Genomic DNA, 57,671 nt, shown 5'->3' with positions numbered 1-57,671 from the left:
GTTCCGTCACATAATATTTCGTGAATCGTGCCGCGGGCTCCGGCCGTCCTTACGTCGCCTGGCAGCGCGAAGAGTTCATGTTGTGTTTGCGGGTCGGATTTCAGGCAATCGTCCGATCCCCGCGAGATGTGGAGCGTACGCGGCGAGCCTGCGGGATACGAATTCAGTGAAGAGCCGCACGCGCTTCGTCTTGCGCGTCTCTCCGTGTGTGAGAAGCCAGAGCGTTCCGTACAGGTGCAGGTCGGTGCCCGGCACCCTCACCAGCAGGGGATCGGCATCGCCGACGAAGCACGGCAGTGTCGTGATCCCGAGCCCTTGCCGAACAGCAACGATCTGCGCCTCGCCATCCGTGATCCTGAATGGCCCCCCTGTCGTGCGAATCTCGCCCTCGCTGGCCCAATCGGGAATTCCATGAATGCTGATGACGATCCACCGGATGGGATCAGGCGCGCCCGCACGCCATGCGGCTAGTCGATCGCGGGACATGTAGACGCCGCCGAACAGCTGCGGTCCCTTCAGGCCGTGAAGGTTGAGCGGCAGGGTTTTGCGGTCGTAGACGACGCGGATCGCCACGTCGGCCTCTCGGTTGGTCAGATTCGCCAGCTCGCCGGACGACAAGATTTCCATCTCGATGTCCGGATGCAGACGCGCGAAATCGGCGAAGTCCGGCATGAGCAGATGTGTCGCGAGGGTCGGAGCCAACGTCACCCGCAGAAGCCCGCGCACGCTCTGGTCGCGCCCGAAGACGCGTGTTTCCAGCCGATGCGACGACGCTTCCATCTGATTCGCGAGCTCGAGAACCTCCTCGCCCGCAGCCGTCAGGCGGTAGCCCGAAGGCAACTTTTCGAACATCTGCGCCGCGAGGCGTTCCTCGAGCTGGGCGATGCGTCGCAGCACCGTGGAGTGGTTCACCCCGAGGCGCAGGGCTGCAGCCCGCACCGAGCCTTCGCGTGCGACGGCAAGAAAGTGGCGAATGTCATCCCAGTCGATCATGGTGCGATCCTGCACCGCGCGGTGCGCCCTTCAAAGCCCGTGTCTAACGCATCGTACAGCAGTGAGGGCGGTGGTCCCAGCTTATGTCGACGAGCGCGGCCGAATTCCGGACGGCGGACACCGATCGTCGCGGCTGGCATCCGTCATAAGCCGGATCGATTTTGCACCACCGATGTGCGCACTTGCGCACTCAATGCATGACTCCGGCGGACCTATCTTGAGGTCTCGGGACAGAGACGCTGTCCGACAAGACGAAGGAGACGTTATGGGAAAGCTCGAGGGCAAGGTTGCGGTCATCACGGGTGGCGCCACCGGCATCGGCCGCGCAGCGGCAAGGCGCTTCATCGAGGAAGGCGCTTTCGTCTTCATCTTCGGCCGTCGCCAGGACGCGCTCGACGCCGCCGTGGCCGACCTCGGCCCCAATGCGCACGCGGTGAAGGGTTCGGTTTCCGATGAGGCCGACCTCGATCGACTTTACGCAGCGGTAAGGGCCGAGCGCGGCACCCTCGACATCGTCTTCGCCAATGCCGGAGCGGGAAGCCCGCTTCCGCTCGGCCAGATCACCGCCGAGCACATCAACGAAACCTTCGACACCAATGTGAAGGGCACGATCTTCACGATCCAGAAGGCGCTGCCGCTAATGGGTCCGGGCGGGTCGATCATTCTCACCGGATCGAGCGCCGGCACCACGGGCGCGCCGGGATTTACCGCCTACAGCGCGAGCAAGGCGGCAGTGCGCAACCTCGCGCGGACCTGGGCGGAGGACCTGAAGGGCACCGGCATTCGCGTAAACGTGCTGTCGCCGGGGGCGACGGCGACCGAGCTCGCGAAGGAAGCGCTGGGCGAGGAAGGCCAGAAGGCCTACGGCGCGATGACTCCGCTCCAGCGCATGGCCGATCCGGCGGAAATCGGGGCGGTAGCCGCCTTTCTCGCGTCGCCTGACAGCAGCTTCATGACCGCCAGCGAGATCGCCGTCGATGGCGGCCTGGCGCAACTCTGACGCCGGCGCGGTCCCGCGTCTGGCACACAACGAAGGATAGAAGATCATGAAAAAGCTAAAAAATAAGGTCGCCGTCATCACCGGCGGAAGCAGCGGGATCGGGTTGGCGACAGCCAAGCGCTTTGTTGAAGAGGGTGCGCACGTCGTGATCACCGGGCGACGAGAGAAAGAGCTGAAGGAGGCCGCGGCCTTCATCGAGAGAAACGTTACGACGGTCGCAGGCGACGTGTCGCGCTTGGAGGATCTGGACCGGGTCTATGCCGTCGTGAACGAGAAACACGGGCGGATCGACATTCTCTTCGCGAACGCAGGCGCGGGGACAATCGCACCGCTCGCGGCAGCGACAGAGGCCCATTTTGACCAGACCTTCGATGTGAATGTGAAGGGGCTGTTTTTCACGGTACAGAAGGCGCTTCCTCTATTCAGTGACGGCGGTTCGATCATCCTGACCTCTTCGGTCTCCAATGTGTTGGGGCTGCCGGGGTTCAGCACCTACGCTGCGAGCAAGGCGGCGGTGCGAAACTTCGCGCGCGCTTGGACACTGGAGCTGAAAGATCGCAAAATTCGCGTGAATTCAATGAGTCCCGGACCAATCGAGACCCCGGCATTGGAGACAACGACGGGCCTTACACCCGAGCAAGCCGAGCAAGCGGCCGCTCAATTTGCTTCGCAGGTCCCGATGGGGCGCAGGGGCAAGCCAGAGGAAATTGCGGCTGCCGTCACGTTCCTTGCTTCTGACGAAAGCTCTTACATCACCGGCGTGGATTTTGCCGTCGATGGAGGCTTGGCCCAGGTCTGACCCGGCATCACACAAGATCGGAGAAACGTCATGAGCTACGCAATTATCGGCTTCGGCAAGATCGGCCACGCTCTGGCCAGGGCGTTTGCCCGCAACGGCATCGACGTGTCCGTTGCAACGACGCGCGACCCGGAAAGCCTTGCAGCCGATGCCGCCGCGATCGGACCAGCGATCACTCCCAAAACGTTGGCGGAAGCCGTCAAGGCGAACATCATCTTTCTGGCCGTCCGTTTCGAGTCGCATCCGGATGTCGCGAAGGCGCTGTCCACCTGGCAGGGGAAGACCATCGTCGATGTGACCAATGCATTTGGCGTGCCCCCTGAGCAACTGGGAGGACAGCCTTCCTCCAGGTTCATCGCGCAGGCTTTCCCTGGTGCAAGGCTGGTCAGGGGTTTCAACCATTTGATCGCTGCCACCCTTGACCAAGACCCGGCCGTGCATGGTGGCAGGAGAGTCGTGTTCCTGGCGAGCGACGATGACGCTGCCGCTGCGGAGATCGGTACGCTCGCGGAAAATCTCGGTTTCTCGCCGATCAACCTTGGCGGACTGTCGGAAGGCGGACTGCTTGTCCAGGCGCGCGGAAACAGCTGGGGTCGTCTGATCTTCAAGGACCTGGTCAAGTTCGACTGATGAACACGACGTGCCACCGCGAGGGCCACGATGCACGGATGGGATCGAGCGCGATCCGATCCGTGGGAAATGGAGAAATTCCCATGAGTGTTGAGAAGAACATTCAGATCGTGAAGGACTTCTTCGCCGCAATCGGCCGCGGCGACAGGGAGGCTCTGCTGGCGCTGGCCGCCGAAGACATCGAGTGGATCATTCCGGGCGAGGACTGGCCGCTGGCCGGAACGCGGCACGGACACTCGGGGCTGGCGGATTTGCTCGACACCGCATCCAGGTCGATAGAGACGTCCACGGAACCTCGGGAGTTCGTAGCGCAGGGAGACCGGGTCATCGTTGTCGGCTTCGCGACGGGAAGGATCATAGCCACGAACAAGACGTTCGAGGACGACTGGATCTTCGCCATAACGGTCACGGACGGCAGACTGACGAGCATCCGGGAGTACGTCGACACGCAGGCCCTGGCGCGGGCCGCGCGGATGGACGCTTCCGGGCCTGCGTGGCGTTGACCCTCTGCGGCGACCATGGGCTCGGGGTAGACGGTGGATCAGCCGTGGATTGCCCCCCTCGCACGCCCGCTCGTCGAATACCTAACCGTAACGGAGATTCCGATGTACGAACAATCCAAGCTTTCCGAATTGATCCGGTTCGCAGGCATCGATGCGGGCTCCGCCGTCATCGACGTTTACCCAGGCGACGGCGACTGGACCCGTCTCTTCTCGGACATCGTGGGACCCCAAGGACGGGTCTACAGCTTCGTGCCGGCCGAAGTCGCCCACTTCAAGACCGATCCGGTCGACCGCATGCGGACGCTCGCGAAGGAGCCAGGCCGAGAGAACGTCGAAGCCCTCTCGGCGGACCTCGTGGCGATGCCGGAGGCCACGCACCCAGCGGATGTCGTGTGGCTGCACCTGTTCTACCACGATCTCCACACAGCGCTGATCCAGGCCAAGGGCGCGACGGCGGCCGACTTCAATCGAGTTGTCCACGAGCGGCTGAAGCCCGGTGGCTCATACGTTATCGTAGACCACGCCGCCGCCGCCGGGACGGGCACGGGCGATACCCAGTCGCTGCATCGGATCGACCCTGCATTCGTCCGCGAGGAGGTGGAGGCGGCCGGCTTCGTACTGGAGGCGGAAAGCACCATGCTCGCGAACACGGACGATCCCCACTCGATCAAGGTGTTCGATCCCTCGATCAAGGGCGAGACCGATCGCTTCGCCTATCGGTTTAGGAAGCCCTGACAGCCGCCGCCGACGGTCGGAGAAGCATTAAGCGTCCTATTCCATGACATGCGGGGTGTGCCGCTTGTCCTCCGCGGGATCGACGTCAATGCGTGCCTTTTCCGGATCGAATGCGCCATGACGCGCGATGGGCAGCGCTGTGGTCTCCGGCGTCTCATACGCCCACATGACGTCGTCGGCTGAACCGCCGACCGCGTGAACGCGCCAATAGCTCGCGGTCCCCTTCGGCGGACATTCGCTGGTCGTGTTGGTCTTTTCGAAAAGGTCGAAATAGATGTCCTCGAAGGGGATGTAGAATACCGGCTCGTGGCCCTCCTCCCGAAGAACTTTTGCCCGGTCCGTGGCGGCGACGATCGCGTCGGAAAACCGGACCGTCACCGTGCCGACGAACGGCTCTATGGTTATTGCGCTGAAACGATGCGCTGGAGTTGCAGTTGAAGCTTGCATCTGAATTCTCCCTGGCTAGCGATTGGTTGGAATGGCAACCAGCCGTGCGTGAACACCAAAGGCGTGCCGTAAGTGATGGCAGGAGTCGCGGCAGCGCGTGTTGCAACGGCAAATCGTTCTCATTTGGTTGGTGCGGGGGCCGCCGGCTGGTCACCGCCGGTCGTCGACTTGGGTCTGGTATCCTGTTCTATCGGCGGGTTCTTGTTGATGGTGTCGGTATTGGCTTTCGTCGGTTCGGTGCTGTTGTCACAAGCGCCGAGCGCAAGACAGGCCGCCAAAAACAGAAACGGCAGGAACCTCTTCATCGCAACCTCCTCTGGTTGATATTCGACAAACGAGGCTCCGCGACTTTGGTTGCCTGGAATGCGAAGCAGCAGGCGACCGGTCGTGAATCCCGAAACGAGGCGGATAACCGCACATCGTCCAGTTCCACAGCGAGATCGACAAGCCTTCGAACATGTCGCGGGCTATCGCCCTATCACGGTCAGGCCGAACAGGATGGCCAGCCATAGGCCGGCTGCCGCGACTGCAAGTCTGGGCAGGATGCCCCCGCCCGCCAGATGCATGAACAACAGCGCGATCACGACCGCCTTGGCGGCGGCTATCGCGAGGTTGACCGAGGAATTGAAGCCGCCGAGATCGAGAAGCGACGAGCCGACGGTAAGCGCCAGCAAGATGAGCAGCGCAAAATAACCAAAAGTGAGTTTTCGCAACGCGTTCATCGTCGTCACGCCCGGTTGATCAGATAAAGAACCGGGAACAGGAATACCCAGACGATGTCGACGAAATGCCAGTAGAGTCCAACTGCCTGCACGCGATGGGTGCGCTTGGCCTCCGTGGTTCCTGGCCAGAGCAGCAGCATGCCGGCGATCACAACGATGCCACATATCAGATGCAGTGCATGCAGCGACGTCATGGCGAAATAGAACGCGAAGAAGAGTTCGGCATGGGTCGGGTCGGGGCCTGAAAATCTGAACGGCGCGCCGAGGACCGGCGCCAGGCCCTCCTTGAATTCACTCGCGTATTCCATAGCCTTGATGAATAGAAAAATAGTCCCGAGCAGGCCAGTACAGATCAAAGCCCAGACTGCCGGACGCCAACGGCGGCTGGCCGTGAACATGTGCGCAAGCGCTATTGCAAAGCTGCTGGTCAAAAGAACGGCCGTATTCAACGTTCCGAGTGGCAGCGATAGATGTTGTGACGCAGCGGCGAATGCTGGTCCGTAGCTCGATCGCGCGAAGAAAAACAACAGCAGGACCGCGCCGAACAGCATCGCCTCGGAACAGATGAACACCCACATACCGAATGTATCGGCCGCTTTCTCGCGGGCTCGCGTATCGAAGGCGACACTTTCGGTTGTCGTGCTCATCGGGCTTCGTCCTTGTGTGGGCTGAACGCCTCGTGCCGCAGCCCCTTCATTGCGTAGTCATAGGCCGGACGATCGACTTTCGGCATGGTTTCGAAATTGTGCGGGGGCGGCGGTGACGCGGTCTGCCATTCGAGCCCGGTCGCGCCCCACGGATTGGCGGGCGCCCGCGCCCCTCGAAACATCGACCAGCCGAGGTAAAGCAGCGGCATCAGGTAGCCGACTGCCAGCACGACCGCGCCGGCGGACGACAAGACGTGCCAGAATTGAAACTCGGGCGGATAGGTATGATAGCGTCTCGGCATGCCGAGAAACCCGAGCACGAATTGGGGAAAGAAGGTCAGGTTGAAGCCGAGAAACGTCACGGTGGCGGCTATGCGCCCCCAAGTTTCGGAATACATGCGGCCCGTCAGTTTCGGCCACCAGAAATGCAGTCCGGCCATATAGGCCGTCACCATTCCGCCGACCATGATGTAGTGAAAATGCGCCACGACGAAATAGGTGGCGTGGACGTGGACATCGATGGCGAGCGCTGCCAGGAACAGCCCGGCCAGCCCCCCAAAAGTGAACAGCGCAAGGAAGAACAGGGCATAGAGCATCGGCGTCTCGAAGGTGATCTCGCCCTTGCGCAGGGTCAGGCTCCAGTTGAACACTTTTATGGCCGACGGGATGGCGACACAGAACGAAAGGAACGAGAACAGCACGCCCGCATAGGCCGATTGGCCGGAGACGAACATGTGGTGGCCCCAGACGAGGAAGCCGAACACCGCGATCGCCATCGAGGACAGGGCAACGGCCTTGTAGCCGAACAGCGGCCGGCGGCTGAAGCAGGGCAGCACCTCCGAGACGACGCCCATGCCGGGCAGGATCATGATGTAGACGGCTGGGTGCGAGTAGAACCAGAACAGGTGCTGGAACAGCAGCGGGTCGCCGCCAAGCGCCGGATTGAAAATACCGATACCGAACACCCGCTCAAGCACGATCAGGATCAGCGAGGCCGCCAGAACAGGCGTTGCCAGCACCATGACGAGGGCGGTGGCGTACATCGTCCAGACGAAGATCGGCAGCCTGAACCAGGTCAGTCCCGGCGCGCGCAGCTTGTGGATGGTGACGATGAAATTGACGCCGGTCATGATCGTCGAAAAGCCGACGATGAAGACGCCAAGCGCGGCCATCGACACAAAGCCATTGGCATAGAGCGTCGAGAGCGGCGTGTAGAAGGTCCAGCCCGTGTCGACGCCGCCGGCGAGAACCGAGACCAGGGCAAAGGCGCTGCCGAGGATGAAGACATACCAGCTGGCGAGGTTGAGGCGCGGAAAGGCGAGATCGCGCGCGCCGATCATCAGCGGCAGCAGGAAATTGCCCAGTGTCGCCGGGATCGACGGAACCAGGAAGAACCACACCATGATGATGCCGTGCAGCGAAAACAATCGGTTGTAGGTGTCGTCGGAGACGAGATCGCCGGCGGGCGTGGCAAGCTCCACGCGCATCAGCACGGCGAATGCGCCACCCAGGAAGAAGAACGCCGTGAGCGACACCAGATAGAGCCAGGCGACGCGTTTGTGATCGGTGGTCAGCAGCCATGCGGCGGGACCGGCGCCCTCGCCCAGATAGCTTGTAGGCCTCAGCGCCTCGGTGCTCATTGAGTTGCCTCGCTTTTCGTTGTCGCCCGCGGTGAAAGCGATTTCAGGTAGGCCAGCAGCATCTGCATTTCACCCTCGTCGACGAGACCATCGAAGCTCGGCATCACCGGGTCGTAGCCGGCGGCGATTTCCTTCTTCGGGTTGAGGATGGAATCGCGCAGATAGCGGTCGTCGGCGATGACTGTCTGCTGATTGTCCAACGCCACCGGCCGTCCGAATATCCCCGCGAGATCCGGCGCCCTCACCTTGCTGGATTTTTCATGGCAGCCGGAACAGCCGAGCGCCCGAAACAGCTTTTCACCGTCCGCCGCAAGCGTGTCGCCCTTTCCCTGATTTTCCAGCCACGCCGCGTAATCCTCCGGCGGCATCGCCGTTACCCAGCCGCCCATTTCCGAATGCTGCGTGCCGCAATATTGCGCGCAGAACAGATGATACCGCCCCGGTTCGTCGGCTGTGAACCAGACATTGGTGGTGCGCCCCGGCACGGCGTCCTGCTTGACCCGGAAGGCCGGCACGAAGAACGAGTGGATGACATCCTGCGATGCCAGCGAAACGATCACCGTCTTTCCGACCGGCACATGCAGTTCGTTGATCTCGCGCTGGCCGCCGGGATGGCGGAACTCCCACATCCATTGCTTGCCCAGGCCGGCGATTTCAAGCGCGTCGGGGGGCGGATGTTCGCGACGCAGGAAAAGCACGGCGCCCCAACCGAAGATGACGAAGGCAATCAGCAGGCTCGCTACTGTCCACGTCACTTCCAGGGGCAGGCTGCGCGCGCGCTCGCCGGTTCGTTCTGCCTTGGAACCGGCGCGATATTTGATGGCGTAGAAGACGACGAGGACGGTCAGGAAGAGTCCCAAGGCCGCGGTGAATGCCAGCAAGGTGTAGAACAACGTGTCGACGCTGCCGGCGATCGACGAGGCCTCGGGGGGCGTGAAAGGAATGCCGAAACTCATACCCGCCTCCCCCTCGTCAGGATGAAGAGGCTTGCGCCCAGCACCAGCAGTGTTGCCATTCCCGCCGTCTTCACGAGTGCATGTATCGCCGAGGTGTACTGCCCCTTCGATGTGTCGAAGCCGGCGCAGAGCAGGAAGACGTGGTCGGCGATCGATCCCAGGCGCCCCACCGATGCCTCGACCAGAGCGAGCCTCAGATCACGCGGCTCGAAGCTCAGCGCCGGCAGCACCTGCGCGATCCGCCCTTGCGGCGTCAGCGCTATGATGGCGATCGGATGAACATATTGGGCGATGCGGTCACGCCGGTCGAAGGTGATGCCGGCCTCCGACGCAAGGTCGGCGCCCGCGCCATCGGCGCTGGTCAGGAAGTGCCAGGCCGAGAAGCCGGCCGGACTGGCGGACTGCGCGACCGCGCTTCGGGCTGATGCCGCGTCGCCGGCGGTTTCCGAAGGGTCTATCGAGACGAAAAGTGCATTGTAGGTTGAAGGATCAAGGCCGGTCTTGTTCAGATCCGAGGCCACCGCCTGCTGGGTCACGCCACAGAGGTTAGGGCATTTGTCGTAGCCGAAAATAAGCAGCGCCGGCCGTCCGTCAAGAATATCGGACAACGGCGCCTGCTTGCCGGAGCTGTCTTGAAAAACCCGGTCGAGGTCGAGCTGGGCACCGACTTTCGGGTTGAAGGATGGTCGCGCCGATGCGCTGGCAGCGGTTGGCAGAAGCAGCAAGAATACCAGCAGCAGCAGACGCGTCATGGGCTCGTCCCCGTGGCCGGTGCGGCTGGCTGAGCCTGGGGCGCCTTGTCGTTTGGCTGCGCGGCGGATGGTCCGGCGTGGCAATTGCCGCCCTGAGGTGCGCGTGGAACCTGGCCTTCGAGCAAGCCGCAATCCTGGGTCGCCGAAGCGGCCGCGTCTGCCCAGTCCGGCAGTCCCCGCGTGGCAACCAGTTTCATCGCGTCCTCGATTGGGATGCGCGCCATGCCGGCTCCGCGATCGACCCAGGCAAGCTTGCCGAGTTCCTCATCTTCCTGCTTGCGGAATGTCGCGAGGTCGGCTCCCGGCGAGCGCTGCAAGACGGGACTTGCTTTGCTGGCCGTCCCCTTATTCCCCAGCGGCCAGTATGGCGAGGTGTTGAAAACCAGCTTCAATGCTATCGCCGCCAGGGCCAGAAAGACCAGCAGGCCGAGGCCAAAGAGCAGCAGGGCTCTCGGCCACACATCACGCGTCTCCGGATGCAAGGCCTTAGCCACGGACCAGCCTCCTGCGCCACACGGCGATCCGATCCGGCCTCGCCCAGAGGTAGAGGAAACACGCACACCACACGGCGCCCGCTCCCGCGAACGCCGCCATATCCGGCCAGGACATCCGCGCGCCGGCCGCCGATAGCGACGGGCGAACGCGCCAGACGACGTCGAGGAAATGTCCGGCAAGAACCACCGCGCCGAGCCCCAGCAGGCCGCGATGGCTGCGTTTGACCGAGCGCATGAGGAAAGCGACGAAGGGCAAGACGAACTGCAGCGCGATGAGCAGCCAGAGCAGATATTGCCAGCCATCCTGGCCGCGAAGCACATACCAGTGGATTTCTTCCGGCAGGTCACCGGCCCAGACAACCAGCCACTGCATGAACGACAGGTACGTCCACATCAGCATGAAGCCGAACAGCATGTTGGCGACGTCTTCGCCGAGCGCAACGTCCTCCTCGCCACCGGGCTTCGTCTCGATCGCGCGGTTGGCTGCCAACGCCACCAGAGCCAATGCGCACGCGCCGACGACTTCGGCCGCGGCTTCGAGCATCGCGTAGATGGTCGACGTGAACTCCGGCTCGATCGAAAGCATCCAGTCGATCGCAAGCACCGTTACCGCGAGGCCATGGACGATGAGCCCGATCGCATAGCCGGTGGCGGTCCCGCGGCTGGATCCGTCGCTCTCAGGCGCTGTCCAGCCGACGACGAGCCAGCCGAGCACCAGCCATGCCAGTGCACACACCAGGAAGCGACCGACGAAGAACGGCACGTTGAGATAAGCGAGTTTTTGCCGCACCACTTCCGGCAGCGTCGCGGGATCCGCTCCCACCCAGGAAAAAACCAGATCGAGCCGGGGGAGGACGGGTAGAAACAACAATAGCGCTATGGGCAACGTCGCGACCATGGCGCGCAAGGTCGGACGAAGCGCGAAGCCCCAGCGACCGCCTGTCAGGCCATGAACCATCAGGATGGTCATCGCGCCAAGCGGCAGCCCGAGCAGGAACAGCGCTGCGGTCAGCCAGCCGGCAAGCGTTGCCCGCGGATTCAGGAAAAGCCCAGTGCTGCAAAGCAGGAGCCCCGCCGCGGCTACAGCAACCGTCGGAGCTGAAAGACCATCGGGCCACACAAGACGTCTCATCGCGCGGCCTCCGCATCGAGTTTCGCGCGAAGGTTAACCGGCAGCGCATCGCCAGGTGCATGGCGTGAATATTGCAAGGCCCTGATATAGGCGACGATCGCCCAGCGGTCGTTTGGGGGCACACGCGCGGCATAGGAATACATCGCGCCATAGCCATTGGTGATCACATCGTAGAAATGGCGATCGGGCGCCTTGCGCAACGCGTCCTGATGGTAACTCGGGGGTGCGGGGAAACCGCGCTGAACCACCATGCCGTGCCCATCGCCGGTGCGGCCATGGCAAGGCGAGCAGAAGATGTCGAAACGCTGCCGACCGCGCTGAAGCAGCGCCATGGTGACCGGATACGGAAATTTGTCCGGCGTTGCCGCGAGGCCGGCGTCGCGCGCCACGGTGCCGTCGACTGGGGTCCGGGCCGACATGCCGTCGGCGAACTGCTTGCTGGCCTCGAGCGGGTCGTAGCGCGGCTGGTCGGCCATGTCCTGTTTGCAGCCGGCCAGCAGCAGGAGGAATGGCAGAAGGAGCGTGCGCCGTCTCATGCCTCCACCTCCTCGACCGTCTCCGCGCCGAGCCGGGTCAGTTGTCCCTTGGTGAGGCCCTTGCGATATTTCGGATCGGCCGCTTCGATGAGCAGGTAGAACTTGCCGCCCCGCGCATACGTGAACGTTTTGGCATTGAAGACCGGATGGTGGTATCGCGGCAAACCGTTCGCCCAGAGCATGGCGACGAAGCCGGCAAGGGCGGCGCCCAGGATGGCCGCCTCAAAGGCGATCACCGTGAATGGCGGCCAGGAATGCAGCGGCCGGCCGCCGACATTGACGGGGTAGTCGATCTCGACCGAATAGAGGATCAGGGCATAGACCAGCAGGCCGCCGGCCATGCCACCCGCCAACACGGCCCACGGCATCCGCGTCCTTGGCATACCCAGAATCTGGGCGAGACCGCGCACCTCGAAGGGCGAGAACGCGTCCATGCGCCGGTAACCCTTGTCGCGCATCGCTCGCGCCGCTTGCGTCAGCGCCTCGGGATCGGCGAAAGCCGCGATGACGCCATGGAGGCTCATGCGCCGCCGCCCTTCTCTTCGACCAGTTCCTCGACCTCGAAGATGGTGATCGCCGGCAGGATGCGGATGAACAGGAAGACCAGCGCGAAGAAGGTGCCGAGCGAACCGAACAGGATGCCGTAGTCGAGCCAGGTCAGCGATTGCTCGCCCCAGGAAGACGGCAGATAGCCGCGGCTCGGGCCGGTTACCACGATGACGTAGCGCTCCAGCCACATGCCGATGTTGATGATCAGTGCGATCGAAAACAAAATCGGCATGTTGAGCCGAACGCGCCGCAGCCAAAGCAGCTGCAGCACGATGCAGTTGCAGAACAGCATGACCCAGAACAGCGGCGCATAGGGGCCGACAGCACGCTGGGCCATCATGGCGCGCTCGTAGGGCTGTCCGGAATACCAGGCGAAGAATGCCTCCGACGCGTAGCCATAAACAACGATCATGCCGGCCGCGATCATCAGCTTGGCGGCATTCTCCATGTGCCGCAGCGTGATCAGGTCTTCGACCGCGAAGGCCCAGCGCAACGGGATGGCGATGGTCAGCACCATGGCGAAGCCGGACAACAGCGCGCCGGCGACGAAATAAGGCGGGAAGATCGTCGAGTAATAGCCCGGTGCGATGGCAAAGGTGAAGTCGAGTGCAACGATCGAGTGCACCGATACAACGAGCGGAGTGGCAAGCGCCGCCATCAGGAAATAGACCGTCCTATAGCGCGCCCAGTGAAAGGCCGAGCCGCGCCAGCCGAGCGCCAGGATGCCGTAGAAGAGCTGTCCGGCGCGCGACATGGCGCGGTCGCGCAGCACGCCGAGATCCGGCAGCAGGCCCATGTACCAGAACAGCAGCGAGACGGTGGCGTAAGTGGCGATCGCGGAAAAATCCCATACCAGCGGGCTGCGCCATTGCGGCCAGTGCATGTGCGTGTTGGGCAGGGGCAGCAGCCAGTAGAAGAACCATGGCCGGCCGAGATGCAGGATCGGGTAGAGCCCGGCCATTGCCACGGCAAACAGCGTCATGGCCTCGGCGAAACGATTGATCGAGGCGCGCCAGGGCTGGCGCAGCAAAAGCAGCACCGCCGAGATCAGCGTGCCGGCATGGCCGATCCCGATCCACCAGACGAAGCTGGAAATCATTGTGCCCCAGGCAACGGGGATGTTGATGCCGTAAGCGCCGACGCCGACCGAAATCAGGTAAGTAATGGAATAGAGGAACAGCAGCACGAAGACGAAGCAGACGAAGAACGCCGCCCAGAAGAACCGCGGCAGCCTGCCTTGAAGGACGACCGCGCTGATGCGGCCGCTGATTTCGGGAAAGTCATGATGGCCACGCAGCACGGGCGCTCGCGGCACGGCATTTTCGGCTCTGGCGCCCAACGCTTCAGCCATTGCCGCCGGTCTCCGTGCCTGGCTTGCCGGCAATCCGGCTGTTCGGATTGGTGATCTTGCCGAGATACGTTGTGCGTGGCCGCGTGTTCAGCTCTTCGAGCAGGGCATAGTTGTGCGGCGCGGCTTTCTCGCGCGCGACACCAGAGCCTTTCCTGTTGAGGTCGCCGAAAGTGATGGCTTGTGTCGGGCATGCCTGCTGGCAAGCGGTGACGACTTCGCCGTCACCGATTTCACGGTTCTCGATTTGCGCGCGGATGCGTTTTTCGGCAATGCGCTGGACGCAGTAGGTGCATTTTTCCATGACACCGCGCGAGCGCACGGTGACATCGGGATTATGCGCGGCCTGCTGCGGCCCCGCACTGTCCTTGTCGAATTCCTGATATTCGAGGAAATTGAAGCGCCGCACCTTGTAGGGGCAGTTCTGCGAACAGTAGCGTGTGCCGATACAGCGGTTGTAGACCTGCGCGTTCAGCCCGTCATGGGTATGGACCGTCGCGTTGACCGGACAGACCACCTCGCACGGCGCCTTCTCGCAATGCATGCACGGCACGGGCTGGAAGAAGATGTCGGGATCGTCGACGGGGCCGGCATAGTAGCGGTCGATGCGCAGCCAATGCATTTCATGACCAAGTGCCGCCTCGTCGGGCCCGACGGTCGCGATGTTGTTCTCGGCCTGGCACGCCGACACGCACGCCATGCAGCCGATGCAGGCAGAAAGGTCGACCGACATGCCCCAGGCTTCCTGGTCATAGGCCCAGTCGGGGTACAGCGATTCCGTAGGAGGCGGCGGCACGCCGTCGCGCACGAAATGTGGGTTTTGCCTGAAGGCGTCGAGTGTCGCGTGCCGCACGATCGCCCTGCCCTCCATGGCCTGATGATGCTGGGTCGTCACCACCCGCGCCGAACTGTCGCGCGCGGTCAAGACGAGGCCATCGGCGAACCAGGGAGCGTCAGTGGTCCGCAAGGCAAAGGCGTCGTAGCCGCCACTCAGCGCAGCGACGGAACCGATCTTGCGCCCGAACCCGAACGACAGCGTCACCGTGTCCTCGGGCTGTCCGGGCATGATCCATACCGGCGCGTCGAGGTCCTTGCCGCCTCGCGCCAGATTGACCACCTGCCCGTTTTCGAGCTTCAGCCGCTGCGCTGTCGCCGGCGAGATCAGCGCCGCATTGCCCCAGATGAGCTTGCTCAGCGGCCGCGGCAGTTCCTGCAGCCACGAGGAATTGGCGTGACGGCCATCGCGCAGCCAGGGGTCGGCGACGAAGCGCAGTTCCAGCCGATCGGCAACGGCCGCGTGCCGCGTGGGACCGCCGATATCAGGCGGCATCGAGACGGCGACAGCAGTAGTGGCGCTGTCCGGCACGACGCCATCGCGCAGTGCTTTTTTCCAGGCCGGCTCGTCCACGGCCGCCCATGTCCGGCGCACCAGGGCCTGCATATCGGCATTGAACTCACCGCCAAGCGCCGCCAACAGTTGATGCATGCTCTTGCCGTCGAACAGAGGCTGGATCAGAGGCTGCACGATCGAAGCCGTGCCGTCGTACGCACGGATGTCGCTCCAACTTTCCAGTTCGTGCGCGGCGGGAACGTGCCATTGCGCCAGAAATGCGGTCTCGTCGCGGTAGAGCCCCGAATGGACGAGAAGTTTCAGCATTGAGAAGGCCTTGCGCACGTCGATGTCCGACGGCGCCGTGTGCAAGGGATTGCAGCCGAGCACGACAGCGCTGTCGATCGATCCTCTCGTGATGGCCTGGCAAAACGCGGGAAGATCGCCGTCGATCGGCATGGCGTCCGTCGGCTCGATGAAGTCCAACGTGTTGCCGACGGCTCCTAGCCTGGCATTCATCGCGAATGCCACGGCATGGACGAAGGGCGTCTGGTGCGCACCAGGCACCACCAGGGCATTGCGGCCGGCACTGTGGAGATCGTCGACAAGAGCGTGTTCCATGCCGAGCGACGGCAAGCTCGTCGCATCGTGCTCGCCTTCGAGAGCTGCCTTGATCGCCGCCGCGACGCCTTGCACCAGACCTGGTCCGACGGCATGGCGATGATCCGCCGCCGCGCCCGTGATTGTAGGCGTCGACTCGACGACGTAGAGACGGCTCATCGTGTCCGCCGACCGACGCACGCGCCGCCGTCGCGCGAAATCGCGGGCATAGGCCAGACGCCCCGGCCCTTCGCCCAGGAAATCGGCATCGAGGCCGACGATCACATCGGCGCGGTCGAAATGGTAGACCGGCGTCAGTGGCCTGCCGAACAGCCTGGTCGTTGCCTGCTCGTTCGCGCTGGACGCAAGCGGATCGTGCTTGAAGACGCGAAGTTTGGGATAGCGTTGCTTGAGCGACCCGATCTGCGCCTTGGTCGTCGGCGACGTCGTGGCCTCTATCAGCAGTGCCAAGCCTTGCCCGCCCGAAGCGGCCAATCCGCCGGCAAGCTCCGCCATGTCTTTCAGAAAGTCGCCGTAACTCGCAGGCTCGCCTTGCCTGAGCGGCGTGCGCGATCGTTCGGGATCAAACAGCGACAGCACCGCCGCCTGCATGATGGCGTCGGTAGCGCCGCGCGAGGCCGGATGATCGGGGTTGCCTTCGACCTTGGTGGGCCGGCCTTCGTGGCTCTCGACGACCGCGCCGATGCCGTAGCCGTCGCTGGAGAGGGCAGTCGCATAGTAGCGCGGCTTGCCGGGGATGAGGTTCTCCGGCTGGTGCACGTAGGGCACGATGCGCTCGGCCTCGCTGCAGGCGGTCAGACCGGCCAGCGAAAGCGATGCGCCCATCAGCTTCAACAAGCTGCGTCGATCAAGACTGAACGGCAGGCGTTCGGCGATCGCCGGGAATTCCGCCTCGACGAAGCGCCGGAACCCGGCCGTATCGGCGAGTTCATCCAGGCTGCGCCACGGCTCGCGTCCCACCGCCGCCAGCCGCAGTGCAGCAAGATCGGAGGCCGAGACCGGCTTTCTGTCAGCGGTGGCAGACATAGCAATCCGTCATCGTCTCGGGATGGATATCAAGGACGCTGATCAGCGAGCGCCTGATCTCGTCGATGTCTTGCGGCGGTTTCCAGTGCAGGAGGAAAACATCACGCGGCGGGCGAAGGTTGGGACCGGGATCGCGATGACAGCCCAGGCACCATTCCATGGACAGGGAATGCGCCCGCTGCATCAACGGCATGCCGTCGACATCGCCGTGGCAGGTCTCGCAGGCGACTCCCTTGGCGATATGGATGGAATGGTTGAAGTAGACGAAGTCAGGCACCGAATTGACGCGCTGCCATTGCAGCGGCTGCCCTGAAGCCAGGCTTGCACGCACCGGCGCCAGCATGTCGGCACCGGTGAAAAGTTGCGAATGGCAGGTCATGCACACCTCGGTCGCCGGCAATCCGGCGGAGGCCGACGTCTCGACGCCGTTGTGGCAATACCGACAGTCCAGCCCGATATCGCCGACATGGTGCTTGTGACTGAACGGGACTGCCTGTGCCACCGGCCGGCCAACACCGGTGATGAAACCGGAACGCAAAAGGGCCGTGCCGCCGATGGCCGCGAAAATCGCGAAGAAACAAAGCCCCCATAGTACAAAGCGGGCAATTCCATTGGCATTGCTGGAAAAGACCTGCGGCATCCCCTCGCCGATTTGCATATTTTTAGATCGAGCGGCTAACGGCGGCGACGTGCCAAAGGTTCCGCAGGCATGGAATGCTCACAAAATAGTGACGTTCGAGAAACTCCAAAAAACCGCCGGCAATCGCAACCAAGCGCAACAGCCTGCGTTCGGCATGATCACGATCGATGTCAAAAGGAAATATTGCCATGGCACCCGCCAGTCCGAACCGCGCCACCATCACCCGCTCAGGTCCCGCCTTCTGGTGGGCGATGTTCGTGGGCGTGTTACTGGCGATACTCGGCCTGTTGATCGGCGCGGGCGGCGCCTGGCTCATCACGCTGGGCGGATCCTGGTATTACCTGCCTGCAGGAGTGGCCCTTCTCGTCGCGGGCATCTTGCTTTTGAGCGGCAATGCCGCTGGAGTCTGGCTTTATGTCGTGACCTGGATCGCGACGCTGGCCTGGGCCTATTGGGAAGTGGGCATGGACGGTTGGGGCCTGATGCCGCGCGTGCTCGCTCCGACAATTATCCTGATCTTCGTTCTGCTGACCTTGCCGGCCTTCAGCGCCGACCGCGCCAAGCGCGTTCGCGATGCCGCGTACGCGGTAACATCCGCCGGCGTCGTCGTTGCCGGCTGCGTAGTCGGACTTCATCATTTCACGCTTGCGGCACAATCGCAGGAAGCGACCCCCTCTGCAACGCCGCCAGTTGAAGGCGCGGCGGGAACCACCCCACCGGCCCAGGCCGACACGACTATCCACCAGGCTGGATCGAATTGGCCTGTCTACGGGGGCTCGGAGTTGGCCACCCGCTATTCGCCTCTCAAACAGATAACCGCCGACAATGTCGCGAAGCTGACCAAGGTCTGGGATTTCCACACCGGCGATATGCCAAGCAAGGCGGCGGCCGGCAAATACTCTCCGGAAAACACCCCGCTCGAAGTCGACGGCCATCTCTTCGCCTGTTCGGCCAAAGGCATCGTCATCTCGGCCAATGCGGCGACCGGCAAGGAGGAGTGGCGTTATGATCCGAAAGTGTCCGATGACGCCATTCCATATGGCGCCACCTGCCGTGGTGTCGCCTATTACGCCACGCCCGGAGCAAATGCCGAGCAGCCATGCGCGACCCGCATTCTGTGGGGCACGCTCGATGCCAGGCTGATCGCCATCGATGCCAGGACCGGCAAGGCGTGCAGCGATTTCGGCCAGCAAGGCGTCGTCGACCTCACCCAGGGGCTCGGCAAGACGGTACCTGGCTGGTATTCGGTGACGGCGCCGCCGACCATCGTGCGCGGCATCGCCATTCTTGGCGCCCAGGTGCAGGATGGACAGGCCGAGGATGCGCCGTCGGGCGTGGTGCGCGGCTATGATGTAATATCGGGCAAACTCGTCTGGGCATGGGACATGGGTCATCCCGACCGCACCGGCGCGCCGCCCCAAGGCGACACCTATACGCGCGGCACACCCAATATGTGGACCGTCGCAGCCGCCGATCCGCAGCTCGGCTATGTCTATTTGCCGCTGGGCAACGCCTCGGTCGACTATTACGGCGTCGATCGCAAGGGCTTCGAAAATCAATATAACTCCTCGATCGTCGCCATCGATGTCACGACAGGCAAGCCGGTCTGGCATTTTCAAACCGTCCATCACGACCTTTGGGATTACGACCTCGGCTCGCAGCCGACGCTCGTCGACTTCCCGACAGCTGATGGAAAAGTCCCCGCAATCATCGTGCCAAGCAAGCAGGGCCAGATCTACGTACTCGACCGCAAGACCGGCAAGCCACTCTTCCCGGTCGAGGAGCGGCCGGTTCCGTCCGGTGGCGTCGAACCCGAGAAGCTGTCCAAGACGCAGCCCTACTCCGGCTATGCGCATCTCGATCAGCCGGTGCTGACCGAGAAGAACATGTGGGGCATGAGCCCGCTCGACCAGCTCTACTGCCGCATCCAGTTCCGGCAGGCCTTCTACCAGGGCGAATACACGCCGCCGACCGTGGAAAAGCCTTTCATCGAATATCCCGGCTACAATGGCGGCTCGGACTGGGGCAGCGTCGCCGTCGATACCGATAACGGCATCCTGATCGCCAACTACAACGACATGCCAAATTACAATCAGTTGCTGCCACGCAAGGAAGCCGACAAGATCGGTTTCAAGTCGATCGAGCAGGGCGGCGGTTCGCAGAAGGCCAAGGACATGGGCAGTCCGCAGATGGGATCGCCCTATGCCATCGCCGTCAATGCGGGTTGGCGCCTCTCCACGGGACTGCTCTGTTCCGAACCGCCCTATGGCCACATCCGTGCCATCGAGCTGAAAACCGGCAAGACACTGTGGGACGAGCCGCTCGGCGAGGCGGTCGAGAATGGCCCATGGGGCATCCCGTCGATGTTGCCGGTCGACATCGGCACCCCAAACAATGGCGGACCGCTGGTGACGGCTGGCGGGCTGATCTTCATTGCCGCGGCGACGGACGACAAGTTGCGCGCCATCGACATCAAGACCGGCAAGGTGGTTTGGCAAGTGGATCTGCCGGCCGGCGGCCAGGCCACGCCGATGACCTATGAAGTCAATGGCCGGCAGTATGTCGTTATTGCACCCGGCGGCCATCATTTCATGGAGACGAAGATCGGCGACGAGGTCATTGCCTACGCGTTGCCCGCAGGCTGAGCGGGCACCCTCACGGGAACTCCGCCATGCGGTGTTCGCATTGAGCGACGACAGCACAAGGGGGTGGGCATCTGCTCGAGGGCATCGTGCGGCCGACGCTCGAAGTGCCGGTGGCGGAAGCGAAAGGTCATAGGCGTCGCCGCAAACGGCCGGACAAGCGATGTCCTTGTCATCTTGCCGGCAGGTGTCGGGTTCCGTCGGCGGCCGGACGGACGCGACGCTGGGCGAACGGATGCCGGCTCGCCCCTGAGAGGAGGGAGCCCGCGCGATATCAGCGCGTGGCGGCCTTGATCTATCTCAAAGCGGGCCTCGGGGCATACGTGTCTACTTCCTTCATGCTGCATCAACCCTCACACACTTGGCTTAAGCTCGGGGCCTGCCGACCCACGATCCGGCGCATGGGCCGAAGATCGAGGTGAGGCCTGGAGCAGACATGCCAAATGTGGTCGCAGGAGCGGCCGGGCGGCTTTCCGAAATCCCGAAGTCCATCATTGGAGTTGAACATGGAGAAGACCGACGTCGTTGCCGCGCTTGGGCAGACCGAACTCCTGCGGCCTGCCTGGGTCAAGGCGGCATTGGCTGCCAACGATCGGCTGAAATTCTATCTGACGGCGCTGCAGGCAGCCCATGCCCATGCCGATCATCCCGGGACAGCGCAACTCGACCTGCATCGGGAATATGCCGCAGCGCATATCGATGCGCCTTGGATCATCGAACTTCCCAGCTCCGCCTACCTTGAAGGTTCGACACTGCATCTCGCAAAGCTGCCCGAGCTGGCGGCGAAACTGCGCGACGATCTGCGCACGATGGCAAGGCCGATCCAAGGCAGCGCCGAAGAAGCGCATCCCGCGCTTTGCGCGCGCGTCGACCAGTGGTGCGGATGGCTCGGCCAGGTCGGAGCGACGCTCGATACGGCGCAGTTGCAGGCCCTGACCAGCGGCAAACGCGGTGACGAAGACAGCTTCCACCTGCTGGTCATGGATTTGCACAAGGCGCTCAATCAGCTGGCGGCGCATCTCTCCGACGAGACGATCGATGGCGCCCATGTCTGGCAATTGTCCGAGCAGGACGGACCGCTTATTTCCGCTTTCATGCAGGGCCTCAACCGCACGCGAGCGCTGAAGCTCGACCATCCAGGCCTGGAAACAGCCGCGACACGCGACGGCGACCGCCTGCTCATTCAGAACGACATCGGCACGAACGACGCGCATGTGCTCGTCGCCCAGGTGGAAGGCCTGGTTCTGACGCTGACCTACTCGGACCTGCATCGACAGCGTTTCGGATTCTTCCAGGAGCTTCTTTCGCAGATCGGCGCGAAATGGTCGGCGGTCGGCTCACGGATGACCGAGGCCCTCAATTCAGGTGACGCGTACTACGTAGGCACCGCAGCGTTTGAATGCGCCGACGAGGCCGCCCTGCACAAGGCGCTGCAAGGGCTGGGGGCGCGGATCGTCTTTCTGATCGACTGGAATCGCGCCCGCAAACGCCTGCGCCAGATCGTCGGCAAAGCTGGTTCCATTGCCGTCCTGAATGAATGTGCGCGGCGAGAAATCGGTCATCGGGGCTGGCTGGAGGCGGGCGGCGAAACACTGATCTTCGCCGCCATGGAGGCGGTCGGCAGCGACTATTTTCGTATCGGTGACACGCTTGACGCGGTCATGGGAGCCGCCTCCGCTCGAGAGTTCCTGGTCGAGGCGCTGGCTGCATCGTCGCTGGCAATGCAGCAGCATCAGCCGGTCTCAAGGATCGCGGACTCGATCCGCCTGCTGCTCATTCGCCATATCAGGCGCCATCACGATGAGTTCGCGTTGCTGAGCGAGCACGCTTCGTTTTGCCATGCGCTGGCCGAAGGCATCCGCGATGCGATCGCCCATGGACATGAGCGTTCCACCAAGGACGCGGAAAAACTGGCCCGGCGGGCCAAGGCATGGGAGCGTCAGGCGGATCTGCTCGTCATGAGCTCACGCGAACGGGCCGAACGCAATCCGCGCTGGTTGCCGTTCACACGGCTGATCGAGCGTGCCGACGACATTGCCGATGCCATGGAAGAAGCGGCGTTCCTGTTCTCGCTGATCGCCGAGAACCACAACAAGGGCTGGCCCGGCGACGTGCGCGAAGGCATGCGGCAGCTTGCGGAAAAAACCCTCCAGGCCACGCAGGATCATGTCAAGCTGCTGGTGATCGCCAGCGGGCTTGGCGAAGGCAGTGACGCAAGCGACCATGAGGAATTCATTGCCGTCTCCTGGCGCGTGCTCAATGCCGAACAGCAATGCGACCAGTTGCTGCGCGACGTCCGGCGGCTTCTGGTGCGCAACATCGACGATGCCGCGACACTTGGCCTGGGCACCGATTTCGCCGCGGCGCTGGAGTCGGCCACCGATGCCCTGCTCGCGACCGCCTATGGGATACGCGATCTGGCGTTCAGCCGCCTGGGGGCCGGGACATGAAAGCGTCCGCCAGGCCGACCGAGCAGCCGATGGCCAGGGAAGATCTCGAACGCGTGTACTTCATCGGCGACAGTAAGCCGCTGTCCGACGCAATGACGCCCGCCGTCCTTGGTTCCAAGGCCTACAACCTTGCCCGACTGGCCGCGCTCGGCCTCAAGGTTCCGCCAGCCTTTGTCATCGGAACCGGTTATTGTGCCGATCCGCAAGCAGTGGTTCCGCAGCTTTGGCAGGCTGCCCTGGCCGAGTTGGAAGCGGTCACCGGATTGAAACTGGGAGACGCTCGCCGGCCGCTGCTCCTCTCGGTACGATCAGGCGCGCCGGTGTCGATGCCGGGCATGATGGAAACGCTGCTGAACATCGGACTTACGGATACGACCATTCCCGGCCTCATACGCCTGAGCGGCCATCCGCGGCTTGCCTGGGACGCCTACCGCCGTCTCATCGCCGGCTATGGGGAGGTTGTCGCCGGCATCGACGCCAAACATTTCGAGGCCGACCTTGACGCCATTCGCCATGACGAGGATGAACGATCCCTCGACTTCGCAAGCCTGCGTCAGATCGCGCATCGGCATCTGGAGACCTTTTGTAGGGAGGCCGGCGTACCTTTCCCGCAAAGCGCGGAAACCCAGCTGCACGGAGCGGTCTGCGCCGTTTTCCGATCATGGGGAAGCGAGAAGGCGGTAGCCTATCGCAATCTCCACGACCTGTCGCACGGCATGGGCACGGCCGTGGCCGTCCAGCGCATGGTGTTCGGCAATGCCGGCGGCCTCTCGGGAGCCGGCGTTGGCTTCACACGCAATCCCAGCACGGGCGACCCCAATCCCTGGGTGGATTTTCTTTTCAATGCGCAGGGCGAGGACGTCGTCAGCGGGCGCCGCACCGCCAAAGGCCACGACGAGCTCGCTGCGGTCGCACCGCGCGTCTGGGACGAGCTTGTCGACGCGACCGCGCTGCTCGAACGCCATTTTGGCGACATGCAGGACTTCGAATTCACCGTGCAGGAAGGGGTCCTCTACCTCCTGCAGACACGCACCGGCAAGCGCACGCCGTTGGCAGCCGCCCGCATCGCGCTCGACTTGCTGGCCGCGGGTTTGATCGACGCCGAGACCGCGCGCGAGCGGACCCGCGGTCTCGACGAGCATGCGCTGACCGTCAGCATCATCGCGGCCGACGATGGGGCAGCGCTGTCGCCAATCGCGTCGGCCGCATCCGCGGCCAACGGCGTCGTCTCCGGCGAGATCGCTCTCGATGAGGTCAGGGTGCGGGAACGCAAAGCTGCGGGCGCGATCGTGATCCTGGTTCGCCGCGATGCCGAGACCAGCGACATCGCCGCGCTTGATCTTGCCGACGGTTTGTTGACGCAGCATGGCGCCAGGACGTCCCATGCCGCCGTCATCGCGCGCCAGCTCGGCAAAGTCTGCCTGGTCGGGTGCGAGACAATGACGATTGACGACGCGCGAAGGGAGATCGCCATTGGCGGCACGGTCTTCCCCGAGGGGGCAACACTGACCTTGGATGGCAATAGCGGCAAGATCTACTCGGGAATGGCACGCATCACCGAGACCGTGCCGGTCGAGTTGTTGGCGCGGCTCAATGCCTTGCATCGCCGCGTCGGGTTTGTCGAAGGCAGGGCATGAACAGGCGAAGTCTTCTCATCGGCGCTGGCGGCACATTGCTGTTGGCGGGAGCCGGAACAGCCGCCTGGACGTTGGCTGTCGGATCGATGACCGCCTACGGCGCTTACGCTGGCCGAATGCGTGCCAGGTTAACGGCGGCGCCGGACATTCGCGATCTTGTCCGCTATGCCGCGCTTGCCGCCAACAGCCACAATACCCAACCCTGGCGGTTCACCGCCGGCGACGGCGTCATCGACATCCTGCCGGACGGCTCTCGCCGGACACCCGTCGTCGATCCGGACGGCCATCACCTGTTCGTGAGTCTTGGGAGTGCCGCCGAGAACCTGTCAATTGCGGCCGCGGCGACGGGGCGACCGGGCGAGATGGAGCTAAGCCAGGATGGTGTGCGCTATGTTTTTTCCAGCGGACCGGAAAGCGCCGGTCCTCTGCTTGCTGCAATCGAGAAGCGGCAGTCGACCCGTGCCGGATACGATGGTCGTTCCGTTCCGGCCGCCGACCTCTCGAGGCTCGAACTGGCTGCGGCGCGGCCCAAGATTCGGCTGATCCTCATCACCGACCGAGCGCGGGTTGGCCGGATGCGCGATCTCGTCATCGCCGGCAACAGCATGCAGATGGCCGATCCAGCGTTCATGCGCGAGCTCAAGCAATGGGTGCGGTTCAATCCGCGCAGCGCCATGGCGTCCGGGGACGGGCTGTTCTCGGCTGCAAGCGGCAACCCCATCCTGCCGACCATGCTCGGAGACCTGGCTTTCGACCAATTCTTCCGGGCCGGAGCCGAGAACGACAGGTATGCCCGCCATATCGCGTCCTCGCCGGGCGTCGCGGTGTTCCTTGCCGAGCGCGAAGACAAAGCGCACTGGATCGAGGTCGGCCGCGCCTGCCAGCGCTTCGCCCTGGCAGCCACCAGCCTTGGCCTGAAGTGCGCCTTCATCAACCAACCGGTCGAGGTCGCCAGCTTGCGTTCCGAGCTCGCGGCATTGGTCGGAGAGAGTGGCCTACGGCCGGACATCGTCATGAGTTCGGCTACGGGCCAGAGTTGCCGTTCTCGCCGCGCCGTCCAGTCGAAACGGTGCTGACGCAGCGCACGTAAGGCGACTTTCTCGTCCGACCGGTAGCGCCACCGACCGTTACCGCTGACCAACTCAGAGGACATTCAGCTGCCTGCCCGCGGAGATAGCCCTCGTTGACGGGTACGGCAGCCAGACGGGCCTTACGGATTTGTAATACCCCGGCAACGCTCCCGTATGCTTGATCGGACATGATCGCCCTCGAACCGCAGCGGCAACATGTCCATAAGCTGTCGAGTTCGAGGGGTGACATCCAAAAATGCCGGACCGCAGCTACTCCACCCGCTCGGGCAAGTGGATCCGGATCGCCACGGCCGCGGTGCTTCTCGCCATCGTCTGTCTGATGGTCGTCATGCCCGGCCACGGACCGCTCGCGGACGATCGCGCTTACATGCTTTGGGTCTGGTAACCCAATGCTGTCGGATCAGGTCTGGGACGATGCCGGTGCTGCCAGGCCGCGCGTTGCAAGCCTGGCCAAAGGCGCTCCTGCTTCCCCTGTTTTCCAGCTGGGTGTCGGGGTCGTCGCATTTCTTGTGCTCCGGATCGGACTGGCATCGGTCATTCCGCTGTCAATCGACGAGGCCTACGCGGTCGCGGTGTCGCGCAGCCATTCGCTTTCGTATTTCGACCACCCGCCGCTGGGTTTCGCGCTGGCACGTCTGATGGCGGATGTTTTCGGCTGCGAATGCCGGCTCGCCGTTCGGCTGCCCTATGTTGTTCTCGGCTCGCTTTCGACGCTGCTGCTCTTCGAACTGACCCGCCATGCCTACGGCAAGGTTGCCGCATTCTGGGCAGCGGCGTGGTTCACCGTTGCTCCTTTCTTCTTCATTTCGGCCGGGCACTTCGTGGTGCCCGACGGGCCGCTCGATTTCTTTCTCCTGGCCAGCGCTTGCGCCGCCGCGCCATTGGTTCTGGGCGAAAGGCCACGGTTCGCCTTGCTGCGCTGGGTCATCGTCGGTGTCGCCTTCGGCCTGGCGCTGATGTCCAAATATCAGGCCGGGCTGTTCGGTATCTCGGCCTTGCTTGTCCTGGTGTCGACGAGGCCGGGCCGGGCCGAGTTGCGAACGCCGGGCCCCTGGATCGCCGGCGCCATCGCGACGCTTGGCCTGCTGCCGGTCATCGTCTGGAATATGGATCATGGCTGGATTTCGTTTGCGTTCCAGTCCGGCCGCGGCCTGGCCGAGGAAGGCCATGTTTTGCATCCTGGAAACCTTGCCATCACGCTGCTGGGTCAAGCGGCCTATGTGTGGCCGCCGACCTGGCTTGTGGTCATGGCGTGCATGTGGAGCGCGGCCCGCGGCGGTTCGGAGGCCGATCGGTTCTTCGTGACCATTGCGGCGCTGCCTGTGGGGTTCTTCGACCTGGTCGCCCTGTTCAGCGCCCATTCCCTGCCGCACTGGTCAATGAGCGGCTTCCTGTTCGGCTTTCCGCTTTTCGGCCAATGGTGCGCCCGCCTTGCGGAACGCCGGCCTGGATTGCTGCGGCTATCCTTCACCATCGCCGCCACTGTCGTCCCACTCCTGGCGGCGGGGTTTGCGGTGCAGGTCCGGACCGGCGCCTTCACGCGGGCGTTCTATGAACGGGCGCCGAAATTCGACGTCAACTGGCAACTCGTCGACTGGTCGGCGCTGACCAGTGAGCCACAGGGCAAGGACCTCAGCGGTGCCAGCGCCTATGTGGTTGCGTCGAACTGGATGCAGGCGGCGCGGATCGCCGACGCTCTTGGACCAGACGTACCGATAGAGGTGCTGCCGGGGGATCCACGCCATTTCCAGTTCATGGATGACGCGCGCTTGAAGACACGAAGCGAGGGCTTCTTTGTCGGCGCCCTGGATTTCGGCAAGGAGGCGGCTCGCGAGAAGGAGTATCGCGACGGCCTTGATGGACGGTACGTCGTCGATGGCCGGCCCCGGCGCCTCATACAGCGCATCGGCGGATTTCCCGTCTTCGAAATCCTGATCCTGCCGGTCAACCGCATCGAGGCGCCGCAAGCACACGACGGCGCGGCGCGTCCATGAACCAGGCGACATACCCAGTGCCGGACGTAGAACTGGCGGCGGATACAAACAGCAGCGCGTCGCAACAACGCCGCGGGGCGGAACTCACGGTCGTGTCGTGGTCCACCTCAGCGTGCTGCATGCGCTGCTGCCGCACGGCCTGCCTTTCGCGGTAGCCCAGACCGCGGCCATGTTCACGGCCATGGCGTTCAACTCTATGCTGAACAACACATTCACCTATCGCGACCAGCGCTGGCACGGCTGGCGCTTCGTCACCGGATTCGCGATGTTCGCGGCGCTGTGCAGCTTTGGTGTCGTGGCGGGCGTCGGCGTGTCGACGCTTCTTTACACCGGTCCGTCGCGCTGGTGGGCGGCCGGGCTTGCCGCCGCCGCCGTCGGCTCGGCCTGGAACTATATTACCAACTCCGCCATCACCTGGCGCGTGCGGTAATCGCCCGAAACGCGAATAGACCTGTAAAGAGTTCTCAGTCGAATGGCGACCGGCAGGGGCCGGAATGAACGCCCAGCCCCTGCCGGTGTCACCGCTGAAGCGAAATTACTTTGCCTGATGGATAGCGGAAACTTTCAGCTTGCCCGCTGCTGTCGTGGAATACGTGACCACGACCTTCTCGCCGGCCTTGAGGGTCTCGGCCTCGATCCCTTCAGGCAACGTTAATGTCGTTCCGTCCGACAGGGTGATCGAGTCACCATTCTTGTCCACGCTCTTGATCGTCCCGGTAACGGCCTTGGCAAAGGCCCCGCTCGAGGACGCCAGCGCGATTATCATTGCGGTAGCGACAACTGAATTTTTCATCTGCGTTTTCCTGTTCTGGTTTCATTGTGATGCCGCAGGGCCGATGGCCGCGGGGCACGGTGACGAGCCGGTGCGCGTGGCTGCCGGGTCGTGTCTGCGAGAGACACTGGGTCGATCTTAGGGGGCCAAGTTTTCAACGAGATGGCCGGCACCATACAAATAGGTAAGCTGAAGCCGGCCGTCAGAGATCCCGCAAATGCTCGCCATCCTTCCCCAACGACGGCCTTGCCAACAGGACGGCTGCGATGACGGAAGCGGTGACGAGGCACAGGACGGTGCCCAGATAGATCCAGGGCACCGAAAGCGTTTCGGGCGGCGGGTCGAACACCCCCGTCAACAGCTTTACCAGCATCCAAGCCGTGGCAACGCCAGACAGCAGACCGAAGGCGAAACCGCCGACGATGATGACGGCGCCTTCGCCCCACAGGAAGGCCGACAACTGTCGCGGCTTGGCGCCGATAGCGCTCAGGATGGCGAAGCTCCGGCGGCGTTCGATGAAACCCAGTGCCAGCATCAACCCGGCCGCGGCGGCGGCCATGACGACGGAAAACCCAAGTTCGATGGCCGTCAGTCCGCCGAGGTCGACCGCCGTCAAGCTGGAGCCGATGAGGTGGGCAGCATGCCCGATGTCGGCGACCTTCAACGACGGATCGGACGTCAGCGTCGACGACACCTGGCGAGCGAGCGCCGTTGGATCTCCCTTGGCTCGCATCAGCACATATTCCGACGCGTCGGAACCCGTCATGCGAGCCACGTAGGCGGCATTGGCGACGAGGAAGGAATCCTTCGGCGCGGTCGGGAATTCGCGCGCCACCCCGATGAATTTGAAGGCGACGGGATGATACTGATGGTCCCTGGCATCGATCAGCCGCAGATTCAGAGTGTCGCCCTGCCGAAGCTGGAAATCCTGCACGGTCTCCTCGGACACGAGTACGCCATCCGGCGTGGATGCGAGCCGGCCAAGCGTGTCGGCGGCATTGCCGCCACTGAAATAAGCGTCCGACAGGCTGGTGACCCGTTCGATGCGCTTGGGGTCGATGCCATAGAGGTCCTGCAGGTCGGCGCCGACATAAGCGAAGCGATGCTGCATGGGCTCCGCCGCCGCGGCGTCGGGCAGCGAGGCCAGCGCCGTCAGATGCGCTCCAGCCGGCCTGTCCGATGTGCCCAGAACGGTGACATCGGAACCATTCGTCAATTCGGCGTCGATGCGCGCCTGCGCATTATAGGTGGTGTTGAAGATGGCCGTCGAGGTTGCGAACGAGATCGCCAGCGCGGTCATGGCGATCGCAATGGTCAGGCGGCCTGATTGCCGCGACAGCGCGGCCGACACGACCGGCGCGAGACGCCCGCAGACTGGCACGATGATCGCCCGAAGCATCGCGCCGTTTCGGGAGATGACCTGGCCCGACAGCCGTATCGCCAACAGCGCCATGCCCAGCCAGAACAGCGCGGGCGCGATGAAGGCCTTGTAGTCCACCGAGGTTGCGGCAACGCCTTCGGGCGCAAGCACGATCTGGTAGCCGGTGCTCGCCGATAGCCAGAAGACGAGGCCGGCGGCGGCAAGCAGCAACAGGTCGAGCCAAAGCTTCTGCCATAGCGGTGACACGGTCCTGGTGACCGTGCGGCGGGCAAGGTTGACCGTGGTCCAGCGAGCGTCGCGCCAGGCCGGAAACAGGAAGGCGACAAACCCGACAAGCAAGCCGGCGAGTGCGATGAAAAGCAGTGTCGAGACACTGTCTGCCGCTGATGCACGCGGGCCGGCGGCCATGAAACCCGGCAGAAGCGCTCCTGCAATGCCCAAAGCGGTGCCGCCGATTGCCGCGATCGCGGCCTCGGTAGCGGACAAGGCAAGCACCGTTCGCGTCGTCGCGCCGCGAACGCGAAGCAGCGCCTGCTCGACGCGCCGGCGCGCGGCACCTGACAAGGTGACTGCGAAGGTCAGCGCCACGGCGAGCGCAATGCCAGGCACCCCCAGGAACAGGAACAGGACCGAGGCGTAGAGCGCGTCTTCGCGGACGGCACCGAGACGGGAGCCGAGGTTGTCGGCGACCAGCGCCTGGCCGGCCACTTTCGCTTCCAGGTTCCGCGTCGCACCGGTGACGAAAGTATAGGCGGAAACCGGATCGCGCGGCAGCGAGGCGTGGACGAGCCGGACATGCAGTTGCAGCCGGGTGGTGTCGGGCCTTGCCTTTTCTTGTGGCGAAAACAGTTGCAGCCATTCCTGCAAAGGCAGGATCAGCACATTGTCCGGCGGCGCCTGTGGCGCGACCTGAGGCGGTAAGCCGACCGCCTGAAAAAAGGAATCCGCATCGGGAAGGTCGATCACGCCGGCCACTTTCACATCCGCCGGCGGCATCCCTATCCGCGTGATCGACACCGTGTCGCCCGGGCCGACATGGAGATTGGCCGCCGTCTGCTGGGCAATGAGAACGCCGTCGACCTTGCCGGAAAGCAATCTGGTCTCCGCCGGAAAATCCTTGGGATAGCCGTTGTCGAAGGCAACCACCTGCCCCGGTCCGGTTGTCTGTGTCGTGCCGCCGGTTTTGGCCTCCAGGCCAGAAATGTCGGCATATCGAACCTGATGGGCAAACTCGACTTGCGCGGCACCAGCCAAGGCCTTGCTGATCAGCGCCGGGTCGACTCCCGGGATCACCTGGACCTGCCAGTCGATCGGAACCGCTGATATGGCGCGGCTGGTCATGGAACTGCCGGCATCGACGAGAAACAGAGCCATCGCCGTGAGCAGTGCCACGGTCAACGCAACGCCCGCGGTGGCGCCGGCGACACGGGGGAGGCGGTGGGCGAGAACGCCGCGAATCCACAACAACAGCATCATGCCACTCGGTTTCTCGGCCAGCCCGGGATCATCTGGCCATGGTCCATCGCCCACCGCGTCGCCATGCGAGCGGCCACGGCGTTGTCATGCGTTGCGACGACCAGGGCAATATCGGTGCCGTCCAGGTGATGCAGCACCGCGTCGAAGAACAGTTGGGCGGTTAAGCTGTCGAGCTGCCCCGTCGGTTCGTCGGCCAGAATCAGCTTCGGCCCGATGACAAGGGCGCGTGCCATCGCCACCCGCTGTGCCTGTCCGCCGGACAATTCCTCCGGCAGCTTGTCGGCAAGCCCGGCAAGACCGAACGATGCCAGAAGCGAAAGGGCGGTGCCCTTGCCGCCGCCCTCGCCTGCCAGGATCATCGGCAGGTCTACATTCTGAGACGCGGTAAGAGCTGGAAAAAGGCTGGGGGACTGGAACACCATTCCGATCCGGCGTGGCCTGAGGTCGTCGAATGCGCCGAGTCCGGGCCAGTCGATGCTGCCGCTCGTCGGCCTGTTCAGCCCGCCAAGAATATGCAGCAGCGTCGTCTTGCCGCTACCCGACGGGCCAACCACGGCAATGCGCGCGCCCGACACGATCTCGCAGTTGACGTCGCGCAGAACAGTGCTCCGGCCAGCCCCGTCGTGGAAGGCGCGCCCGAGATTTTTCGCCATGACCAGCGTCTCACTCACTCTCGATCCTCCCATCCCGCAGCCGCATGATCCGATCGGCTCGTTGTGCCAGCGCCATGCTGTGTGTTGCCAGCAATGTCGCCAGCCCCGCTTCGCGCCTGGTCTCGAAATGCCCGATCAGTCGGGATTCGGTTTCCTGATCGACCTCGGCGGTCGGTTCGTCGGCAACGAGAACGGGCGGATTCGCAGCGAGCGCCACAGCGAGGCCGGCGCGCGCGGTCTCGCCACCGGACAACGTCGATGGGAATGCCGGCGCGCGATGCGAAAGGCCGACATTCTCCAGCAGAAATCCGATGCGCTGTTCGTCCTGCTTTCCGGCCAGACACATCTGGAAGCGTATGTTCTGCTCAACGGTCAGATGCGGAAAGAGATTGCCCGACTGAAGCAGGATGCCGAAATTTGCCGCGCGCAGGCGTGCCCGCTCAGCCTCCGATCGCCGGGAAAGCCTGCGGCCGGCCACATCGACATGGCCACCGTCCGGCTCGTCGAGGCCGGTCAGGCAGGCCAGCAAGGTGGATTTGCCGCTGCCGGACGGTCCGGTGACGGCGACGATCTCACCGGGCGACAGATAAAGGCTCACTCCGCGCAGCGCGGCAGTCTCGTCGTCTCCGATGTGAAAAAACCGATAGATCTCGTGCGCGCTCAGCGCATACATCTCATTTCCACCGGAACGAGTTCGACATCAGCTGCCACTGATCGACATTGTCCGCCCCTTTCGGCGCATAGAGTTCCAGCGTGACGAGCTTGCCGTCCTTGAAGAAGAGATAACGTTCATTCTCCAGCCGTACCTGCTTGTTGGTGACCGCGTTCGGTTCCGAATTGGAGGTGTAGACGATGCGTATCGCGGGGCCCGCCGGAAGCGTTACCGGCTTGATCGCGCTCACCTTCACGGCGCGCTCGGCTTTCAAGAGGCCGGGCACATAGTTTGCCTTGGCGCTCTCGGCCGTGGGCGCGGCGTCGGCTTTCGACACCGATACAACGACGCCGTCGAGTTTATCGACGAAACTCGCGCCGTCGGCACGATCCGACCGCGCCCAGCCCTCGGGAACTTTCATCGCGAACCCCTGGGGGGACGCGTAGTCGATGAAAACCTGGGAGTCTGGAATGTCGCCAGGCGGGTTCTTCTCGGGCTGAACGGCCGTCTCCGCGAACGCAGGCGTGCTGCCCGCGGTCGGGACAAGCGCGCCTGCCGTGCCCAGACATGTCGTGACAGCGAGGACCGGCAGAGTTCGGCAGATATTCTCAAATACGCTCATCATCTCTTGAAACCTTTCGAACGGAATAGCGATTGCGTTCAGTATGCCGCCTCAAGCTTACAGACAGGTCGCCTCGTCCATACGGATTGGTAAGCTTCGATGCTCGCCATCGCCTCCATGCGGCCTATTATTTCACTGCGGGAAAACTTATGCCGACCATCAGTCCAGGATGATTATCCTCAAGGCTGATGGATGCACCGTGCAGATCGGCTATGGCCCGCACGAGGCTCAGTCCAAGACCGTTGCCGGGCGTCGAGCGGCTGTGGTCCAGCCTGTAGAGCCGCTGGAAGACCTTCTCGCGCTCTTGTGCAGGAATTCCAGGGCCATCGTCACTGACTTCTACCAGGATGCGATCATCCTGCCTGCCCACCGACAATTCGATGCCTGTGCCTGGCGGAGAGTGCCGCAGGGCATTCTCCACGAGATTGGCGAACATCTGCGTCAGCAGTTCCCAATCGCCGTGGATTTGGCATTGCTGGCCCGTGAAAACCTTTGCCGACAGTAGCTTTCCGTCGTCTTCGGCGACGTCGGCGTAGATTTCGGCGATGCTTTCGACGACGCCATTGATATCCAGATCGATGAATCGCGCCTTGCGCGCGCCAGCCTCGATCTGGGCGATGCGCAGCAAGGCCTCGAAGGTTTCGTTTATCTGGTGGCCCGCGGCGAGGGCGTCCGCCAGATCCTCGGCATCACTTTGCCCGGATGCGGTTTTCTCCGACGCGGCCTCCAGGCTGATCTGCAGGCGGTTCAACGGCGTCTTCAGATCATGCGCGATGTTGGTGCTGACCTGCTTCACACCTTCGACAAGCGCCGAAAGACGGTCGAGAGCGGCGTTGACCTGCGCCGAAACACCGTCGATGTCGTCGCCGTTGCCAATCAAGGGGATGCGAGCATCAAGACGCCCGTGCGACACGTCGACCATCGTGGCAGCGATGCCGTCGAGGCGCCGCTGGACGCGCGACGCCAGCACGGCGCCACCGGCCACGGCCAGGCCGGTAATGATCAGGGTAGCCCAGCCGAAACTCATCAGCACGATGGTTTCCAGTTCCTCGGTTTCGGAGAGCGTGAAGGCGACCGCCAGGCTGTTCGCACCAACCGAACCGGAATAGACCCGATATGAGGTGTCGGGGGGCACGTCCGGCAGCGCCGCTTCAAATATCGAGAACCCGTCCGGAAGATTTGCCGCGATAAGGCTCCCTGCCAGACGGTTGCCGTCCGGGCCGATCAACGAAAAAAGCTGTTCCTTCTTCGGGCTGAGCCTGGAATGGCTGTCGACCGTCGAAATCAGATCCTCCAGATCGCTGTCGGTGTAGGTGGCAGCCACGACCGAATAGGTTTCCTTGATGGATTCGTCGAGCCGCTCCGCCAGGTCAGCGCTCATCAGCTGATAGACGATGGCGCCCGACAGGATGAAGGCCAGCACGAACAGGAATGCGAAGGTAAGCGCCAGCCGGAAAGGTGTGCTGCGCAGCAGGCTGGACCGTATTTCCGTCATGTTGAAAGCGGCGCGTGCAGGCTGTAGCCGGTGTTGCGGACCGTGTGGATGAGCTGGGTTTCGAACGGCTTGTCGATCTTGGTCCGCAGCCGGCTGATATGGGTCTCGACCACGCTGGTCCTGGGATCGAAATGAAAATCCCAGACGCGCTCGAGCAGCATGGTCCGGGTAATTATCCGCCCTTCGCCGCGCATCAGGACTTCCAGCAGGCTGAACTCCCGCGGCTGCAGATCGATCGGCTGGCCCCGGCGCGTGACGCGCCGCATGATCAGGTCCATTTCGAGATCTGCGACCCGCAACGTGGTTTTCTGCTCCTGTGCCGCAGGCCTTCGCCCCAGGGCATTGACGCGGGCCAGCAGCTCGGAGAAGGCGAAGGGCTTGACCAGGTAATCGTCGCCACCCGCCTCAAGCCCTTCGACCCGATCGTCGATGCCGCCGATGGAGGTGAGAAAGATGGCTGGCGTCAGTGCGCCGGCGGCGCGGATTGCCTTGACCATCGACAGGCCGTCGAGGCCTGGGATCATGCGATCTGCCACGATCACGTCATAGCTGCCGCTGGTCGCCGCGAAAAGCGCGTCGTGGCCGTCTCTCATGAGATCGCAGACGTGGCCGGCCTCGGTCAGCCCTCTGACGATGTAATCGGCAGTCCTTTGGTCGTCCTCGACAACGAGAAGTCGCATGGCTGTTCTGGTCCATTTGCCGACAGGGGCAGGCTACACGAACCCGTTCCCTGCGATATCAAGAGCCCGGGAATCCCAACAACGGTTCCATGGCCTCGAAAGACTGATCCATTTCATACGTGCCGAGGATCGGGATCGCGATATGGCCGAACCGGATCGACAGCTGGGCCTCGGATCGCTCCTCGCCCGCCTTTACCAGCGCCGCAAGATAGAGAGCGGATGCCAGACCGGTCCTGTCGGAGCCGGCCTGGCAATGGATGAGGACGGGCTTGGGGACCCGCCTCATCAAGGCGATCAGCGCCAGAGACTGCCGCGGGGGCAGTTTCATACGAGCCGACAAGCCGAAATCGATATGGCGGATACCGAGGTCTTTCGCGGTCTTGATTTCCGCATCGTACCAGGCGCGACCGGGGGATTTGCCGCGCAGATTGATGATCGTCGCGATGTGGTATTCGTCCCGGTATGCCCTGATCTCGTCCGCGGAAGGCTGCGCGGACCGATAGGCTTCACCCGCGACGATCACGTGGAAATTGTTGTTCAGATGGGTCGCCGCCAGCGCGCAGCCGGCAAAGGCGACAACGCCAACCAGCGATGCCGCCCACGCCTTGATCGAAACGCACCGGAAGCTTCTCATCTGCGGTCTCTTCGCCGGACCTAGTCCGAATCAAGCAGCATCTCGTCCAGCTCATCGGCCTTCTTCCTAAGCGTCATGTAGAGGACCAGGGCGACGATGCAGCCGAGGAAGGCCAGGCTGGTGAAGGTGGTGCCGAAGCCCAGGCCGCCATATTCGACCGGCTGCGACAGCAGGTCGCCGAACGAGGCGCCGAGCGGCCGCGTCAGGATGTAGGCGAGCCAGAAGGCCAGGATGCCGTCAAGATTGATGAGGTAGTAGGCCAGCGCGATGAGCCCGATCACACCGCCGAACAGCAAGCCGGTGGTGAGGTAGCCCATGTCGAAGCGTTCGGCGACCAGATCCCCGGCGGCGGTACCGAGCGAGAAGGTGAAGAGGATCGCCAGCCAGTAGAAGATTTCGCGCCTGGTGGTGAAGATGGTGTGGATCGACAAGGTTCTCTCGCTGGCGTACCAGACCGCGAAGGTCGCGGCCAGCACGACACTGAAAGCAATCGTCGTCGTCTCGAGACGGACGCCGAAATTGTCGACGAGGTTGTCGGTAACCAGGGTGCCGACAACGCTTATCAGCACCACCGCCAGCCAATAGGTCCAGGGCACGTAACGCTTCTGCGCGAACTGCAGGACAAGGGCGACGACCAGGACGCCGGCCATGATCAGCGACGTCACCGTCAGCCCAAGACCGAGGTTGACGGCAAGATAGTCGGCGGCGGTTTCGCCCATGGTCACCGCCATGAGCTTGATCAGCCAGAAATCGACGGTGACGTCGGGAACCCTGTTGAGAGCCGGCTCAATGCGGTTGGCTTGCGGCGCGAGCATGATGGCATCCAGTCGTTGCGGTTAGGGGATCAGTCGTGGTCAATGCATGCGCCCGAACCGTCGGGCGTTTCGGGCGACATGCATCAGGCGACATGCATTACTTGCCCAGGATCTTCATCCCCTGGGCGAAGAAGTCGTCGGCACGCTTGTCATCGTCGGCATTGCAGCGTTCGATGCCCTTGGTCTCGAACTCCGAGACCTTCGCCTTGTCGGCCTCGCTGGGCTTGGCAGTGGCTTCAGCCGCGCGCAAGGCCTTCAGTGCGTCCTCGCAGGGCGTGGCAGCAGCGAAAACCGAGGAAACTGGATTGGCGACGGCGAAAAGGCCGATTGCCATGGCGAGCGCATATTTCTTCATGAGACATTTCCTTGGCTGGAGCCGGTTGCCCCGGCTTAAAAATCCGACGATGGCGCCGGCAACCGAACCTTAGGGATGTGACCTCACACCAGCCTGTCCTGCGGCTTACAATTTCGTAAGAACATTCGAAGGCCAGGAAATTACTCGCCAGACACTTTCCGTCATCTGGCGATCGCAAACTTGGATCGCCCGCGACGTCGCCGCCGCTTCGAGCGCAATGTGCGATGCATGTTTGAAGCTGTGAATGTCCCAAACCTTACGCTTTTGTATGGAGCCAGCAATGTGGTCGTAAAACGATCCTATGTATGTTTGTAACGCAAGAATGGTTCGCGAGATGTCCAGGCCGGTTCAGATGCTATAGGCGTCGGATCCAAGGGTGGAGCCCCGCGGCGGAAGGAGAATGGAGTTGCGGCATTGTCCGATGGCCCAACGCTCCGGAAAGGTCAAACGCCATGGCGCTCAGCCGACGCGAATTGATGCTTTATGGCGCCACGGGGCTGGCCTCCGCTGTGTTCCCGACGGGCGGCGTCGCCAAGATCCAGCTGGCGCTGGACGGCGGCCCTCCACTGACGAGCAAGGCTGACTACATCCAGTGGATGCAGAAGAACCGCGGCGAGTCTGCCAATTTCCTGGGGCAGCGCTGGGACCGTTTCGAGCAATTGATCGCCCACAAGGACGTGTGGGACGACCGCGACAAGCGCGCCTACCTGCTGACCCCGCGCGAGCGCTTCGTCACCAAGGCGAACATCGCGCGCGCGTATGAATGGCACTATCTCGACATCGGCTATGGCGTGACCATCACCGGCCCGCACACCGTTGCCCGCATGACCAACTCCATCGATGTGCGCAGAGGTGACAAGGTGCTGGAGATTGGCACCGGCTCTGGATATCAGTCCGCCTATCTCTCCTACCTCACGGACAAGGTGTATTCGATCGAGATCATCAAGCCGCTGGCGGCGCGCACGCGCAGCATCTATGACGGGCTCATCGCCGACGGCTACGCCGAATACCAGCATATTTCGACCCACACGGGGGACGGCTATTACGGGCTGAAGGAAGAGGCCCCGTTCGACAGGATCATCGTCACCTGCGGCATCGACCACATCCCGCCGCCCCTGCTGCAGCAACTGCGGCCGAACGGCATCATGGTCATCCCTGTCGGACCGCCCGGCGCCCAGCATGTGCTGAAGATCACCAAGAAACCAGCTGCCGATGGCAGCTTCACCGTCGCACGCTCGGACATCTATCAAGGCGGGACCTTGTCCTTCGTGCCATTCACCAAACTTGGCCAGTCCGGCATCGTCGGGACCCACAATGGCGACTGACCCAGCATGCTTGCTGGCGGCATCGTTAGCTCATCTGAAGCAGCCGACATGATCGGGGAACGGTGCTCCCTCAGCGCGAACACCAGGTGGTCATCATGAGTAACTCCGCGACTGACGCCGACCAGGATCCAAATCCAGGCAAGCCCGCCGGCTCATGATGTCCTCTCCGCATCTCACCGCTCGCGCAGGATCTCCTGCTTGTAGCGGATGAGCGGCGAAAGCAGGTAGCTGATGATGCGACGTGAGCCGGTCTTGATCTCGACCGTGACCGACATGCCGGGCGAGAGATCGGCGGATCTGCCTTCGATCTGCATCTGCGTGCGGTCGAGCGAGACACGCGCCACATAGGCGAGCCCCTGCCCGCTTGTCCCGGCCGTTGAACTCTGTGCCGCCGATGGTGGCTCGCGCGAGGCATCGTCGCGTTTGTCATTGTTGACAGCGTCGCGCGAGACGCCGAGCACGTGCCCGTGCAAGAGTCCGTAGCGCGTGAAATTGAACGTATCGACCTTGATCTCCGCCTCCTGCCCCGGAGAAACAAAGCCGACATCGCTGTTCGACACCATGGCCTCGATCTCGAGAGCAGCATCGGCCGGCACGACGACCGCGAGTGACTGCGCCGGCGTGACGACGCCTCCGATCGTATGCACGGCGAGCTGCTGCACGACGCCGTCTACGGGGGCGCTCAGGGTCTGCATCTTCGCCCTGTGCTCTGCCTTGACCATGTCCTGGGCCAGGCCGGCCGCCTTTTGCTCGGCCTTCGCCAAATCATCGAAAAGCGAGCGCCGGTATTCGGCCTCGGCTCGTGAATGGGTTTCCCTCAGCACGGAGACAGCCGCGTTGACCTCGCGCCCACGGCTCTCCAGCACCGGGAGATCGTGCTGCTGGCTGATCAGGTCCTGCAGGTCGGTGAGATAGGTGATCTTGGAGGCGAGACCCTTGTCGAATAGGTTTTTGTCCATCGTCACTCGCTCCTGGAGCGGCGGGAGCACTGCCTGCAGCTTGTCGATGGTGGCGGTGATTGTCTCGCCCTCCGCCTCCTTCTGCGCAAGCTGGCGCTCAATCTCGGCGAGCTTGGCTTCCTGCTCGGCCGTCTGCGTCATGAGAAAGCGACGTTGTGTCTCGATCAAGGCCTGGCCCGCATCGGCGGGAGCGACGAAATCATCGAGGGGATTGGCATTCCCCGCGAGCGCCGCCCGCAGCCGCGCCACCTCGAGCTGCGCAGCGACGAAATCGCTCTTGATGTGGTCGGTCTCCGCCGTGCTGATCGTCGGATCGAGCTCGACCAGGACGTCGCCGGCCTTTACCAAGGCGCCGTCGCGCACATGGATTGCACGCACGACGCCGGTCTCGAACGGCTGGATGACCTTGACGCGGTCATCCGGCACGATCCTGCCGGGGGCCGTCGCGACGATATCGACCTTGCCGACCGTGGCCCAGGTGAGAGCCAGGCAGAAAAAGGCGATGATGGTCGCGCCGATGGCGCGGCCAATGGGCGAAGGCGGCGTCTCCATGACCTCGAGCGCCGCGGGCAGGAAAGCGGTCTCGTAGTCGCGCCGGCGAACCTGCCGCGCGGGAAACTCAACGATGTTTCCGACGGCTGCCATTGGCGTTCCCCGCTTGCAGATTATGCAGGTTGGCGTAACGACCGTTCGAACGCATCAGATCGTCATGCGTGCCGTCCTCGACGACGCGGCCTCGATCGATCGTGATGATGCGGTCCGCATGGCGTACCATGGACAGGCGATGGGCGATGATGATGACGGTGCGCCGTTCGGCCATGCTGCGCATATTGTCCTGGATGATGCGCTCGCTCTCATAGTCGAGGGCGCTCGTCGCCTCGTCGAAGATGAGGATGCGCGGATCGCCCAGGAGCGCGCGGGCAATGGCGATGCGCTGGCGCTGGCCGCCGGAGAGCGAGCAGCCACGCTCGCCGATGACCGTGTCATAGCCTTCCGGGAGTTCGAGGATGAATTCGTTGGCTCCGGCCAGTTCAGCCGCGGCAATGACATCCTTCATCGGTATGGCCGGATCGGCCAGCGCGATATTGTCGCGCACCGACCGGTTGAAGAGCACGTCCTCCTGTAGCACGACGCCTACTTGCCGACGCAGCCAGGCTGTATCGACCATGGCGAGATCGACACCATCGGCAAGGACGCGCCCGGTCTCAGGCACGTAGAGGCGCTGGATGAGCTTCGCGATCGTGCTTTTGCCTGAACCGGAAGCGCCAACCAGTCCCACGATCTGGCCGGGCGGAAACTGGAAGCTCACATCGTGCAGCACCTCCCGTCCATCGATGCGGTAGCGGAAGCCGACATGCTCGAAGGTGATCTCCCCGCGGATGGGCGGCAGCGAGGCACGACCCGCGCCGAGCGTCGGCTCGGGTTGCGTGTTGAGAATATCTCCGAGCCGCTCGATGGAGAGGCGCGCTTGATGGAAATCCTGCCAGATCTGCGCCAGTCGCAGCACTGGTGCACTCACTCGACTCGCCAGCATGTTGAAGGCCACCAGCTCGCCCACCGTCAGGTTGCCATCGATGACAAGCTTGGCGCCAAAGAACAGGATAGCGGCTGTGACGATCTTGCTTGCGAGCTGGATCGCCTGGCTTGCCATGTTGCCCAGGCTCATCACGCTGAAGCTTGCGGACACATAGGCGGCAAGCTGTTCCTCCCAGCGACGCTGCATCTGCGGCTCGACCGCGAGCGCCTTCAACGTCTCGACCCCGGTGATGCTCTCCACGAGCAGCGCCTGATTTTCAGCGCCGCACCTGAACTTCTCGTCGAGCCGCCTGCGAAAGAGCGGCGTCGCGCCCGCGGAAATGCCGATGTAGACGGGGAATGCGCTTAGCACGACCAAGGTCAGGAGCGGGGAATAGACGACCATCACACCGAGGAAGACCACTGTAAAGGCAAGGTCGACGACGAGTGTCAGAGCCGAACTCGTGAGAAAGTTACGGATATTCTCGAGCTCGCGCACGCGAGCGATCGAGTCCCCGGCGCGTCGCGCCTGGAAATAGGCGAGCGGCAGCGCCATGAGATGGCGATACAGGCGCGCGCCGAGCTCGACATCGATGCGATTGGTCGTATGGGCGAAGAGATAGGTGCGCAGCCCGCCGAGGACTGCCTCGAAGACCGCGATCGCGACGAAACCGACGGTGAGGATTTCCAGGGTGCTCATGCCCCGGTGTACAAGCACTTTGTCGATCACGACTTGGAAGAGCAGCGGGCTGATCAGCGCGAAGAGCTGCAGGAACAGGGATGCGACCAGAACCTCGCCCAGGAGGCGGCGATATTTCCGGATCGCGCCCAGAAACCAGGTGATGTCGAAGCGCCGTGACAGGTCCGACAGCGAGGCCCGGCGCGCCATCAGGATCAGCCGCCCGTCCCAGATCGCCTCGAACTCGACGCGCGACAATGCCTCCGGACGCGGCGCATTGGGACGCTGGACAAGAACTTGTTCCTCGCCAGCCTTGCCAAGCAGCAGGAAGCCGCCATCCTTGAGCGCCGCGATGGCCGGCAAGGGCGTGCGGGCAAGGCGGGGCCAGGCGCTTTTGACGTTACGCGCCTTCAGCCCGAGGTCTTTGGCGCAGCGCAGCATCTCGGTCGTGCCGATCCGCGCCTGGCCGAGCCTGTGACGGATCTGTGGCCCCTCGGCCGCAACGCCATTGAGCTGCAAGAGCATGACCAGTGCGCCAAGCCCCTGATCGTCCTCTCGCCCGGCCTGGGGGCCTCCGAATGCCATTTTCCGGTCCCTCTCAGCGCTCGATATGGCCTGGCGTCGCCAGGAACGCCACGACATCGTGGCCGCCATGTTGAGTCCATGTCGAAGCGATCTCGCCGGCATTGGCTCGGCCGCCGAGGAAACCTGACGCCGCGTATTGGTTGAACAGTGCGATGAGGTTCGATATCGGTGCGGTCGTGATCGCCGGGGGATCCGTGACCGTCATGGTCCGGGATGGCGAACTCGCGGCTTCGCCCGAGGTCGTATTGCTCGCAACGACTGTCAGCGTGGCAACTGGATGGCCCGTGCCGCCATAGGAGGACGCAAGCGTGAGCCCCGCAAGCGGCTTACCTTTCGTCGACGAGGTCTCACTGACCGTCCATGTGTAGGTGCCGTTCGATTGCCGCGCCTTGCTGACATTGTAGCCGTTAGGAGCCGTGATCGTCTCGTAGCTCGGCAAGCCCGCGATCTTGACAGTGACGCTATCGTCGGAATCGACAGGAGTTGCCGTGATCCCGAGTGCCACCGAGCCATGTGCCTGGACTGTCAGCGCCGTGTTGGCGATGGTCAGGATCGGCGCCTCGGGCTTGTTGTCTTCCTCGACCGTGAGGCTCCTGGTGGCGGGCGGGGCGAGGTTGCCGGCCTTGTCCGCCACATCGGCGGTGACGGTATAGACGCCGTCGATGAGCGCCTGTGCCTGCGCACTCGTCACATTCACCGACCAGGCATTGTTCTTATCCGACGCCGTATAGCTGTCGACGACCACATTCTGACTGTTGACAATATTGACAGTGACGGCCTGGCCGCTCTCGGCATTGGTCGAGGTGCCGCCGATGGCGAATCCGGTCGATGCTTCCGCGGCATTGATGTTGTTGTTGCCAGCTATCGTGCTGATGGCGATCGTCGGCACCGTCGTATCGATCTGCAATATGCCGGCTGGATTGTAGTTGGTGGCGCCGGAGAGGTTGGCATTGGCGCCGAAAGCGTCCTTGATGGTCGACCCGTTCAGATTGAGCGAGGAAACGATCAGGTCGGACGTGTTCTGTCCGGCAAGCACCGTATAGCTGAAGCTCAGTGCGGTCGTGCCCGAACCGCCGCTGTAGCTCGCCGCTCCGCCGTCGTTGAGGACGAGCTTCGGCGAACCGCCCGCGGTGCTCACCGTCACCGCCGCACTGAAGTTCACTGTCAGGGTAACGACCTTGCCGGCATTCAGGTCGCCATTGCCATTGGCGATCCCGGTACCGGACGTCGAGATCGAGGCGACCGTAGGCGCCGTGTCGATTTGCAATAGTCCGGCCGGATTGTTGTTGGTGGCGCCCGAGAGATTGGCATTGTTACCCGCGCCATCGCTGATGGTCGATCCGTTCAGATCGAGTGAGGCAATGGTCAGGTCGGGCGTGTTTTGCCCGGTGAGCACGGTGTAGCTGAAGCTTAGTGCCGTCGTCCCCGAGCCACCGCTGTAGGTCGCTGTTCCGCCATCGTTGAGAACGAGCCTCGGCGAACCGCCTGCCCCATTCACCGTCACTGCCTCGCTGAACTTCACCGTCAGGGTAACGATCTTGCCGGCATTCAGGTCGCCATTGCCGTTGGCGATCCCGGTGCCTGACGTCGAGATCGAGGTGATCGTCGGCGGCGCTGTGTCGATCTGCAATATGCCCGCCGGATTGTAGTTGGCGGCGCCCGAGAGGTTGGCGTTGTTTCCGAAAGCGTCCTTGACGGTCGACCCGTTCAGATTGAGCGACGAGACGGTCAGGTCGGACGAGTTCTGCCCGGCGAGTACCGTATAGCTGAAGCTCAATGCCGTCGTGCCCGAGCCGCCAGTGTAGGTCGCTGTGCCGCCGTCGCTGAGGGCGAGGCGTGGCGAACCACCTGTAGTGTCCACCGTCACGGCTGCGCTGAAATTCACAGTCAGCGTGACGACCTTGCCAGGATTCAGGTCGCCATTGCCGTTGGCGATCCCCGTGCCGGACGGTGAGATCGAGGCGATGATGGGACCTGCGTCCTGAACAACGACATGTGCGACGGCAGTCTGCCACCAATTGTTCGCGATGTATTCGTTCGATATCCAGAACGAATTCGGATTGTTGGGGTCCACGACGGCCGAGGAGTTGGCGCCCCAGCGATTGGTGTCCAGGGCGAATGGCTGCGAACTCGCCTGATAGAGGGTCGGAGTGGTGAACCCAAAGCCCAGATTGTCAGTCTTGCCAAGGACATAATAGTCCGACGGAAGCATGTTCGGGCCGCTGGCATTGAAATTTATGATCACGTCGCCTGCCGCATCGACGGCGATCGAGCCGTTGAATGTCGCCACGTTCGCGCCGATCGTGTTGCCGGATATGGTGCCTTGCGCCACGACGACAGGATTGGCCGGGTTGCTGACGTCGATCTTGAACCAGTGGACGTTCGGAACGCTCGACCCGGTCGGCTTGATTTCGTTCGTGCCGTAGAGGAATCCATTGGCGTAGACGAGGTTGCCGATTCGACCGTCGTTGACGTCCAGGAGCACGCTGGAACCTTGCTGCTGAGCGACGAAAGTCGTGCCGCCGCTGCCTTGGTCGATGTTGCCGAAAGAGATGTTGGCCATGGACCCAAACGTGTTCGAAGCCACGTCATAGGTTTGCAGCGCCAGGAAGCTCTGCCCGCCGCTGTTGTAGGTGCTTGCAAAGTACGTCTTGCCATTGTTGCCCGCGACATCGCGGAAGATGCCCAAACTCGGGTCCGTCAACTGGGTCGCTATGACGGTCGGCGTGCCGCCATTGTAGATGCCGCCGCCCGCTCCGGCCGTATCGCTGATGACCCACAACTCCGATCCTAGATAACCTGGACCGGAGGCGTTGTATTGCGGAGACGCGATGTAGATGTTGGTTCCGTCGACCGCCAGCGTCGGCTCGTCGGATTCGGTCGCCACGCCATTGATGACCGTCGAGGTGCTGATCGAACCGAAATACCAGCCATCGTTTGGATTCGAATCCTTGGAAACCGCAAACACTTCACTGGTGCTGCCGGGGCTGGTATGCGGATTGAGATTTTCAGTGCTGTAGACGAAGCGGTTGTTGACGGCATCGTATGCGCTGAAGGTGTCTTTCAGGGAGCCAACCCATGAACTTGCTCCCCCTGGTGGGGGGAAGAAGCTATAGGCCGACATGTTCGTAGCGGCGGTGCCGGCGAGGTTTGTCCATCCGACCCGCTGCCCCTCGGCCATCACAATATTGCCAGGTCCCACCGCAAGGCCATTGTCCGGCGGATCATCGGAGGGGTCCGAGATGCCCTTGAACAGGGTCTGGACCGATGATGCCGGCGTCGTGATCGTGTAAGTGACCGGCGCGCTGACCCCGGCATTGCCGGCGATATCGATATTTCTCGCCGTCAGGGTATTTGTACCATCGGTCAAGGTGATGGTGCCGCTCCAGGTTCCGTCCGCCTGGACAGTCGCGGTTCCCGCCTGGGTCGTGCCGTCGAATATCGCGACTGTCGTGCCAGGGCCCGAAATATCGGGATCGCTGACAGTTCCCGTCACGGTCAGCGCTGGCTGACTGGCCGAGCCGCCGGCATTGGTGATCGTCACCGTAGGCGACGTGGTATCGAGTGTGAACGTCAACGAGGCAGGTGAGGGATTCCCAGGCGCGCCCGTCTCGCTGGCCACGATCGTATGCTGTCCGTCCGCGAGCCCTGTCGGCGTGAAGGTCCAGGCACCGCCATTGCTGGCCGTTACCGTGGTCGAGATCGCGTTGCCATCCACCGTGAAGGACACGACGGCGTTCGCAATGCCGGTGCCGGTCAGCTTGGCATTACTCGTGATTTGGTCGCTCGACGATGCGCCGGTGTCTTTGAGCAGACGATCGGTCACATTCGCGGTCGGCGTCTGGATCGCGACCTGTGCCACCGACGTCTGCCACCAGCCATTGGCGACATATTCATTCGACAACCAGAAGGAATTCGGATCGCCGGGATCCGCGGTCGCTGAGGAATTGAACCCCCAACGCTGCACATTTCCTCCATCGCCATTGGCGAGATAGCTGGTGCTTGCCTGATAGAGAACGGGTGCGCTGAAGGCGCCCGAGGGGTCGGCGGCAGCCTGAAAACTGTAATAGTCAGCCGGATACATGCCCGGGCCGCTGGCGGTGAAATTGATGATGACGTCGCCCGCCCCGTCGACGGCAATCGAGCCGTCGAATGTGGCAACTCCGTTACCGATCGCAGCGCCCGGCACATCGCCCTGGGCCACGAGGGTCGGACTGCTGGGGTTGCTCATATCGATCTTGAACCAGTGGACCTGTGGAACGCTGGAGCCGACCGGCATCACCTCGGACACGCCGTAGAGAAATCCATTGGCATAGGCGAGGTTCTGGATGCGCCCATCGCCGGCATCGAGCAGGACGCTCGTTCCCTGCTGCTGGGCCGTGAAATCGTTTCCTCCGCCACCCTGGTCGATGTTGCCGAGGGACACCGTGGCCGCCGGGCCGAAATTGTTCGTCGCGAGGCTGTAGGCCTGCACGGTCACCTGGGTCTGGCTGCCGGTGTTCACCACCGAGGCGTAGTAGGTCTGGCCATTGTTGCCGGCGACGACCCGAGCAATACCCTGATCGGGCGCCGCAACCTTGTTGGCGACCACAGTCATCTTGCCGCCGTTGTAGATGCCGCCACCGGCTCCCGCCGTGTCTCCGATGACCCATTGTTCCGTGCCGGCAAAGCCGGAGACATTGACGTTGTACTGAGGTGCCGTGATGTAGATGTTGGTGCCGTCGAGCGAGACGGTCGGCTGATCGGCGGCCGTCAACTGACCGTTGATCGAAAGCGAAGTGTTCAGCGAGTAGAAATACCAGCCGTCATCGGGGTTCGAGTCCCGCGATACCGCGATGTCGATATTGCTGATCGCACCGTTCGAGCCGATATTGTCGATGGTGACGACATATCTTTGGTTGACGCTGTCATATGCCGCGCGCGGATCGAACAGCGCATTGGTCGCGGTCGGATCAAGCGAACCGAAGAACTGATAGACCGATTGCAAATTCGCCATGCCGCCGGACAAATCCGTCCACTCGACCTGCGATCCTTCAGCAGTGACTATGTTGTTTGGGCCGACGGCGAGCGCATTGTGCGGCGGGTCGCTCGAAGTATCGGAAATACCGGAGAGCAAGGTATTGATCTGAGACGAACTGGTCATTCGAAACTCCCGATCGGAGTGGAGGATCATCATCCCCTGATAACCCCGGACATCGATCCGATCCTCGTGAGATCGGACGGTTTCCTCCCCTCGCGCAATTCCTCGATACGCCCCGACTTTTGTGCGGCCTGGACGACAAACGCCGTATAGTCCCCGCCTGACGCATCCTGAATTGGCGCAGTGTTCGGAATAAATCGGGGCGCCGCCGCGCGCACCCTCCATTCGAATGATACAGGGCTCCATTCCCCACAAGGCGGTATGGTCCAGGCACGAGCAAAGGCGACGCGGACCATTCGCATTTCCCGCTAAACCTGTTCTGGTCCGAGTGTAACGAGTACAGGTCGGATCACGAACGCGAGCCAGGATCAAACGCCGTGAGCCGGGCGGCCCGGTGGTTACAGTCGGGGGCGATCGGTCAACCGCCGGGCCTAACCGGCTGGCTTGAGGTAGGTTTGCCGGCTGGCGATATCATGCGCTTGAGCTGGTGGAATGGCATCATTCGAACGGCGGGCTTGCCAGGGCAAGGGCGGTCTTGTCGTCAGCCGCGAGGGCAGCCTGCGAGTGGCCGACGATCCCCACGATACCGCATATGCGAACAGCCCCGATTCCTTGCGGAAGGCCGAGTTTGCCATTGTGGCGGATCAACTCCACGCAGAGAACCCTCTAGCGTCTCTCAGTTCCTTGAGAAGCAGAGAACAGTCGAGTTCCTCAATGAATGAAACCCGCAAATCCGCCTCTGCTAGCAAAGATAGAGTACGAAGCGATCTCAATCTCGCCATCTTGGCGGCGCGTTTGGCGCGCTCGCCATCGGCGACGGCCTTCGCGGACCGACCAAATTCATTGTATCGCGGCCAACTTATCTGTCGGATGTCGCGAAGTCCTTCAGGAGACATGTATCGTATCCTCTCCGGCATTGAGCAACTTGCGCAGCCAAAGGCCTGTCCGGACATCCCATCTTCTGCGGTTGCGCGGCGCTCGCACTCATCGATCCCACAAGCTCGTCCGTTTGTCGCCGTTCATTGTGATGAAGGCAGTTCCAACAAGACGGCCCTGTCGCTACGGGCGCCACCTGTCGGTCTTCATGGCCTCACGATTGATCGAACCGCGACAAATACCGTATTCGTTCGAATGATGCCTTCCGCTGGCGCACGCGCATATTTTCCCCAGCCGGCGACCAATCACCCCAACGCTAGCCGGTTAGGCTCGGCGCTTGGCCGAGAAAAACGGCGGGCTGCCGGGCCGCTCCATGACTGATGTGCCGCGTTCGCAGCGCTGCTTGCGATTGCGCTGCTCCCAACGTACTTGATCCTCACTCACGCGATTGTAGATTGTCGCCAGATGCTGGCGGCTGCAACCGACCGAAGGATCAGAAATCGGAGGTGGGTGCGGCTCGCTCCCAACCGTCATTGGCGGAAGGCCCGGGACATCTGATCGGTAAGGGGCTTCATCAGGTAAGACCAGACACTGCGCTGGTCCGTGCTTATGTGGACTTCGGCCGGCATTCCCGGTTTGAGCACCTTTGCTCCCGTCAGGCAGTCCACCTTGTTTTCAACACTGACACGTGCCGAGAAATACGAGAGCTGGTGTTGCTGATCTTTGATCAGATCCGCCGAAACGCGCCGAACCTTGCCTCGGCAGGCAGGCGTGGTGCCGGCATCGAAAGCCGGAAAGCGGATTGACACAGGCTGACCAGGACGAACGTCGTCGATGCGCGACGGAGGGATGAGCGCATCCACGACGAGATCGTCGGTATCGGGAACAACCATCATGAGCACTTCCCCGGCACCGATCACACCGCCGATCGTGTGGACGGACGATTCTTGTATTGTTCCCGACTGGGGAGCGCGGATGGTCGTTTTGGTCAGTTCATCCTGCGCCACAACTCTGCGCTCGTTGAGGTCCGTCACCTTGGCTTCCGTCTCGCGGAGTTCGCCCGTGACGTCGCTGCGCCTTTGCTCACCCAGTTGGAGGATTTGCAACTCGGTCTCACTGATCCGGGCTTCCGTCTCGGCGACTGCCGCGGCAAGGCGTCCGGATTCTCCATGAGCCCGCGTCGCTTCCAACCTGACGTTGCTCACCCTCTCCTTGGACACCAGCTTTTTCGAATAGAGCGCTTCGACGTCGACCCGGTCGTGATCAAGGAGGACCACAGACTCATCTGTCGCGGCCTGCTGCGCTTTCAGTCCCTCGATCTGATTCTCAAGTTGTTTCGAGCGGCTTTGCAACTGCGCCGTTTGCCCTGCCAACGCAGCTGCACGGCTTTCGAACACGGCACGCTCGCCGTTGACAAGTCCGGCCAAGTCCGGATTGCCCCTCTCGGCCTCGAGGCTGGCCGGAAGCGTCATTTCCGGCAGCCCCTGTCGCTCGGCCTCAAGTCGTGCAAGACGAACGGTAGCGCGATCGAGGTTGTCATTGATTATCTGCAGGTTGGCCCGCATCAGCGTGTCGTCGAGCCGGACCACCACCTCGCCGGCCTGCACATGATCACCGTCTTGCACGAAGATTCCGCCGATGGTGCCGCCGGTCTGATGTTGGACTTTCTTTATGTTGCTTTCGACCACCACGGTGGCGGGCGCGATCACCGCGCCGGCGATTTTGGTCAAGCCGAGCCAAAGCCCTCCACCGGCAATCAGCGCAATCGTGGTCACCAAGCCGAGGATAAGATTGGCCCGTATGCCATCCGCGTCGTCGAGTGATTTGGTCTCGGTCCCTCCACCGTCAACCGGAGTGTATGACGACATTGCCACGTCAGACACAGAGCAAGACCTCAGGCATGGCCGCTCAGCCCTTTCTGCAGCGGGACGACCGAACTTGGCCGCTCTGCTGCCGGTGGGAAGGGCCGGATAACGTTCGCCAGAACCTCGTCGCGTGAGCCAAAGGAATGAAGCCTCCCATTCGACATTACGAGTACCGTGTCGATATTGGTCAGGGCAGAGGGACGATGCGCAACAACTACGACGATGCCTCCGCGCCGGCGCACCGCCAGGATTGCCCCAGCCAAGGCGGCGTCGCCATCCACGTCCAGGTTTGAGTTCGGCTCGTCGAGGACGACGAGAAACGGATCGCCGTAAAGTGCCCTGGCAAGCCCGACGAGTTGCCTCTGTCCAGCCGACAGAGCCGTTCCTCCTTCCCCTACCCGCGTTTGAAAGCCCGCCGGCAAGCGCATGATCATCTTGTCTATGCCTGCCGCTCTGGCAGCTGCCAGCACGCCTCTGGCGTCGCCCTTGCCGCCGAACCGTGAAATGTTGTCGGCAACCGTACCGTCAAACAGCTCAACATCCTGCGGCAAATATCCAATATGGGCGCCGAGCCGTTCCGGACCCCATTGATCGAGAGAGGCCCCGTCCAACCTTACCGTTCCATGAAACGGCTTCCACACGCCTACCAAAGCGCGCACAAGCGTGGTTTTTCCGGACCCACTGGGACCGACGATGGCCATCCCAGCGCCCCCCGACAATTGGAAGCCCACATTGACTACTGTCGGTTTCTGCTGGCCTGGCGGTGCTATTGTCAGGTCCTCGATCGCAAGCATGGCCTGTGGGCGTGGCAGTTCCATAGGCTCGTTCTGGCCGCCGAAAGCGGCCAGAACAGCCGCCAGTTGGAAATAGCTCTGCCGAAACGCCACAAACCCCCGCCAGTTTGCAATCGCCGCATCAACCGGTGCCAGTGAGCGCCCCAGCAATATGGAAGACGCAATGATTACGCCTGGCGAGGCCTCGCCACCGATCACGAGATAGGCGCCAAGCCCGAGAACCGAAGACTGCAAGGCCATCCGGAGCGCCCTCGATAGTGAACCGGCGGCGCCAACGATGTCGGACAGGCGCTCCTGCTGCATGAGATACGCATGATTGACGTCGCTCCAGCGCCGGCCAAGCCGCCCCGAAAGGCCCATGGCACGCACGACCTCGGCGTTCCGGCGGCCGGAATCGGCAAGGGTCCGCTGTGCGAGAAGTGCTTCAGACGCACGCTCGACCGGTCCGCGGCCGAGGATTTCTGCGACCACCGTCAACAGCACGACGACAATCGCACCAACCGCTGCCAGCATGCCGAGCCACGGATGTAGCAGGTAGATGACCACCAGATAGAACGGTATCCAGGGGGCGTCGAAGATGACAGTCGGCCCCACCCCGGAAAGAAAGCCGCGCAACTGATCCAGATCACGAAGCGGCTGCACCCGGCTCGCGTCCTGCCCGGCAATGAGCGGTAGAGAGAGCGAGAGCGCGAAGACCTTTTGCTGCAGGTTTTTGTGGACGCGATTGCCGATTCGAACCAGCAGGCGAAGCCGCACGAAATCGAGCACTCCATAGACCGCGTACAGGCCCAGCATCCCGATCGTAAATCCGACAAGTGTCGGAACGCTCTGCGAAGGGAGGACCCGATCGTAGACCTGAAGCATATAGACGGAGCCGGTGAGCGCCAGAATGTTTATGACCGCGGAAAACAGGCCAACACCAGCCAGCCCTGGTACACAGCCCAACATGGCGGCACGCAGATCGAGCGAGCGCCCGTCCCTCGGCCTCATGGCCTGCGCTCTTTGACGCGAAATCGCCCCGCGACCTTGTTGGCTGTGCCGATGAAGGACAGCCTTTTATCTTCCTTGAGCAGCATGCTTCCCCTCGAAATAGAACATCATGCCCCGCTAATGTGTGGACTCTGGGCAAAATGCAGCAAAATCGTGACGTAACCCCCGAGAACTCGAAGCTGGCTTACAAAAGCGGGGGATAAGGCGCTGAAAGCATTGGTTTGCGGACAGTCGGAAACTGGCGCCGAGCGCTTGCTCGCTATGCCCTCGGAGTCGACGCGGCATTTTCAGGACGGGTCATTCCTGCGTGGTTCCATACACCGGACTTGATTGCGCCTTTGGGATCGCGTCTTTCGAACTGTGTCGGTCCGACCGGGGCTGTACTATTGTGCAGCAGCGCTTTCGAGGTCGCTCGTGAACCTGACCTCAACGGTGTCGCCGGGCGCCACCGCCGCGTCTTCGTCGGCGGCCAGTTTTCGCCACTCATCACCTACTTTGCGGACGATCGTCACCTGGGCCCGGACTGTTTCGCCTGCAATCGGAAGGGGCAGCGCGGATGCTCCGGTCGGTTGCAATTTCTGGCTGGTGGCATGAAGTTTCGAGGTAAGGTCCGCCAGTAGCGCGTCGGTGTCTTTCAGTTCGGTCAGGAGGTCGATCCTTCTCTGGTTGTCGACGTGCTCGCGCTGCCTGGCGTAATCGTCCTGCTGATGTTGTGTGCGCATCAGTTCGACCGATGTTTGAAGCGCCCCGCTGGACGAGAGCAGCAGGGCGCGCCGGACGTCAGCCAGTCTGTTGTTGGTCAGGTTGCCTGCTTCATACAATTTGGTTACCCGCGCCATGTCCTCCTCATCCGCCTTGACCCCCTCGGCCTCAACCTCCTGGCGCTTGGCAAGCACCTCGACCTGAGCCGCCGTGTCTTTCTCGGCCTTGTCGAGGAAACTCTGCTCCTGCTGATAGTCACCAAGGGCGATCTTGAGTGCCTCGCTTTCGGACTGGGCGATCACCGCGCCGACGCTGTCCGGCAGCGGCGAGCCTTGCGGCATCTTGGTGTCAAAGCGGTCCTTGTTCTCAAGTTCGGCCCGAATGCGGGCGCCGTGCAGGTAGGCCTTGGTATACTCGCCCCAAAGCGATTCGTAGTCGCGTCGCAAATCAACCGGATCAGGGCCATTCTGATTTGCCCGCGTCCGCAAAAGGCTGAACCCACCTGAAACCGCGACTGCCTGCCGGACGGTCATCAGCGGACGATAGGTTTGCTGTCCTGGGGTGAGCACGTCGCCAGTCACATAGATCGGACGGTACTCGGCGATGATGGCGGTCACGTCGCTTGGCTTGATGACGATCATCTGCTCTTTTCCGTCAGGCAGGCGCATACGAAAAATCTTGCTCGGCAGGATGGTTTCCATGCGTTCCTGCAACTGTGTCGAAGTCAGCCCCCCGACCGAGATCATGCCGACTTCGGGAAGTGCGATCGTACCGTCCATCTGGACCACGGCACGCTGTGTGCGATCGGGAATGGAGGCAATTCCTATGTCGACTGTGTCGCCCGGAGAAAGTTGGTAGGGGGCCGAAATGTCTGCCGCCGCGGCCACTCGCACGGTGCAGAAGGCGACGATGAGGGCGAGAGCATGTCGATTAGTGAAGACCATTTGCGACAACCTCAGTTGGCTTCGAATGGCCCTCCCGAGGCCAATCGATGCGAGCGACGAAATCGTAGACTGGACCGCCAGGCGCGCCACAGTTGCTCGACCAAATCACCTGCGAACCATCTGGGGATGGCGAGGCGTGGTATTTGTCGCCGCAGACGATGCCTTTGCCGAGTGCGCCTGGCTCGGTGATGCGCGTGAAAGCCTTGCCGGACACCGGATCCCTCGTCGATTGCAGATAGTCGGGCCGATCCATCGCCGCCGGCACTGCAAACTGTGCTGGTGCGTTGCTCTCCTGGCTTCCGGCCGCCTGCAGAACCAGGCACATGGAGCCTGCAATCAACATCAGAGGCCATGCACGACGGCGAAACAGGGTCATGTCATATAGCCCTTTTCCCGGCGTACACGGCCTTCACCAAGGCGCGCGCGCCACCACGCGATGGTTCGCTCCAGGCCGTCGCGCAAGCTGGTCTGTGCCCGCCATCCAGTCTCACTTTCAAAGCGCGAGGAATCCGCGAGCAACGCTCGCACCTCCGAGTTTTGCGGCCGCAAACGGCTTTCGTCGCGATGGACCGGCTTTTTGGAGCCGCTCAGTTCAAGCACAAGATCCAACACATCAGAGATCGTCACGGCCCGCTGACTGCCGGCGTTGTAGGCGCGGCCGAATTCGAGCTCGGCCAAACCTGCCGTCAAGAACGCCGCCGCCGTGTCCTCGACAAAAGTGAGGTCACGGATCGGGCTGGTATCCCCAACCATGATCGCCCGGCAGTTCGAATCGAGGGCCTGCCGTATGATGGTCGGCACGATTGCCCGTTCACTCTGACGCGGGCCGTAGGTGTTGAAGGGCCGCATGATGACTACGGGAACATCGAACGACCTGGCATAGGACTCTGCCATCATGTCGGCGCCGATCTTGGATGCCGAATATGGCGACTGTCCCTGCAGCGGGTGGGTTTCGCCGATGGGCATGGTCAGCGCGGTGCCATACACCTCGCTCGTTGAGGTGTGCACCACGCGCTCAGTCTCCCATTGGCGCGCCGCTTCGAGCACATTCACGGTGCCCAGTATGTTGGTCTCCACATAGGATTGAGCAGCCGCATATGAATACGGAATGGCGATCAGTGCCGCCAGGTGGAACACGACCGCCTGGCCACGCACGATCCGGTTGAGGAACGCGCTGTCGCGAACGTCTCCGCGGACGAGCTTCAGCCGGCTTCGAACAGCGTCCGGCAAGTCATCCAGCCAACCGTGACTGTCGAATGAATTGTAAAGGGCCAGTGCCGTGACGTCAGCCCCGTCGCGGGCCAGCGCTTCGGTGAGATGCGACCCGATGAATCCATCCGCGCCGGTGACCAGTACTTTCTTGCCGTTGTAGGCCATGACCAAGCCTTCCCCCTAACCTGAAGCACTGATCTCCGGGATCCAAGAGCGGCCGAGCATGTCCAAGGCTTCTCAAACGCCGACCGGCGGCCGAGCCGGGCGAAGGATTGCCAGAAAGCCGCGCATCATCCAGGCGATGTCAGAGCCGATCGTCCGCTTAGGATAGTAGGAGAGGTCGATCCTCGCCTTGGCCGGAAACAAGATCTCCCGGTAAAACCGCAGCGGATCCACGCATTGCGGATAGAGGCAGGCTTCGTGCCGGAAGAGGGTCTGCGAGGGACCGAGCAGGCCCGGTTTGTATTGCAGCAAGGGCTCGAAGCCGCCAAGGAAACAGTCCGCGAAGGCAAGGCTTTCCGGTCGTGGCCCGACAATTGCCATTTCGCCTTTCAGGACATTCCAGAGTTGCGGCAACTCGTCGAACTTCGCAGCCGCGAGAAGCCGGCCAATCGGCGTCATGCGAGAGTCGCCGGCGACAGTCAGCGGAAGACCATGCGTGCTACAGCGGACGGCGAACTTTCGGAACTTGTACATGCGGAAGGACCGGCCGCCTGTGCCCAGGCGGGTCTGGACGAACAAGACAGGCCAGCCGCTTTCGAGCATAAGGGCCACGGCGATCAGCAGCATCAGCGGAGCCAGAACCACGACCGCTGTCATTGCCAGGGCGAGATCAATCGCTCGTCTAGCGAGCCCGTGGGCCGGGTTTGGGGCGAAGTGTCGATGCAGGGATAAATCCGGAGCATTCATGCCGCTGTTTCCGCTTGCATACAATTGGCCAGCGCGCTTGCCAAAGCGGCCACAACAGCTTCGACCGCCGGCGAAGTGATCTGGGGATGAAGTGGAATTGTCAGTTCGCGCTGAGCGAATTCGTCTGTCACCGGCAATTCGATCCCTGGAAATCGCTCGCGATAGAACGTCATCCGGTGCACCGGAGGATAGTGGATGGTGGTTTGTATCCCCTCGTTTCGCAAATGGTCGACAACGTCTTGCCGGTTGGCCAAGCTCGGCAGAAGGATCGGCATGATATGGTAAGCGGATGTCCGCGGTTCGCTGAACGGGACCGTCACCGCCGGGCAATAATTTGCGATGAGGCGCCGGTATAGGACGACAAGAATGCGCCTGATCTCATTCCACTCCTGCAGATTCTGCAATTGCACCAGGCCGATTGCCGCCCTCAATTCGTCCATGCGATAGTTGAAGCCAAGCATGGTGACGTCATACTGCGGCGTGCGGCTGTTCAACCGCTGTTGGGTGCCGGTGGTCATCCCATGCCCGCGGGCCCGGCGAATCCTGTCGCGCAGGTCGGGATCCCTGGCGATCACGGCCCCACCCTCCGCCGTTGTCATGTTCTTATTGCCGTAAAAGCTGAAGGCGGCGGCGGCGCCAAACGTCCCGACTTGCTTCAAGCCTGGAGCATGCGCGGCGTCCTCTATGATGTGCAGCCCGCGGGCGCGGGCGAACTTCTGCCATTGCTCCCGGTCGGCGAGGTAGCCCGCGAAGTGTACGAGAATTACAGCCTTGGTGCGCGACGTGCAGCGTGCTTCCGCCTCGACTATCGACATCAACGGCACGTCGGCTGACTCGATGTCGACAAAGACGGGACTCGCGCCGACGTAAAGCACCGCGTTCGCGGTCGCCACGAAGGTCATGGACGGAACCAGCACCTCGTCGCCGGGCCCTATTCCGAGTGCATGCAGAATAAGATGAAGCGCTGCTGTGCAAGAACTGACCGCGACGCAGTCCTCAGCCCCATGCATGTCGGCAAAGGCCTCTTCAAAGGCCCGTACCCGGTCGCCCATGGTCAGCCAGCCGCTATCAATCACCTTCGATAGAGCCGCCTTCTCCGGCACGCCCAGGATCGGGGCGCTCACCAAGAGCATCGTAACCTCCCTGGCTGTCGTTGGCAGCCTCGCGACATCCGTTTTTTCATGCTGCCGCAGCGGCGACTTCGATTGAAGCCGACTGCTCTTCCCACGCTATCGCTTGTGCGCTCTGGAAGTCGTCGACGCGACCGATGTCGAGCCAGAGACCGTCATGTTTAAAAACGTGCACGGTCGTGCCGCCCTGCATCATCTGCAGCATCAAGTCGTCGAACCCGTATGGCACGCCGGAGGGAATGAACTGCAGAACGGTCGGGTCCATGCAGTAAATTCCCATACTGACAAGATGGGAAAGCGTCGGCTTCTCGCGGAAGAGCTGTACGGCATTGTTCACTTCGTCAATGACACCGAAGTCCATCTTGATCACGCGGCATGCCGTCGCGATCGTCACCGGATCCTTGTGCAGCCGGTGAGCAGCTATAAATCGGCTGAGGCTTAGGTCGGTAAGGACATCGCCGTTGAGCACGAGAAATGTTTCGGTCAGTTCATCCCTGATCAGGGACAGCGGTCCGATGGTGCCCAGCGGCTCCATTTCCTGCGTGTATTTGATCTTCATGTTCCATTGCGAGCCGTCGCCGCAGACGCTGCGGATCAAGTGCCCGAGATATCCGGTCGTGATATAGACGTCGTCGATGCCGTTGCGACGCAGCCATTTCAGGAGCAATTCGAGAACCGGCCGCGCACCGATCGGCATGAGTGGCTTTGGCAGGACCGATGTGAAGGGGCGAAGGCGTGTCCCCATTCCACCGCATTGAATCACCGCTTTCATCCAAGCCTCCCAAGGTCATTGAGCCCAAGCGTCATCATCACCAGTCGACTGCCGAATGAGTCCTCGAAGGGTCGCCCCTTAGCCCGATCCGAACACTGCATCGTGAATGGTATGGCCACTCAGAAGTGGTGTCGTCGTGCATTCGAATGGCAACGTCCCGACGGGTTTCTGGCTCAGATAGTCGCGAAGGATCAAGGAGAAGCCTAAGCGATGGGACCCGACTATGGGACCAATGGAATCCGCGTTTGCAGCGAAAAGGCAGACATCCGCCACGCGTAGGAACTGGCCTGTGGCAAGAGCCAAAAAACCGTGCAGCACACCGAGCCCGCAATCCGGCTCGACATCGTCCGGCAGCCCCCTCGGGTCAGGTTCAAAAAAGAGAGAAGCTTTTCGCTGAATTGGACTATATTAGGGGTAAGTGATGT

50 protein-coding genes and 1 pseudogene are annotated in these 57,671 nt (G+C 62.5%); 14 read left to right on the top strand and 37 right to left on the bottom strand.

The features are described from left to right. Window positions 1-75: 75 nt before the first annotated feature. Window positions 76-993 carry a LysR family transcriptional regulator gene (locus tag LB556_RS16625; RefSeq protein ID WP_224568808.1) on the bottom strand — a complete coding sequence of 306 codons (918 nt, stop codon included), beginning with the start codon at window positions 991-993 and terminating at the stop codon, window positions 76-78. Window positions 994-1,258: 265 nt separating this feature from the next. Here LB556_RS16625 and LB556_RS16620 point away from each other — a divergent pair, with 265 nt between their 5' ends. The 5 genes from LB556_RS16620 (at window position 1,259) to LB556_RS16600 (ending at window position 4,660) form a co-directional block, all read left to right on the top strand. Beyond that, window positions 1,259-1,993 carry an SDR family NAD(P)-dependent oxidoreductase gene (locus tag LB556_RS16620; RefSeq protein WP_224568806.1) on the top strand — a complete coding sequence of 245 codons (735 nt, stop codon included), beginning with the start codon at window positions 1,259-1,261 and terminating at the stop codon, window positions 1,991-1,993. A gap of 46 nt (window positions 1,994-2,039) precedes the next feature. Then, window positions 2,040-2,792, top strand: a complete 753-nt coding sequence (locus tag LB556_RS16615) for an SDR family NAD(P)-dependent oxidoreductase (protein WP_224568804.1) — start codon at window positions 2,040-2,042, stop codon at window positions 2,790-2,792. 30 nt (window positions 2,793-2,822) lie between these two features. Further along, on the top strand, window positions 2,823-3,422 hold the full coding sequence (locus LB556_RS16610) for an NADPH-dependent F420 reductase (protein WP_224568802.1): 600 nt from the start codon (window positions 2,823-2,825) through the stop codon (window positions 3,420-3,422). A gap of 83 nt (window positions 3,423-3,505) precedes the next feature. Continuing rightward, on the top strand, window positions 3,506-3,925 hold the full coding sequence (locus LB556_RS16605) for a nuclear transport factor 2 family protein (protein ID WP_224568801.1): 420 nt from the start codon (window positions 3,506-3,508) through the stop codon (window positions 3,923-3,925). A 102-nt stretch (window positions 3,926-4,027) separates the two neighbouring features. Continuing rightward, the gene (locus LB556_RS16600; RefSeq protein ID WP_224568800.1) at window positions 4,028-4,660 is read left to right on the top strand and encodes a class I SAM-dependent methyltransferase; all 633 of its coding nucleotides are present in this window, start codon (window positions 4,028-4,030) and stop codon (window positions 4,658-4,660) included. A 36-nt stretch (window positions 4,661-4,696) separates the two neighbouring features. Here the strand turns inward: LB556_RS16600 and LB556_RS16595 are convergent, their stop codons facing one another. From LB556_RS16595 to LB556_RS16530, 14 genes are all read right to left on the bottom strand, one after another. Next, on the bottom strand, window positions 4,697-5,107 hold the full coding sequence (locus tag LB556_RS16595) for a DUF427 domain-containing protein (protein WP_224568799.1): 411 nt from the start codon (window positions 5,105-5,107) through the stop codon (window positions 4,697-4,699). Between the two features lie 119 nt (window positions 5,108-5,226). After that, window positions 5,227-5,412, bottom strand: coding sequence for a hypothetical protein (locus LB556_RS16590; protein WP_224568798.1), 186 nt, complete (start codon window positions 5,410-5,412; stop codon window positions 5,227-5,229). A 162-nt stretch (window positions 5,413-5,574) separates the two neighbouring features. Beyond that, a complete protein-coding gene (locus LB556_RS16585; RefSeq protein ID WP_224568797.1) occupies window positions 5,575-5,829 on the bottom strand; it encodes a cytochrome C oxidase subunit IV family protein in 255 nt (84 codons plus the stop codon). Window positions 5,830-5,834: 5 nt separating this feature from the next. Next, entirely contained in the window at window positions 5,835-6,476 is a 642-nt protein-coding gene (locus tag LB556_RS16580; protein ID WP_224568796.1) for a cytochrome c oxidase subunit 3, read from the bottom strand. Then, window positions 6,473-8,116, bottom strand: coding sequence for a cytochrome c oxidase subunit I (gene ctaD, locus LB556_RS16575; RefSeq protein WP_224568795.1), 1,644 nt, complete (start codon window positions 8,114-8,116; stop codon window positions 6,473-6,475). The genes LB556_RS16580 and ctaD overlap by 4 nt, the downstream gene beginning before the upstream one ends. Then, entirely contained in the window at window positions 8,113-9,072 is a 960-nt protein-coding gene (coxB, locus tag LB556_RS16570) for a cytochrome c oxidase subunit II (RefSeq protein WP_224568794.1), read from the bottom strand. The genes ctaD and coxB overlap by 4 nt, the downstream gene beginning before the upstream one ends. Then, the gene (locus tag LB556_RS16565) at window positions 9,069-9,824 is read right to left on the bottom strand and encodes an SCO family protein (protein WP_224568793.1); all 756 of its coding nucleotides are present in this window, start codon (window positions 9,822-9,824) and stop codon (window positions 9,069-9,071) included. The genes coxB and LB556_RS16565 overlap by 4 nt, the downstream gene beginning before the upstream one ends. Continuing rightward, a complete protein-coding gene (locus LB556_RS16560) occupies window positions 9,821-10,318 on the bottom strand; it encodes a hypothetical protein (RefSeq protein WP_224568791.1) in 498 nt (165 codons plus the stop codon). Before LB556_RS16560 ends, LB556_RS16565 begins: the two co-directional genes overlap by 4 nt. After that, window positions 10,311-11,288 carry a hypothetical protein gene (locus LB556_RS16555; RefSeq protein ID WP_224568790.1) on the bottom strand — a complete coding sequence of 326 codons (978 nt, stop codon included), beginning with the start codon at window positions 11,286-11,288 and terminating at the stop codon, window positions 10,311-10,313. Before LB556_RS16555 ends, LB556_RS16560 begins: the two co-directional genes overlap by 8 nt. Before the next feature lie 158 nt (window positions 11,289-11,446). Then, window positions 11,447-11,986 carry a c-type cytochrome gene (locus LB556_RS16550; RefSeq protein ID WP_224568788.1) on the bottom strand — a complete coding sequence of 180 codons (540 nt, stop codon included), beginning with the start codon at window positions 11,984-11,986 and terminating at the stop codon, window positions 11,447-11,449. Continuing rightward, complete coding sequence (locus LB556_RS16545; protein WP_224568786.1) at window positions 11,983-12,510, bottom strand: DUF3341 domain-containing protein; 528 nt, start codon at window positions 12,508-12,510, stop codon at window positions 11,983-11,985. The genes LB556_RS16550 and LB556_RS16545 overlap by 4 nt, the downstream gene beginning before the upstream one ends. Continuing rightward, on the bottom strand, window positions 12,507-13,886 hold the full coding sequence (gene nrfD / locus LB556_RS16540; RefSeq protein ID WP_224568784.1) for an NrfD/PsrC family molybdoenzyme membrane anchor subunit: 1,380 nt from the start codon (window positions 13,884-13,886) through the stop codon (window positions 12,507-12,509). Before nrfD ends, LB556_RS16545 begins: the two co-directional genes overlap by 4 nt. Beyond that, window positions 13,879-16,860: a TAT-variant-translocated molybdopterin oxidoreductase gene (locus tag LB556_RS16535; RefSeq protein ID WP_224568782.1), complete on the bottom strand. Its 2,982-nt coding sequence runs from the start codon at window positions 16,858-16,860 to the stop codon at window positions 13,879-13,881. The genes nrfD and LB556_RS16535 overlap by 8 nt, the downstream gene beginning before the upstream one ends. Further along, complete coding sequence (locus LB556_RS16530) at window positions 16,844-17,500, bottom strand: cytochrome c3 family protein (protein ID WP_224568780.1); 657 nt, start codon at window positions 17,498-17,500, stop codon at window positions 16,844-16,846. Before LB556_RS16530 ends, LB556_RS16535 begins: the two co-directional genes overlap by 17 nt. Before the next feature lie 188 nt (window positions 17,501-17,688). On the opposite strand from LB556_RS16530, the gene LB556_RS16525 reads away from it, so the two are divergent. Continuing rightward, entirely contained in the window at window positions 17,689-20,145 is a 2,457-nt protein-coding gene (locus tag LB556_RS16525) for a membrane-bound PQQ-dependent dehydrogenase, glucose/quinate/shikimate family (protein ID WP_224568778.1), read from the top strand. Window positions 20,146-20,152: 7 nt separating this feature from the next. Further along, window positions 20,153-20,300: pseudogene (locus LB556_RS16520) on the top strand (DNA-binding protein); the annotation flags it as partial. Window positions 20,301-20,633: 333 nt separating this feature from the next. On the opposite strand, the gene LB556_RS16515 reads toward LB556_RS16520, so the two are convergent. Beyond that, the gene (locus LB556_RS16515) at window positions 20,634-21,356 is read right to left on the bottom strand and encodes a hypothetical protein (protein ID WP_224568776.1); all 723 of its coding nucleotides are present in this window, start codon (window positions 21,354-21,356) and stop codon (window positions 20,634-20,636) included. Between LB556_RS16515 and LB556_RS31860 the strand changes: the two genes are divergently transcribed. From LB556_RS31860 to LB556_RS16485, 6 genes are all read left to right on the top strand, one after another. Beyond that, window positions 21,357-22,592, top strand: a complete 1,236-nt coding sequence (locus LB556_RS31860) for a DUF47 domain-containing protein (RefSeq protein WP_224568774.1) — start codon at window positions 21,357-21,359, stop codon at window positions 22,590-22,592. It begins immediately after the preceding gene. After that, a complete protein-coding gene (locus tag LB556_RS16505; protein ID WP_224568772.1) occupies window positions 22,589-24,229 on the top strand; it encodes a PEP/pyruvate-binding domain-containing protein in 1,641 nt (546 codons plus the stop codon). The genes LB556_RS31860 and LB556_RS16505 overlap by 4 nt, the downstream gene beginning before the upstream one ends. Then, window positions 24,226-25,305: an Acg family FMN-binding oxidoreductase gene (locus LB556_RS16500; RefSeq protein WP_318011292.1), complete on the top strand. Its 1,080-nt coding sequence runs from the start codon at window positions 24,226-24,228 to the stop codon at window positions 25,303-25,305. Before LB556_RS16505 ends, LB556_RS16500 begins: the two co-directional genes overlap by 4 nt. A gap of 250 nt (window positions 25,306-25,555) precedes the next feature. Further along, window positions 25,556-25,705: a hypothetical protein gene (locus LB556_RS16495; protein ID WP_224568770.1), complete on the top strand. Its 150-nt coding sequence runs from the start codon at window positions 25,556-25,558 to the stop codon at window positions 25,703-25,705. Between the two features lie 4 nt (window positions 25,706-25,709). Beyond that, window positions 25,710-27,314: an ArnT family glycosyltransferase gene (locus tag LB556_RS16490; protein ID WP_224568768.1), complete on the top strand. Its 1,605-nt coding sequence runs from the start codon at window positions 25,710-25,712 to the stop codon at window positions 27,312-27,314. A 97-nt stretch (window positions 27,315-27,411) separates the two neighbouring features. After that, window positions 27,412-27,744 carry a GtrA family protein gene (locus LB556_RS16485; protein WP_224568766.1) on the top strand — a complete coding sequence of 111 codons (333 nt, stop codon included), beginning with the start codon at window positions 27,412-27,414 and terminating at the stop codon, window positions 27,742-27,744. Window positions 27,745-27,849: 105 nt separating this feature from the next. Here LB556_RS16485 and LB556_RS16480 read toward each other — a convergent pair whose 3' ends face one another. The 10 genes from LB556_RS16480 to LB556_RS16435 form a co-directional block, all read right to left on the bottom strand. Further along, complete coding sequence (locus tag LB556_RS16480) at window positions 27,850-28,107, bottom strand: DUF1344 domain-containing protein (RefSeq protein ID WP_224568764.1); 258 nt, start codon at window positions 28,105-28,107, stop codon at window positions 27,850-27,852. Between the two features lie 181 nt (window positions 28,108-28,288). Then, window positions 28,289-30,943 (bottom strand): ABC transporter permease, encoded by a 2,655-nt coding sequence (locus LB556_RS16475; RefSeq protein WP_224568762.1) that lies wholly within the window; start codon window positions 30,941-30,943, stop codon window positions 28,289-28,291. Next, complete coding sequence (locus LB556_RS16470) at window positions 30,940-31,614, bottom strand: ABC transporter ATP-binding protein (protein WP_224568760.1); 675 nt, start codon at window positions 31,612-31,614, stop codon at window positions 30,940-30,942. Before LB556_RS16470 ends, LB556_RS16475 begins: the two co-directional genes overlap by 4 nt. Then, window positions 31,607-32,269: an ABC transporter ATP-binding protein gene (locus tag LB556_RS16465; protein WP_224568758.1), complete on the bottom strand. Its 663-nt coding sequence runs from the start codon at window positions 32,267-32,269 to the stop codon at window positions 31,607-31,609. The genes LB556_RS16470 and LB556_RS16465 overlap by 8 nt, the downstream gene beginning before the upstream one ends. A gap of 1 nt (window position 32,270) precedes the next feature. Continuing rightward, the gene (locus tag LB556_RS16460) at window positions 32,271-32,873 is read right to left on the bottom strand and encodes a hypothetical protein (protein ID WP_224568756.1); all 603 of its coding nucleotides are present in this window, start codon (window positions 32,871-32,873) and stop codon (window positions 32,271-32,273) included. Between the two features lie 124 nt (window positions 32,874-32,997). Continuing rightward, window positions 32,998-34,365 (bottom strand): ATP-binding protein, encoded by a 1,368-nt coding sequence (locus LB556_RS16455; RefSeq protein ID WP_224568754.1) that lies wholly within the window; start codon window positions 34,363-34,365, stop codon window positions 32,998-33,000. Continuing rightward, window positions 34,362-35,045, bottom strand: a complete 684-nt coding sequence (locus tag LB556_RS16450) for a winged helix-turn-helix domain-containing protein (protein WP_224568751.1) — start codon at window positions 35,043-35,045, stop codon at window positions 34,362-34,364. Before LB556_RS16450 ends, LB556_RS16455 begins: the two co-directional genes overlap by 4 nt. A 58-nt stretch (window positions 35,046-35,103) precedes the next feature. Then, entirely contained in the window at window positions 35,104-35,568 is a 465-nt protein-coding gene (locus tag LB556_RS16445; RefSeq protein ID WP_224568750.1) for a tyrosine-protein phosphatase, read from the bottom strand. 131 nt (window positions 35,569-35,699) lie between these two features. Then, window positions 35,700-36,494: a hypothetical protein gene (locus tag LB556_RS16440; RefSeq protein ID WP_224568748.1), complete on the bottom strand. Its 795-nt coding sequence runs from the start codon at window positions 36,492-36,494 to the stop codon at window positions 35,700-35,702. Window positions 36,495-36,591: 97 nt separating this feature from the next. Then, window positions 36,592-36,849, bottom strand: a complete 258-nt coding sequence (locus tag LB556_RS16435; protein WP_224568746.1) for a hypothetical protein — start codon at window positions 36,847-36,849, stop codon at window positions 36,592-36,594. 452 nt (window positions 36,850-37,301) lie between these two features. On the opposite strand from LB556_RS16435, the gene LB556_RS16430 reads away from it, so the two are divergent. Continuing rightward, a complete protein-coding gene (locus LB556_RS16430; RefSeq protein WP_224568744.1) occupies window positions 37,302-38,174 on the top strand; it encodes a protein-L-isoaspartate O-methyltransferase family protein in 873 nt (290 codons plus the stop codon). A gap of 173 nt (window positions 38,175-38,347) precedes the next feature. Here LB556_RS16430 and LB556_RS16425 read toward each other — a convergent pair whose 3' ends face one another. From LB556_RS16425 to LB556_RS16375, 11 genes are all read right to left on the bottom strand, one after another. Continuing rightward, a complete protein-coding gene (locus tag LB556_RS16425; RefSeq protein WP_224568742.1) occupies window positions 38,348-39,778 on the bottom strand; it encodes an HlyD family type I secretion periplasmic adaptor subunit in 1,431 nt (476 codons plus the stop codon). Beyond that, the gene (locus tag LB556_RS16420; RefSeq protein WP_224568740.1) at window positions 39,753-41,912 is read right to left on the bottom strand and encodes a type I secretion system permease/ATPase; all 2,160 of its coding nucleotides are present in this window, start codon (window positions 41,910-41,912) and stop codon (window positions 39,753-39,755) included. The genes LB556_RS16425 and LB556_RS16420 overlap by 26 nt, the downstream gene beginning before the upstream one ends. A 13-nt stretch (window positions 41,913-41,925) precedes the next feature. Beyond that, window positions 41,926-47,055, bottom strand: a complete 5,130-nt coding sequence (locus LB556_RS16415; RefSeq protein WP_224568738.1) for a beta strand repeat-containing protein — start codon at window positions 47,053-47,055, stop codon at window positions 41,926-41,928. 1,403 nt (window positions 47,056-48,458) lie between these two features. Further along, window positions 48,459-49,796, bottom strand: a complete 1,338-nt coding sequence (locus LB556_RS16410; protein ID WP_224568737.1) for an HlyD family type I secretion periplasmic adaptor subunit — start codon at window positions 49,794-49,796, stop codon at window positions 48,459-48,461. 26 nt (window positions 49,797-49,822) lie between these two features. Next, window positions 49,823-51,577, bottom strand: a complete 1,755-nt coding sequence (locus LB556_RS16405) for a type I secretion system permease/ATPase (protein ID WP_224568736.1) — start codon at window positions 51,575-51,577, stop codon at window positions 49,823-49,825. A 383-nt stretch (window positions 51,578-51,960) separates the two neighbouring features. Further along, entirely contained in the window at window positions 51,961-53,223 is a 1,263-nt protein-coding gene (locus tag LB556_RS16400) for a polysaccharide biosynthesis/export family protein (RefSeq protein WP_224568735.1), read from the bottom strand. Then, window positions 53,210-53,599, bottom strand: coding sequence for a hypothetical protein (locus LB556_RS16395; protein ID WP_224568734.1), 390 nt, complete (start codon window positions 53,597-53,599; stop codon window positions 53,210-53,212). The genes LB556_RS16400 and LB556_RS16395 overlap by 14 nt, the downstream gene beginning before the upstream one ends. Further along, window positions 53,596-54,600, bottom strand: coding sequence for an SDR family NAD(P)-dependent oxidoreductase (locus LB556_RS16390; protein ID WP_224568733.1), 1,005 nt, complete (start codon window positions 54,598-54,600; stop codon window positions 53,596-53,598). The genes LB556_RS16395 and LB556_RS16390 overlap by 4 nt, the downstream gene beginning before the upstream one ends. Before the next feature lie 72 nt (window positions 54,601-54,672). Continuing rightward, on the bottom strand, window positions 54,673-55,344 hold the full coding sequence (locus LB556_RS16385; protein ID WP_224568732.1) for a sugar transferase: 672 nt from the start codon (window positions 55,342-55,344) through the stop codon (window positions 54,673-54,675). Continuing rightward, window positions 55,341-56,477, bottom strand: coding sequence for a DegT/DnrJ/EryC1/StrS family aminotransferase (locus LB556_RS16380; protein WP_224568731.1), 1,137 nt, complete (start codon window positions 56,475-56,477; stop codon window positions 55,341-55,343). The genes LB556_RS16385 and LB556_RS16380 overlap by 4 nt, the downstream gene beginning before the upstream one ends. A gap of 46 nt (window positions 56,478-56,523) precedes the next feature. After that, window positions 56,524-57,246 (bottom strand): NDP-sugar synthase, encoded by a 723-nt coding sequence (locus LB556_RS16375; RefSeq protein ID WP_224568730.1) that lies wholly within the window; start codon window positions 57,244-57,246, stop codon window positions 56,524-56,526. Window positions 57,247-57,671: the final 425 nt, after the last annotated feature.

The organism is Mesorhizobium sp. ES1-4 (assembly GCF_020164745.1).
Taxonomy (GTDB): Bacteria; Pseudomonadota; Alphaproteobacteria; order Rhizobiales; family Rhizobiaceae; genus Mesorhizobium.
The sequence above is the reverse complement of the archived record's forward strand: the minus strand, read 5'-3'. Positions and strand labels throughout refer to the sequence as shown.

Excerpts from the sequence above, each read along its gene's own strand:
- LB556_RS16505 (WP_224568772.1), top strand. The coding sequence starts at position 22,589 with ATGAAAGCGTCCGCCAGGCCGACCGAGCAGCCGATGGCCAGGGAAGAT.
- LB556_RS16475 (WP_224568762.1), bottom strand. The coding sequence starts at position 30,943 with ATGATGCTGTTGTTGTGGATTCGCGGCGTTCTCGCCCACCGCCTCCCC.
- ctaD (WP_224568795.1), bottom strand. The coding sequence starts at position 8,116 with ATGAGCACCGAGGCGCTGAGGCCTACAAGCTATCTGGGCGAGGGCGCC.
- LB556_RS16525 (WP_224568778.1), top strand. The coding sequence starts at position 17,689 with ATGGCACCCGCCAGTCCGAACCGCGCCACCATCACCCGCTCAGGTCCC.
- LB556_RS16515 (WP_224568776.1), bottom strand. The coding sequence starts at position 21,356 with ATGCGCGTCGTTCGTGCCGATGTCGTTCTGAATGAGCAGGCGGTCGCC.
- LB556_RS16400 (WP_224568735.1), bottom strand. The coding sequence starts at position 53,223 with ATGGTCTTCACTAATCGACATGCTCTCGCCCTCATCGTCGCCTTCTGC.
- LB556_RS16440 (WP_224568748.1), bottom strand. The coding sequence starts at position 36,494 with ATGCTCGCGCCGCAAGCCAACCGCATTGAGCCGGCTCTCAACAGGGTT.
- LB556_RS16625 (WP_224568808.1), bottom strand. The coding sequence starts at position 993 with ATGATCGACTGGGATGACATTCGCCACTTTCTTGCCGTCGCACGCGAA.
- LB556_RS16460 (WP_224568756.1), bottom strand. The coding sequence starts at position 32,873 with ATGATGAGCGTATTTGAGAATATCTGCCGAACTCTGCCGGTCCTCGCT.
- LB556_RS16555 (WP_224568790.1), bottom strand. The coding sequence starts at position 11,288 with ATGACCATCCTGATGGTTCATGGCCTGACAGGCGGTCGCTGGGGCTTC.
- LB556_RS16465 (WP_224568758.1), bottom strand. The coding sequence starts at position 32,269 with ATGTATGCGCTGAGCGCGCACGAGATCTATCGGTTTTTTCACATCGGA.
- LB556_RS16450 (WP_224568751.1), bottom strand. The coding sequence starts at position 35,045 with ATGCGACTTCTCGTTGTCGAGGACGACCAAAGGACTGCCGATTACATC.
- LB556_RS16415 (WP_224568738.1), bottom strand. The coding sequence starts at position 47,055 with ATGACCAGTTCGTCTCAGATCAATACCTTGCTCTCCGGTATTTCCGAT.
- LB556_RS16590 (WP_224568798.1), bottom strand. The coding sequence starts at position 5,412 with ATGAAGAGGTTCCTGCCGTTTCTGTTTTTGGCGGCCTGTCTTGCGCTC.
- LB556_RS16580 (WP_224568796.1), bottom strand. The coding sequence starts at position 6,476 with ATGAGCACGACAACCGAAAGTGTCGCCTTCGATACGCGAGCCCGCGAG.
- LB556_RS16410 (WP_224568737.1), bottom strand. The coding sequence starts at position 49,796 with ATGTCGTCATACACTCCGGTTGACGGTGGAGGGACCGAGACCAAATCA.
- LB556_RS16565 (WP_224568793.1), bottom strand. The coding sequence starts at position 9,824 with ATGACGCGTCTGCTGCTGCTGGTATTCTTGCTGCTTCTGCCAACCGCT.
- LB556_RS16420 (WP_224568740.1), bottom strand. The coding sequence starts at position 41,912 with ATGGCATTCGGAGGCCCCCAGGCCGGGCGAGAGGACGATCAGGGGCTT.
- LB556_RS16385 (WP_224568732.1), bottom strand. The coding sequence starts at position 55,344 with ATGAATGCTCCGGATTTATCCCTGCATCGACACTTCGCCCCAAACCCG.
- LB556_RS16530 (WP_224568780.1), bottom strand. The coding sequence starts at position 17,500 with ATGCCGCAGGTCTTTTCCAGCAATGCCAATGGAATTGCCCGCTTTGTA.
- coxB (WP_224568794.1), bottom strand. The coding sequence starts at position 9,072 with ATGAGTTTCGGCATTCCTTTCACGCCCCCCGAGGCCTCGTCGATCGCC.
- LB556_RS16425 (WP_224568742.1), bottom strand. The coding sequence starts at position 39,778 with ATGGCAGCCGTCGGAAACATCGTTGAGTTTCCCGCGCGGCAGGTTCGC.
- LB556_RS16455 (WP_224568754.1), bottom strand. The coding sequence starts at position 34,365 with ATGACGGAAATACGGTCCAGCCTGCTGCGCAGCACACCTTTCCGGCTG.
- LB556_RS16620 (WP_224568806.1), top strand. The coding sequence starts at position 1,259 with ATGGGAAAGCTCGAGGGCAAGGTTGCGGTCATCACGGGTGGCGCCACC.
- LB556_RS16535 (WP_224568782.1), bottom strand. The coding sequence starts at position 16,860 with ATGTCTGCCACCGCTGACAGAAAGCCGGTCTCGGCCTCCGATCTTGCT.
- LB556_RS16500 (WP_318011292.1), top strand. The coding sequence starts at position 24,226 with ATGAACAGGCGAAGTCTTCTCATCGGCGCTGGCGGCACATTGCTGTTG.
- LB556_RS16600 (WP_224568800.1), top strand. The coding sequence starts at position 4,028 with ATGTACGAACAATCCAAGCTTTCCGAATTGATCCGGTTCGCAGGCATC.
- LB556_RS16495 (WP_224568770.1), top strand. The coding sequence starts at position 25,556 with ATGCCGGACCGCAGCTACTCCACCCGCTCGGGCAAGTGGATCCGGATC.
- LB556_RS16480 (WP_224568764.1), bottom strand. The coding sequence starts at position 28,107 with ATGAAAAATTCAGTTGTCGCTACCGCAATGATAATCGCGCTGGCGTCC.
- LB556_RS16615 (WP_224568804.1), top strand. The coding sequence starts at position 2,040 with ATGAAAAAGCTAAAAAATAAGGTCGCCGTCATCACCGGCGGAAGCAGC.
- LB556_RS16605 (WP_224568801.1), top strand. The coding sequence starts at position 3,506 with ATGAGTGTTGAGAAGAACATTCAGATCGTGAAGGACTTCTTCGCCGCA.
- LB556_RS16550 (WP_224568788.1), bottom strand. The coding sequence starts at position 11,986 with ATGAGACGGCGCACGCTCCTTCTGCCATTCCTCCTGCTGCTGGCCGGC.
- LB556_RS16390 (WP_224568733.1), bottom strand. The coding sequence starts at position 54,600 with ATGGCCTACAACGGCAAGAAAGTACTGGTCACCGGCGCGGATGGATTC.
- LB556_RS16405 (WP_224568736.1), bottom strand. The coding sequence starts at position 51,577 with ATGAGGCCGAGGGACGGGCGCTCGCTCGATCTGCGTGCCGCCATGTTG.
- LB556_RS16375 (WP_224568730.1), bottom strand. The coding sequence starts at position 57,246 with ATGAAAGCGGTGATTCAATGCGGTGGAATGGGGACACGCCTTCGCCCC.
- LB556_RS16585 (WP_224568797.1), bottom strand. The coding sequence starts at position 5,829 with ATGAACGCGTTGCGAAAACTCACTTTTGGTTATTTTGCGCTGCTCATC.
- LB556_RS16395 (WP_224568734.1), bottom strand. The coding sequence starts at position 53,599 with ATGACCCTGTTTCGCCGTCGTGCATGGCCTCTGATGTTGATTGCAGGC.
- LB556_RS16610 (WP_224568802.1), top strand. The coding sequence starts at position 2,823 with ATGAGCTACGCAATTATCGGCTTCGGCAAGATCGGCCACGCTCTGGCC.
- LB556_RS16545 (WP_224568786.1), bottom strand. The coding sequence starts at position 12,510 with ATGAGCCTCCATGGCGTCATCGCGGCTTTCGCCGATCCCGAGGCGCTG.
- LB556_RS16430 (WP_224568744.1), top strand. The coding sequence starts at position 37,302 with ATGGCGCTCAGCCGACGCGAATTGATGCTTTATGGCGCCACGGGGCTG.
- LB556_RS16490 (WP_224568768.1), top strand. The coding sequence starts at position 25,710 with ATGCTGTCGGATCAGGTCTGGGACGATGCCGGTGCTGCCAGGCCGCGC.
- LB556_RS16595 (WP_224568799.1), bottom strand. The coding sequence starts at position 5,107 with ATGCAAGCTTCAACTGCAACTCCAGCGCATCGTTTCAGCGCAATAACC.
- nrfD (WP_224568784.1), bottom strand. The coding sequence starts at position 13,886 with ATGGCTGAAGCGTTGGGCGCCAGAGCCGAAAATGCCGTGCCGCGAGCG.
- LB556_RS16380 (WP_224568731.1), bottom strand. The coding sequence starts at position 56,477 with ATGCTCTTGGTGAGCGCCCCGATCCTGGGCGTGCCGGAGAAGGCGGCT.
- LB556_RS16435 (WP_224568746.1), bottom strand. The coding sequence starts at position 36,849 with ATGAAGAAATATGCGCTCGCCATGGCAATCGGCCTTTTCGCCGTCGCC.